This window comes from Variovorax endophyticus (genome assembly GCF_025376855.1).
In the GTDB taxonomy this organism is placed as follows: Bacteria; Pseudomonadota; Gammaproteobacteria; order Burkholderiales; family Burkholderiaceae_C; genus Variovorax.
Map to the genome: position 1 here is coordinate 56,046 of NZ_JAHUTH010000012.1, position 56,199 is coordinate 112,244.

Genomic DNA, 56,199 nt, shown 5'->3' on the forward strand with positions numbered 1-56,199 from the left:
GCGCCGTGCCTTCCATGCGCGCCTCCAGCCGCAGCACCCGCGCCTGCGCGTGCTGCAGCACGTTCGAGATCGCCTCGAACAACAGGAACTGCAGCTGCCGCATGCCGTGCGCGTCGAGGTGCGCCACCGGCGCGACCTCGTCCACGGCCCAGTCGAGCGCGACCTCGGCCGTGGCCAGGCGCGGCTCGAGCCGGTAGCGGAACGCCGCCAGCAGCGCGCCGACGTCGCCCGGCGGCAGGTGGATCGAGTCGATCGACAGCTTGAGCTGGTCCATCGAGTCGCGCAGCGTGCGCAGCAGCTCCTCGGAGCTGGTCTGGCCCGACTGCAGCTGGCGGATCGCCGAGCTGATGTGCGAGCCCACGCCGTCGTGCATGTCGCGCAGGATGCGCTCGCGCTCGTGGGTGCGCGCCTGGTCGCGCGCCGCCCGCTCGAGCTCGGCATAGGTCGAAGCCAGCTCGCGCTCGCGCTGCGCCACCCGCTCGGCCAGGGTGCGGACCGCGCCGCGCGCCGCGACGCTGGCCGCGCGGAAACGCCGCAGCACGATCAGGAGCAGCGCGATGCCGAAGAACACCGACGAGTAGCGCACCCAGGTGGTCTCGCCGTAGGCGTCGCTCAGGCGGATCACCAGCCAGTCGCGCACGCCGAAGGCCAGCGTGAGCAGGGCCGCGGCCGCCACCAGCAGCCGCTCGGCGCTGGGACGCCGCGCGGTGGAGCCGACGAAGGCACCGACGAAGACCGCGATCACCACGATCTCGATCGCGAGCCAGCCGGTGAGCCAGATCGGCTGCTCGCGCTGCAGCGCGAGCGCGGTCGAGACCACGGTGCCCAGCACCACGGCCAGCAGCGGCCAGCGCAGCCAGCGCGTGTGGGCCGTGCGGCCCCAGTCGGCCAGGTGGTAGCAGAACATCATGGCCGAGGCGGCCCAGCCGGCATAGCAGGTCGCCATCAGCACGCCCCAGGGTACCCACGGCAGCGGCGGTTCGGCGATCACGCCGTCGGCCACCCGGATCGCCCAGCAGAACTCGGCCAGCGCCGCCCACAGGTAGATGCCGTCGCGGCGCGGCTGCCCGGTCGCGGTCGCATCGACCTGCGTGAGCCACAGCGCCAGCGCGATGGCGCCGACGATCAGGCTGAAGGCGGTCAGCAGCACCGAGGCGGTGAAGCGCCAGGCATAGGCCGGCTCGAACAGCCCGTTGCGCACCGCGTCGGCCGGGCCGATGAACACGCGCGACAGCCCGGCGCGGCGCGCGCTGTCGGCGCGGATGCGGATCTGCAGGTGGTTCTCGCCGGCCCGCAGCAGCTCGCCGGGCACCGGCACGTAGATCGGCGCCTTGGCGTAATCGGCGCCGTTGCCCCGCGAGAGGTCGCCGTAGACCTGCAGCAGCGCGCCGTTGAGCTGCACCTCGAACACATTGCCGGTGCGCGGAATGAAGATGCCCCAGGGGCTGTCGGGCGCGGTGGGCAGCACGAAGGGCAGGTCGAAGCTCGCGAGCCCGGGCCGGCCGCGGTGCAGCCGGTCCCAGTGGTAGGACAGCTCGACCGGCTCGCTGCGCACCGCGCCGTCGACCTCGGCGGTGACCGTGCCGCGGCGCAGTTCGAGCGGACGGTCGGCGGCGCCGGCCCCCATGGCCCACCCGGCCCACAGGGCCAGCACGAGCAGCAGCAGCCACGGCGCGATCGGCATCGCGGGCAGCCGCCCGCGCAGGGTCCGGAGCACGGATGTCCCGTCTCAGCCGGAACGCGACAGCAGCCCCAGTCGCGTGGCTTCGAACACGGCTTCGCTCTTGGAATGCACCGCGAGCTTGCCGTAGAGGTTCTTGATGTGGGTTTGCACCGTGTGCACGCTCAGGCCCTTGAGGCGCGCGATCTCGGCGTACGAGAAGCCGCGCGCGATCAGCGTCAGCACCTCGTGCTCGCGCGCCGACAGCAGCGCGCGCTCGCCCGCGTCGGGCGCGGCTTCGGGTTCGGCCGTGCCCGGCACGCTGGCCGACTGCAGGCTGCGGTACTTGGCCAGCACGCGGCGCGCGATCATGGGCGAGATCGGCGAGGCGCCGGCCTTCATCTCTACGATGGTCTGGGCGATGTCCTCGGGCGCCGCGTCCTTGTGGATGTAGCCGACGGCGCCGGCCTCGATGCTCGCGAGCACGTTCTCCTCGTCGCCGAACACCGACACCACCAGCGGCTCGCAGCCCGGGAAGCGCGCGACGGCATCGCGGATCACGTCCAGGCCGGTGCCGTCGGGCATGCCGAGGTCGACCAGCAGCACGTCGGGAATGGTGGCGGTGCGCGCGAGCCAGCCCAGCGCCTCGCTCACCGTGCCGGCGCTGCCGAGCCAGAACAGCTGCGGGCTGCGCTGCACGCTGGTCTCGAAGAAGGCACGGGCGCGGCTGTCGTCCTCGACCACGAGCACGCCCCAGCGGCGGGGCGTAGCGTCATGGGGGTCCTCGGTAGTCATGGGGCCGAAGCATAAGCCGGCGCACGCTTTCGCAGGTCCGCGAATCCTCACCCTTTCATGGGATGTGCATCGGGAGGCTTGCACACACACTCGAATCGTCTTCGAACTTTGCACGATGGGAGGAACACGCGATGAATACTTTCGCGTTGTGCCCCTGCCGCGCCACGCTGGCATCGAGGACCCTCTCCCGTTCCGGGAAGCCCGCACCGCGGGGTTTTTGTCGCCTCGACGCCATCTGATGGGCACGGACCTCATGCAAAATTACCTGGACTTCGCAAGCAGCGCGCCATCGACGCGCTTTCCGTCGCCCCCCCGCATGGAACCACAAACCACCCATCTGCTGTACCTGCACGGCTTTCGTTCCTCGCCCCGCTCCACCAAGGCGCGCGCGGTGGCGGACCGGGTGGCCCAGCGGCATCCGAACCTGCACTGGTGGTGCCCGCAATTGCCGCCCTCGCCCAAGGATGCGATCGACATGGTGATGAAGGGCATCGCCGACTGGCCGCGCAAGTCGATGGCGGTGGTGGGCTCCTCGCTCGGCGGCTTCTACGCCACCTACGTCGCGGGCATGACGCGCTGCCGCGCCGTGCTGCTGAACCCGGCCGTCCATCCCGCGCGCGACCTCACGCTCTACATCGGCGACCAGAGCGCCTGGCACGATCCGGCCGAGCATTTCTATTTCCGCCCCGAGTACATCCACGAGCTGCGCGCCATGGAGGTCGGCTCGCTGACCCGCCCCGAGCGCGTGTTCGCGGTCATTGCCAAGGGCGACGAGGTGCTCGACTGGCACGAGATGTCGGCGCGCTACGCCGACAGCCGCGTCAAGCTGATCGAGGGCGGCGACCACGCCCTCTCGGATTTCAAGAAGAGCCACCTCGACGACGTGATGGCCTTCATCAACCCAGTGCAATAAAGCCCCCCGGCTTTTCACTCCCTTCGGTCGTGTAACTCCACCCCCCGAGGGGGAGGCGCGGCCGCCTTGGGGCGGCCCGGCGGCGGCCGATCTTCCCGCTTCGCTTTCCACGCGCGCCGCGGCCTGCGGCTCCCGCGCCACAGGCCCGCCCCGCCTGCATGGGAGAATCCGGCCCATGTTTGTATTGTTTGAAGAAGCCGGCAAATACCTCGGCGGGCGCGTGCTGTCGGAGGCGGAAGCCTCGGCGCAGGTCGAGCTCGAGACCGGCAAGCGCGTCAAGGTCAAGGGCGCCAACATCGTGCTGCGGTTCGAGAAGCCCTCGCCCGCCGAATTGATCGCCGAGGGACGCGCGCTCGCGGCCTCCATGGACCTCGACCTGGCCTGGGAATTCGCGGCCGAGGGCGAGTTCGGCTTCGCCGACCTGGCGGCCGACTATTTCAGCGACAAGCCCTCGCTGGCGCAGCAGGCCGCGGCGCTGTTCGCGCTGTTCGAGGCGCCGCACTACTTCCGCCGCGCGGGCAAGGGGCGCTTCAAGAAGGCGCCGGCCGAGATCGTGCAGCAGGCGCTGGCCGCGATCGAGAAGAAGAAGGCGATCCAGGCGCAGATCGTGGAATGGGCCGGCCAGCTGGCCGAGGGCGTGTGCCCCGCGCCGGTGCGCGAGCAGCTCTACCGCATCCTGTTCAAGCCCGACAAGAACGCGCCCGAATACAAGGCGGTGGTGGAAGCCTCGCGCGCCTCGCAGCGCGCGCCGCTCGAACTGCTCGAGCGCGCGGGCGCGATCGACTCGCCCTACCAGTTCCACTGGCGCCGCTTCCTGTTCGAGAACTTCCCCAAGGGCACGGGCTTCCCCGCGCTCGTGGCGCCCGCCATCGCCGACGAACTGCCGCTGGCCGAGGGCGTCGAGGCCTTCTCGATCGACGACTCGCAGACCACCGAGATCGACGACGCGCTCTCGGTGCAGGGCCTGGGCAGCGGCACGGTCACGGTCGGCATCCACATCGCCGCGCCGGGCCTCGCGCTCGCGCCCGGCGGCGCCATCGACCAGGTGGCGCGCGCGCGCATGTCCACGGTCTACATGCCGGGCTACAAGATCACGATGCTGCCCGACGAGGTGGTCGACACCTACACGCTGCTCGAGGGCGCCGACCGCCCGGCCGTGTCGCTCTATGCGCGCTTCGACGAAGCCACGCTCGAACTGCAGTCGACCGAGACGAAGCTCGAGCGCGTGCCGATCGCCGCCAACCTGCGGCATGACCAGCTCGATAGCGTGGTGACGCAGCCCTGGCTCGAGGACAGCTCGATCACGCACGAGGACACGCCGGCCGCCGCCGCGCGCTTCCGTCCCCAGCTCTCGTTCCTGCACCGCCTCGCGCGCCAGCTGAAGGCCCAGCGCGAGGTCGTGCGCGGCAAGCCCGAGAACTTCAACCGGCCCGACTACAACTTCCGCCTGGTCGGCAACGACGGCGCCGAACCCACGGGCGCCGAGCAGGTGCAGATCACGACGCGCCAGCGCGGCGCGCCGCTCGACCTGATCGTGTCCGAGGCCATGATCCTGGCCAACAGCAGCTGGGGCGGCTGGCTCGGCGAACTCGGCGTGCCCGGGCTCTACCGCAGCCAGGCCAGCCTCGCGCCCGGCATCAAGGTGCGCATGGGCACGCGCGCGCTGCCGCACGCGGGCCTGGGCGTGAAGAGCTATGCCTGGAGCACCTCGCCGCTGCGCCGCTACACCGACCTGGTGAACCAGTGGCAGATCATCGCGGCCGCGCGCCACGGCAAGACCGCCGCGCTGGCCGCGCCGTTCAAGCCCAAGGACGCCGACCTGTTCTCGATCCTCTCGGGCTTCGACGCGGCCTATGCGGCCTACAACGGCTACCAGGGCGGCATGGAACGCTTCTGGACGCTCAAGTACCTCGAGCAGCAGGGCATCACCGAGCTCGAGGCCACCGTCATCAAGGACCTGCCCAATGGCGCGCTGGTGCGGGCCGACGCGCTGCCGCTGGTGTTCCCGGTGGCCGGCCAGCAGGAACGCGGCGCGCGCCTGCGCGTGAAGCTCGGCGAGATCGACGAGATCGCGCTCGACGTCAGCGGCACCGTGCTCGAGCGCCTCGATGCGCCCGCGGCCGGCGCGGTGGACGACGCCGAGGACGAGGAAGAGGTGGTCGCCGGCCCGATCGCGATCGCGGTCGACCTGGCCGATGGCGACGCCGCCCCCGACGCGGGAGCGGCCGCGGAGAACGCGCCCGCATGAACCTCAAGGATCTGAGCACCCTGCAGATTGCGCTGGGTGTGTCCGTCATCGCGCATGCCGCGCTGCTGGCGGTGCGTTTCGTCGACCCCGAGGCCTTCAACCGCGCGTTCACCGAAACGCCGCTCGAAGTGATCCTCGTCAACTCGAAGACCCACGAAGCGCCGGATCCCAAGACCCGTGTGATGGCCCAGACCTCGCTCGCCGGCGGTGGCGACCTCGAGCGCGGCCGCGCCACCAGTCCGCTGCCGCCCTCCTCCTTCAGCGCGGTCGGCGATTCCGCCGAGGAGGCGCAGCGCCAGGTCGACCTGATGCAGCAGCAGCAGATGCAGCTGCTGACCCAGCTCAAGCGCGACCTCGCGGCCATGCCCCCGCCCGATCCGCGCGTGAGCGGCGACCCCAAGGAAGCCACCGCGCGCGAGGAGAAGCGCCGCCAGATGGTCGAGCTGCTGGCCGAGATCGAGCGCCGCGTGAACGAGGAGAACGCGCGCCCCAAGAAGCGCTACCTGAGCCCGTCGACGCGCGAGGCCGCCTATGCGCTGTACGTCGATTCGCTGCGCCGGCGCATCGAGGTGCGCGGCACCGAGAATTTCCCGACCGCGGCCGGCAAGAAGCTCTACGGCGAACTCAAGATGACGATCACCATCAACCACGACGGCAGCCTGCTCGACACCGTGATCGACGAGAGCTCGGGCAACACCACGCTCGACCGCCGTGCCCAGGCCATCGTGCGCAGCATCGGCAGCTTCGGCAAGTTCACCGACGCGATGCGCCGCCAGACCGACCAGATCGTGATCCAGTCGCGCTTCCGCTTCACGCGCGACGAGACCATCGAGCTGTCGTCGCAGTAGCCGCGACGGCCCGAAGAGAAGAAGAAGCCAGGAGACCCGCGCCATGGACCTGTACTGCGTGATGGGCAACCCGGTCGAGCACAGCCGCTCGCCGTGGATCCACGCCCGCTTCGCCGAGCTCTGCAACCAGCCGATCGCCTACGAGCGCCGGCTGGTCGCGCTCGGCGCCTTCGCCGAGGGCATCGCCGCCTTCCGGCGCGAGGCCGCCGAACGCGGCGACCACGCGGGCGGCTGCAACGTCACCGTGCCCTTCAAGTTCGACGCCGCCGCCATCGCGCAGCACACCAGCGAGCGCGCCACGCTCGCGGGCGCGGTCAACACGCTGCGCTTCGCGGCCGATGGCGACATCCATGCCGACAACACCGACGGCATCGGCCTGGTCAACGACATCGAGCGCAATGCGCGCGTGCCGCTGGCTGGCAGGTCGCTGCTGCTGATCGGTGCCGGCGGCGCCGCGGCCGGCGTGCTCGGGCCGCTGCTCGACGCGGGCGCGGCGCGCGTGGTGGTGGCCAATCGCACGGTCGACAAGGCGGTGGCGCTGGTGCGCCGGCATGCGGCGCTCGCGCTGGCCCACGGCGCCTCGCTCGAGGCCTGGGCGCTCGACGCGGTGCCGGGCGACTTCGATGTCGTGATCAATGCGACCGCCTCCAGCCTCGCGGGCGACGCGGTGCCGGTCGGCGCGCAGGTGCTGCGCGCGGGCGCGCTGGCGGTCGACATGATGTACGGCCCCGCGGCCGCGGGCTTCCTGCAATGGGCGCAGGCCCACGGCGCCGTGGCCCGCGACGGCCTCGGCATGCTGGTCGAGCAGGCGGCCGAATCCTTCGAGATCTGGCGCGGCGTGCGACCGCCTTCGGCCCAGGTGCTCGACGAGCTGCGCGCGCGGCTCGCCGCCGCCTGAAGCACCTCATGAAGGCCGCGCTGCGCTGGATCGCCTGCCTGCTGCTGGCCGGCCTCGCGCTCGAGCTGTTCTTCGTCGTGCGCATCGCGGCCATGGCGGCGATCGACCCGCAGAGCACCGCCTTCCAGCGCTCCGAGGCCTGGCAGATCGCCACCCACAAGGGCAGCGAGGGTGCCTGGCGCCAGGAGTGGGTGCCCTATGCGCAGATCAACGACAGCCTCAAGCGCGCGGTGATCGCGAGCGAGGATGCCAGCTTCATCGACCATGACGGCGTGGAATGGGAAGCCATCGAGCGCGCGCGCCAGCGCAATGCGCGCGCCGAGGAACTGGCCGCCAAGCGCATGGCGCGCGCCGCGGCGCGCGGCAAGACGGCGCAGGCGGCACCGTTGCGCGGCGGCTCCACCATCACGCAGCAGCTCGCGAAGAACCTGCTGCTGTCGGGCGAGCGCACCATGCTGCGCAAGGGCCAGGAACTGGTGCTCGCCGTGCTGCTCGAGACGCTGCTCGACAAGCGGCGCATCCTCGAGATCTACCTCAACAGCGTCGAATGGGGCGAAGGCGTGTTCGGCGCCGAGGCGGCGGCGCAGTACTACTTCAGGAAGCCGGCCGCGCGCCTGAGCTCGTTCGAGGCCGCACGCCTCGCGGTGATGCTGCCGAGCCCGAAGTTCTACGAGCGCCGGCCCAACTCGCCCTACCTCAACGGGCGGGCGTCGACGATCGTGGCGCGGATGCCTTCGGCCGACCTGCCCTGAACAGGACCTCGCCCGCCAGCACCGCCGCGAAGCCGATCGCATAGGCCAGCACGTCCCACCAGTCGGCCGTGCTGCCAAGCACGATGCGCAGCGCGCGGTTGGGAATATGCAGCTGCCAGCTGGCCGCCAGGTACTGGCCCAGCTCCACCAGCAGCCCCACGCCGAAGGCCGCGAGCGCCAGCGGCAGCACGCGCGCCTCGATGAAGGCCTTGAACACCAGGTAGACCCAGACCACGGCCAGCACGTCGCCGAGGAAGCTGCGCACCCAGCCCCAGCGCGCGCCCACGGTCGCGAGCAGTGCCAGCAGCACGAACAGGGCCAGTGTCCCGGCCAGGGGAAGAGGAGCAAGACGCCATCGCATGGCCCGTATCATCGCCTCCATGTTGGCGAAGCTCGTGGGATGGTTGCTGTTGGGCGTGGTGCGATTGCTCACCGGTGCCCAGGCGCGCTGGTACGGCTGCCCGCCGAAGGCCGAGCAGCGCATCTATTTCGCCAACCACCAGAGCCATGCCGACCTGGTGATGATCTGGGCAGCGCTGCCCGAGGAGCTGCGCAGCATCACGCGCCCGATCGCGGCGCGCGACTACTGGGCCAACACGCCGGTCAAGCGCTGGATCACGACCGAGGTGTTCAACGCGGTGTACGTCGAACGGCAGGCGGCCGCGCCCGAGCCCTCCGCCGCGGCGCCCGAGGAAGCCCGTGCCGTCGACCCGCTCGCCCCGCTGGTCGAGGCGCTGCGCAGCGGCGACTCGATCATCATCTTCCCCGAGGGCACGCGCGGCCACACCGGCGAGCCGCAGAAATTCAAGTCGGGCCTCTATGCGCTCGCCACCCAGTTCCCCGAGGTGGTGCTGGTGCCGGCCTGGATCGACAACGTGCAGCGCGTGATGCCCAAGGGCGAGATCGTGCCGGTGCCGATCCTCTGCTCCGTCACCTTCGGCGCGCCGATCCGCGTCGAGGCCGGCGAGGAGCGGCGTCCCTTCCTCGACCGCGCGCGTGCCGCAGTGATCGCCTTGCGCGACGTCTGAATGAATCAATTTCTCCGCAGCCTCAGCCCCACGCAGCAGGTCGCGGCGCTGTTCCTGATCGTCTTCGGCGTGCTCGTGGTCGTGAGCACCGCCGCCTTCTTCCTGAGCTTCAGGGAGCGGCGCAACCCGGTGCACGACGCCGCCTGGCAGGCCGAGCTCGCGCACTTCCGCAAGCTGCTGGGCACCACCTGGTTCATGGCCGTGATCTTCTGGATCGGCTGGGCGCTCGGCGAGACCGTGGCCACGGTGCTGTTCGCGCTGATCGCCTTCTTCGCGCTGCGCGAGTTCATCACCCTCTCTCCCACGCGGCGCGGCGACCACCGCAGCCTGATCCTCGCCTTCTTCGTGGTGCTGCCGGTGCAGTTCTGGCTCGTGGCCACCGCGCGCTTCGACTTGTTCACCGTGTTCATCCCGGTCTACGTGTTCCTCGCGATCCCGGTGGCCAGCGCGCTGGCCGACGACCCGAGCCACTTCCTCGAGCGCAACGCCAAGCTGCAGTGGGGGATCATGGTCTGCGTCTACGGCATGAGCCACGTGCCGGCGCTGCTGCTGCTGAGCTTTCCGGGCTACGAGGGCAAGAGCGCCTTCCTGGTGTTCTTCCTGGTCTTCGTGGTCCAGACCTCGGTGCTGGTGCAGCACCTGATCTCGCGCCGCAGCCAGCGCACGCCCTTCGCGCCCAACGTGAGCCGCAGCTTCAACTGGACCAGCTGGGGCATCGGCATCGCGGTGGCCAGCCTGGTGGGCGCGCTGTTCTCCTTCATCACGCCCTTCAAGTTCGGCCAGGCGCTCGCGGTCTCGGTCATCGCCTGCATCGCGGGCTCCATGGGCCACCTCGTGATGAAGGCGCTCAAGCGCGATCGCGGCATTCCCAACTGGGGCCAGAAGGGTGTGGGCGTCACGGGTGCCAACGGCCTGCTCGACCGCGTCGATGCGCTGTGCTTCGCGGCGCCGATCTTCTTCCATTCCGTGCGCTGGTACTTCGGGGCTTAAGGAACACATGCGCATCCTGGGCATCGACCCCGGCCTCAACACCACCGGCTTCGGCATCGTCGACGTCGATGGCCATGCGCTGCGCTACGTGGCCAGCGGCACCATCAGCACGCGCAGCGTCACCAGCGGCAGCCTGCCGCAGCGCCTCAAGGTGCTGTTCGACGGCATCGCCGAGATCACCGAGCGCTACCGGCCCGATGCCTCGGCGGTCGAGATCGTGTTCGTCAACGTCAATCCGCAGTCCACCTTGCTGCTGGGCCAGGCGCGCGGTGCCTGCGTGACCGCGCTGGTCAGCAACGACCTGCCGGTGGCCGAGTACACCGCGCTGCAGATGAAGAAGGCCGTCGCGGGCCACGGCCAGGCGGCCAAGGCGCAAATCCAGGAGATGGTGAAGCGCCTGCTCGAGCTGCCGGGCCTGCCCGGCAGCGACGCGGCCGACGCGCTGGGCATCGCGATCACGCATGCGCAGGTCGGGCGCACGCTGGAGCGGCTGGCGGAAGCCGCCACGCTGTCGCACTCGACGACCGGGCGCTACCGGCAGGGCCGCTCGCGCTGAACCGCCGGCACGCTCAGAAAGCGATGACCCGCATGCCGCGGCGGGTTCGATGGCCGCGATCGGCGCGCGCATGTTGCGGCGGACGCCGGACCAGCAGCGGCACCTCCACCAGGCGATACGACAATTCGGCCAGCACGGCGGTCGCCAGGCCGGCCAGCAGCACGCCCTCGCGCGGCTGCAGCACGCCGTCGAGCATGAGCCGGCGCGCGAACTCCATCACCGACAGGTGGACGACGTACATGCCGTACGAACGCTGGCTGGCCCAGCGCACCAGCGCCTCCGTGCCCCGGCCCGGCTGCCCCATCCGCGCGACGGCCGGGAAGCACAGCGCGAAGCCCGTCGAGGTCAGGCTGAAGAAGCCCGCGCGCCACGACGCGCTCTGGTAGGAGGCCGGCTCCAGGCTGCTCAGCACCGAGGCCCCGACCAGCGCGAGGCCCAGCGCCAGCATCGGCTGCGCGAGCGCATCGCAGGCCCGACGCCGGCTGCGCATCAGCCAGGCCATGGCCACGCCATAGGCGATCGCGTCGAGGCGCAGCAGCACGACCTTGCGAATCCGCGCGTCCCAGTCGGCGGCGACCGCGTCGTCGGTGATCCAGCGCGCCAGCAAGGGCAGCACGATGAAGAGCCCGCAGCAGATCGCCAGGGCCCGCGGGGCGCGCATGACGCCGGCCAGGGCGATCAGCAGGGTGGCGAACAGCAGGTAGAACCACTCCTCGACCATCAGCGACCACGAGACGTCGAACCAGGCGCTGGTCATGGGCCAGGCCAGGTTCTGCGTGAAGCTCAGGAAGAACCAGGGCCATCGCGTGGCACCGGCCCAGGTCCCGCACAGCAGCAGCACGCCGAGCCACAGGTAGTACAACGGAATCGTGCGCATCCAGCGCCGCACCAGGAAGGTCCACAAGGCCCGCGGGCCGGCGCCCTGCTCGAGGATGTCCAGCAGCAGGCCGCCGATGAGGAAGCCGCTGAGCACGAAGAAGAGCTCCACGCCCAGGCTGCCCGAGATGCCGGCCAGTGCCGAGCCGCCGCCCCAGAACACCAGTTGCAGATGGCTGACGAGCACACCGCCGATGGCCAGCGCCCGCAGCAGATCCAGCCCGAAGACCCGTTCCCCGCCCCGTTTTTCTGCCTCCGTCCCGGCCACGCCGCCAACGCCACCCTGTTGCGATGGAGTCATCCGTCCCCCCGATCAAATTTTCGGGGCGGATATTACAAAAGGAATTCTTAATGAAATCTCCTCCGGACGGAGGAGTGTGGATCGCCGCTCACCCGGCGACGGGAGACCGGCGGTGCCGGTCCGGATCAGGCCACGCGTTCGGCGATCAGCACCGCGAAGAAGCCGCAGGCCGCGAGCAGGGTCCACTTGAGCACGATCCAGCCGAAGCGCCGGTACTTGGGCTGGCCAGTGCCGGCATAGAACGCGAACGAGACGCCGGCCATCAGCAGGAGGAACAGCAGGGCCCAGCGAAAGAGGAGCATGCGTGGTGGATCGGCCGCGGCTCGCCTACCAGGCGCGAGCGACTTCGTTGAAGCCGCGCGGCGCGCGCTTCTCGTCGGCGAAGGTCACGATCTCGTAGGCGTCGCTGTGCGAAAGCAGTTCGCGCAGCAGCTTGTTGTTGAGCGCATGGCCCGAGCGGAAGGCGGTGTAGGCCGCGAGCAGCGGCTTGCCGATGATGTAGAGGTCGCCCATCGCGTCGAGAATCTTGTGCTTCACGAACTCGTCGTCGTAGCGCAGGCCGCCGGCATTGAGCACCTTGGTGTCGTCCATCACGATGGCGTTGTCGAGTCCGCCGCCGAGCGCGAGGCCCTTGCTGCGCATGTACTCGACTTCCTTCGTGAAGCCGAAGGTGCGCGCGCGCGCGATGTCGCGGCTGTACGAGCCGCTGCCGAGATCGAACTCGACGCGCTGGCCCGTGGAGTTGACGACGCGGTGATCGAAGTCGATCTCGAAGCTGAGCTTGTAGCCGTGGTACGGCTCGAGCGCCGCCCACTTCTCGTTGGCGCCGTCGCCCTCGCGCACTTCGACCTTGCGCAGCACGCGGATGAAGCGCCGCGGTGCCTTCTGGAACTCGATGCCCGCGCTTTGCAGCAGGAACACGAAGGACGAGGCCGAGCCGTCGAGGATCGGTACCTCGTCGGCCGTGATGTCGATGTAGAGGTTGTCGATGCCCAGGCCGGCGCAGGCCGACATCAGGTGCTCGACGGTCTGGACCTTGGCGCCGCCGGTGGAGACGGTCGAGGCCAGCCGGGTGTCGGTGACCGCCTCGGCGGTCATGCGGATCTCGGCGGGCTCGGGCAGGTCGACGCGGCGGAACACGATGCCCGTGTCGGCCGGGGCGGGACGCAGCGTGAGCTCCACGCGCTGCCCGCTGTGGAGCCCCACGCCCACGGCGCGGCTGATCGACTTGAGGGTTCGTTGTTGCAGCACGCCTGCGATTTTAGGCGCGCGGCGTGCGTGGCGCGCCAATCCCCTGGCTATTACACCCATAGGCATCGTTCGTATGGCATAGCCCCGAAATGGACGCAAAGGGATGAAGAAAACGCGCCTGATACAGGCGGGAAGGCTTTATCTGGGCCTCCTCCTGCGCCTCTTGCGAGTTCTTCAAACCCTCTGCGTCCGGTCGGGCCGCCGCGCGGCATCTCTTTCGAGATGCCCGCGACGGGCCCTGGTCCGGTTCTCAGTCGGCCTGGCGGCGCAGGAAGGCCGGGATCTCGAAGTCGTCCATGCCGCCCGAGGACAGCGCATCGACCTTGGCCGCGGCCATCGTGCGGTTGGTGCGCCACACGCTGGGCACGGCCATGCCTTCGTAGTTGGGCTGGTTGCCGCCACCGCCGTGGCCGGTGCCCATCGAGGGCACGTTGAACGGGATGTTGTCGGTGCCGGTGCGGATCACCTCGAGCGTCGGTGCCTGGCGGCGCGCGTCGGCGCGCGACAGGCCGGTGGCGACCACGGTCACGCGCATCTCGTCGCCGAGGGCGTCGTCGTAGGCCGCGCCGTAGATCACGTGCGCATCGGGCGAGGCGTAGGCGCGGATGGTGTTCATCGCGAGCTTCGACTCGTTGAGCTTCAGCGAATTCTTCGATGCGGTCACCAGCACCAGCACGCCCTTGGCGCCCGAGAGGTCGATGCCTTCGAGCAGCGGGCAGGCCACGGCCTGCTCGGCCGCGATGCGCGCGCGGTCGGGACCCGAGGACACGGCCGTGCCCATCATCGCCTTGCCCGGCTCGCCCATCACGGTGCGCACGTCCTCGAAGTCGACGTTCACGCCGCCGTACTCGTTGATGATCTCCGAGATCCCGCCCACGGCGTTCTTCAGCACGTCGTTGGCCTGCGCGAAGGCTTCTTCCTGGGTGATGTCCTCGCCCAGCACGTCGAGCAGCTTCTCGTTGAGCACCACGATCAGCGAGTCGACGTTGGCCTCGAGCTCGGCCAGGCCGGCTTCGGCGTTGGTCATGCGGCGGCCGCCTTCCCAGTCGAAGGGCTTGGTCACCACGCCCACGGTGAGGATGCCCATCTCCTTCGCCACGCGCGCGATCACCGGCGCGGCGCCGGTGCCGGTGCCGCCGCCCATGCCGGCGGTGATGAACAGCATGTGGGCGCCGTCGATGGCCGCGCGGATCTCGTCCACGGCGGCCTCGGCCGCTTCACGGCCCTTCTCGGGCTTGCTGCCGGCACCCAGGCCGCTCAGGCCGAGCTGGATGTTGCGCTGCGCGCTGCTGCGCTGCAGGGCCTGCGCGTCGGTGTTCGCGCAGACGAACTGCACGCCCTGCACGCCGCGTTCCATCATGTGCGCGACCGCGTTGCCGCCGCCACCGCCGACACCGATCACCTTGATCTGCGTGCCCTGGTTGAACTCTTCGACTTCGATCATTTCGATGGTCATCTTCTACTCCTTGAATCTTGCAGTTGCCGTTGTCTATGAATGAATCTTTTTGGGGGTACCCGACGAGAACGAATTCATCGTCGCGATGGTGGACCTGTTCGTCGCCATCGCTCGTTGAAATGCAAGGGAGGGCTGCCGCGCGCGAGCCAGAGTGGGGAATGGTTCATGGTCAGAAGTTCCCCACGATGAAGTCCTTGAAACGTCCGAACGCGGTTTTTACCGAGCCGTTCTTCTGTGCCACCTTGAAGCCACGCATGCGTGCGAAGCGGGCCTCCTCGAGCAGGCCCATCACGGTGGCCGCGCGCGGCTGCGCGACCATGTCCGACAGCGCGCTCGAATACTTCGGGATGCCGCGGCGCACGGGCTTGAGGAAGATGTCCTCGCCGAGCTCGACCATGCCGGGCATCACCGCGCTGCCGCCGGTGAGCACCACGCCCGAGGAGAGCACCTCCTCGTAGCCCGACTCGCGCACCACCTGCTGCACCAGCGAGAAGATCTCCTCGATGCGCGGCTCGATCACGCCGGCCAGCGCCTGCTTGCTCAGCATGCGCGGACCGCGGTCGCCGAGGCCGGGCACCTCGACCTGCGTGTCGGGATCGGCCAGCAGCTGCTTGGCGAAGCCGTTCTCGACCTTGATGTCTTCCGCGTCCTTGGTCGGCGTGCGCAGCGCCATCGCGATGTCGCTGGTGATCAGGTCGCCCGCGATCGGGATCACCGCCGTGTGGCGGATCGCGCCGTTGGTGAAGATCGCGACGTCGGTGGTGCCCGCGCCGATGTCCACCAGCACCACGCCGAGCTCGCGCTCGTCCTCGGTCAGCACCGCCTGGCTCGAGGCCAGCGGGTTCAGCATCAGCTGGTCGACCTCGAGGCCGCAGCGGCGCACGCACTTGATGATGTTCTCGGCCGCGCTCTGCGCGCCGGTCACGATGTGCACCTTGGCCTCGAGACGCATGCCGCTCATGCCGATCGGCTCCTTCACGTCCTGGCCGTCGATCACGAACTCCTGCGGCTCCACCAGCAGCAGGCGCTGGTCGCTCGAGATGTTGATGGCACGCGCGGTCTCGACCACGCGCGCCACGTCGGCCGGCGTCACTTCCTTGTCCTTCACCGCCACCATGCCGCTGGAGTTGATGCCGCGGATGTGGCTGCCGGTGATGCCGGTGTAGACGCGGCCGATCTTGCAGTCGGCCATGAGCTCCGCTTCCTTGAGCGCCTGCTGGATGCTCTGCACGGTGGCGTCGATGTTCACCACCACGCCGCGCTTGAGGCCGTTGCTAGGCGCGATGCCCAGGCCCGCGAGCTTGAGCTCGCCGCCTTGCAGCACCTCGGCCACGACCACCATCACCTTCGCGGTGCCGATGTCGAGGCCGACAACCAGGTCCTTGTATTCTTTGGGCATCGATATGTCCTCGGTATTCGTCTATTTCTTCTTGGGCGTCTTGGGGTCGGCCACCACGGTGGTGACGCCGCGCAAGCGCAACGCATAGGCGTCGTTGTGGCGCAGATCGGCGCCCTCGACGTCGTCCATGGTGCGGCGGTACTGCCCCGCGACCTGCGTCACGGTCTTCAGGAAGCGCTGCAGCCGCGCCGCCACCTCCTCGCTCTGGCCCCGGCCCAGTTCGATCGTCGCGCCGCTGTCGAGCTGCGCGCGCCAGCTGCCCCGGCTCGACAGCGTGAGCGCGTCGAGGCCGAGGTCGTAGGGCTCGAACATCGGCTGCAGCACGCGGTACATGCCCAGCACCTGCCCGGCCTGCTCGATCGGTCCATCGAGCCGCGGCAGCTTGTCGTCGACCTCCGCCACGTTGGCCTCGAACACGTCGCCGAAGCCGTTGATCAGCTTCGAGCTCGACTCGTCGCCCCAGTTGGCCACCGGCACCTGCTCGGTCAGCGTCACGCGCAGCTTGTTCGGGAACTCGCGCCGCACCACCGCGCTGCGCACCCACGGCACCGACTCGAAGGCGGTGCGCGCGCGCGCGAGGTCGACGGTGAAGAAGTTGCCCTTGAGCTGCGGCGCCACGTTGGCGCGCAGGGTGACGGCGTTGTTGTGCGTCACCTCGCCGTCGACCTTGATGCCCGCGATCGGGAAGAAGGGCTGGCGCAGCACCCACCAGGCGCCCGCGGCGAGCAGCATCAGGCCCACCGCCACGAATGCGAGGTTCGCGACGATGTTCATGAGCTTGACGTCGAAGGGCGTGGGGATGCTGTCGGCCATCTTCAGTGCGCGCCTCCCGTGGCGTCGAGCGTGGCCGTGGCCAGCACGCGCAGGCAGAGTTCCTCGTAGGCGATGCCCGCCGCGCGTGCCGACATCGGCACCAGCGAATGGCTGGTCATGCCCGGCGAGGTGTTCATCTCGAGCAGGAAGGGCTTGCGGTCGCTGGCGCGGATCATCACGTCGGCGCGGCCCCAGCCGCGGCAGCCGAGCGTGCGATAGGCCGCCAGCGCGATGCGCTGGATCTCGCGCTCCTCCGTCTCGGGCAGGCCGCTCGGGCAGTGGTATTTCACGTCGTCGGTGAAGTACTTGTTCTGGTAGTCGTAGGCACCCTCGGGCGCGGCGATTCGCACCACCGGCAGCGCATGCGCGTCGAGGCCGCTGCCGAGCACGGCGCAGGTGACTTCCTCGCCCTCGATGAACTCCTCGCAGAGCACGTCGGCGTCGTACTTGACCGACAGCGTCACCGCGTCCTGCATCTGCGAGTAGCCCTCGACCTTGGTCACGCCGATCGAGGACCCCTCGCGCGGCGGCTTCACGATCAGCGGCAGGCCCAGCACGTCGGGCACGGCCATCACCTGTTCGCGGCTCTGCTGGTCGAAGGCCAGGCGCACGTACTTGGGCGTGGGCAGGCCGTCGGCCTGCCAGATGCGCTTGGTCATGACCTTGTCCATCGCCACGCTCGAGGCCATCACGCCCGAGCCGGTGTAGGGAATGCCGAGCATCTCGAGCGCGCCCTGCACCGTGCCGTCCTCGCCGTGGCGGCCATGCAGCGCCACGAAGCAGCGCGCGAAGCCTTCGCGCCGGAGCTCGGACAGGTCGCGCTGCGACGGGTCGAAGGCATGGGCGTCGACGCCGCGCGAACGCAGCGCCTCGAGCACGCCGGTGCCCGACATCAGCGAGACCTCGCGCTCGGCCGAGCTGCCGCCGAACAGCACGGCGACCTTGCCGAAGAGTGTGGGATCCTGAAGGCTCACGACGCCTCCCCCTTGTGCGCAGCGTGCTGCGATGTCGTGGATGAAGAAGAAGTGGCCACCGCCGGCACCGCGCCGAGCTCGACCACCTTGCCCGGCACCGCGCCGATGGAGCCCGCGCCCATGCACAGCACCACGTCGCCGGCACGCGCGTTGTCGAGGATGGCCCGCGGCATCGCGGCGATGTCGTCGACGAACACCGGCTCGACCTTGCCGGCCACGCGCAGCGCGCGCGCCAGCGTGCGGCCGTCGGCCGCCACGATGGGCTGCTCGCCGGCCGCGTAGACCTCGCCGAGCAGCACCGCGTCGGCGGTGCCGATGACCTTGACGAAGTCCTCGAAGCAGTCGCGCGTGCGGGTGTAGCGGTGCGGCTGGAAGGCCAGCACCAGGCGCCGGCCCGGGAAGGCGCCGCGCGCGGCCGCGAGCGTGGCGGCCATTTCCACCGGGTGGTGGCCGTAGTCGTCGATCACGGTGAAGCTGCCGTCGCCGGCCTTGGCCGCGACCTCGCCATAGCTCTGGAAGCGCCGGCCCACGCCCTTGAAGCCGGCCAGCCCGCGCTGCACCGCCTCGTCAGCGATCCCGAGTTCGACCGCCACCGCGATCACCGACAGCGCGTTGCGCACGTTGTGCTCGCCCGGCAGGTTCAGCACCACCGGCAGATCGGGCAGGGTCACGCCGTTGCGGCGCTGCGCGGTGAAGTGCATCTGGCCGCCGACGGCGCGCACGTCGACCGCGCGCACCTGGGCGTCCTCGCCGAAACCGTAGCTGGTGACCGGGCAGGTCACGTCGGCCACGATCTCGCGCACCGCCGGATCGTCGGTGCACAGGATCGCGGTGCCGTAGAAGGGCATGCGGTGCAGGAAGTCGACGAAGGCCTTCTTCAGCTTGCCGAAGTCGTGTCCGTAGGTCTCCATGTGGTCGGCGTCGATGTTCGTGACCACCGCCATCACGGGCAGCAGGTTCAGGAACGAGGCGTCGGATTCGTCGGCCTCGACCACGATGTAGTCGCCGCTGCCGAGCTGCGCATTGGCGCCCGCGCTGTTGAGCCGGCCGCCGATCACGAAGGTGGGATCGAGCCCCGCGGCCGCGAGCACGCTCGCCACCAGGCTGGTGGTGGTGGTCTTGCCGTGCGTGCCGGCGATGGCGATGCCCTGCTTCAGGCGCATCAGCTCGGCCAGCATGACGGCGCGCGGCACGACCGGGATGCGCTTCTCGCGCGCGGTCAGCACCTCGGGGTTGTCGGCCTGCACCGCGGTCGAGGTCACGACCGCGTCGGCGCCCTCCACGTTCGCGGCCGCATGGCCCACGAAGGTGCCGATGCCCAGGCCCGCGAGCCGGCGCAGCGTGGCGCTGTCGGAGAGGTCGGAGCCGGTGATGCGGTAGCCGAGGTTCAGCAGCACCTCGGCGATGCCGCTCATGCCGGAGCCGCCGATGCCGACGAAGTGGATGTGGCGAATCGCGTGCTTCATCGTGCCAGCTCCTCGCAAGCGCGCACCATCGCTTCGACGGCCTCGGTTTTCTGCATCGTCCTGGCGCGTTCGGCGCGTTCGATCAATTCGGTTCGTTGTGTCTTCTGTAGCAAATCGGCCAGCAATTCAGGGGTGAGATCGGTCTGTTGCACCAGCCAGCCGCCACCGGCATCGACGAGGAAGCGCGCGTTGGTGGTCTGGTGGTCGTCGACCGCGGAAGGAAAAGGCACGAACAGCGCCGCGGCGCCGACGGCCGCGATTTCGGTCACGGTGCTGGCACCGGCGCGCGCGACGATGAGGTCGGCCTCGGCATAGGCCAGGGCCGTGTCCTCGATGAAGGGCGTGAGCTCGCCCTCGACGCCGGCGGCCGCGTAGTTGGCGCGCAGCTCGTCGATCTGCTTGGCGCCGCTCTGGTGCAGCACCTGCGGGCGCGTGCCCGGCTCGATGCGAGCGAGCGCCTGCGGCACCACCGCGTTGAGCGCCTTGGCGCCGAGGCTGCCGCCGACCACCAGCAGCTTGAGCGGACCGCTGCGGCCCGCGAAGCGCTCGGCCGGCGCAGGCTGCGAGGTGAAGGCCGCGCGCAGCGGGTTGCCGATCCACTGCGCCTTCTTGAGCACGTCGGGGAAGGCCGTGAAGACGCGGTCGGCCACGCCCGCCAGCACCTTGTTGGCGAGGCCCGCGACCGAGTTCTGCTCGTGCAGCACCAGCGGCTTGTTGAGCAGCACGCCCATCATCCCGCCCGGAAAGGTGATGTAGCCGCCCAGGCCCACGAGCACGTCGGGCTTCACGCGGCGCACCACGCGCAGGCTCTGCCAGAAGGCGCGCAGCAGGCGCAGCGGCAGCAGGAACAGCGTGAGCGGACCCTTGCCGCGCACGCCGCCGAACTGCACCGGCTCGAAGGCGAAGCCGCGCGGCGGCACCAGCTTCTCTTCCATGCCGCCGGGCGCGCCCAGCCAGTGCACGCGCCAGCCGCGCTCGCGCAGCGCCTCGGCCACGGCGAGGCCCGGGAAGATGTGGCCGCCGGTGCCGCCGGCCATCACGAGTGCGGTACGACCCGTCATACGCGGCCCCCTCTCATGAGGACACGGTTCTCGTAGTCGATGCGCAGCACAATCGCCAGCGCCACCATGTTCATCAGGATCGCCGAGCCGCCGAAGCTCATCAGCGGCAGCGTGAGGCCCTTGGTCGGCAGCGCGCCGAGGTTCACGCCCATGTTGATGAAGGCCTGGAAGCCGATCCACACGCCCACGCCCTGGGCCACGAGGCCCGAGAACACGCGGTCGAGCGCGATGGCCTGACGGCCGATGTGCATCACGCGGCGCGTGAGCCAGAGGAACAGGCCGATGATCAGCAGCACGCCGACCAGGCCGAACTCCTCGCCGATCACGGCCAGCAGGAAGTCGGTGTGGGCCTCGGGCAGCCAGTGCAGCTTCTCGACGCTGCCGCCGAGGCCGACGCCGAAGATCTCGCCGCGGCCGATGGCGATCAGCGAGTGCGACAGCTGGTAGCCCTTGCCGAGCGCGTGCTCCTCGCTCCACGGGTCGAGGTAGGCGAAGATCCGCTCGCGCCGCCACGGGCTGGTGGCGACGATGGTGCCGAAGGCCACCACCACCAGCGCGGCGATCACGAAGAACATGCGCGCGTTCACGCCGCCCAGGAACAGGATGCCCATCGCGATCACCGCGATCACCATGAAGGCGCCCATGTCGGGCTCGGCCATCACCAGCATGCCGACCACCACCACCGCGATGCCCATCGGCAGCACGGCGCGGAAGAAGCGCTCCTTGATCTCCATCTTGCGCACCATGTAGCTGGCCGCATAGAGCACCATCGCGACCTTCGCGAGCTCGGAGGGCTGGAAGCGCATGAAGCCCATCGGCAGCCAGCGCCGCGCGCCGTTCACGCTGATGCCGATGTGCGGGATCAGCACCGCCACCAGCAGCAGCAGCGAGGCCACGAACAGCCAGGGCGCGGCGCGCTCCCAGGTCTTCATCGGGATCTGGAAGGCCAGCAGCGCGGCGATGAAGGCGAACACCACCGAAGCCGCATGGCGCGTGAGGAAGTACGAAGCGCTGTAGCCGGCGCGCGCGAAGCGCGGGTTGTCGGGCAGCGCGATCGAGGCCGAATAGACCATGATCAGGCCCCAGGTCAGCAGCGCGACCGTGACCCACACCAGCGCCTGGTCGAAGCCCAGCACGCGGATCGGCGCGGCCTTGGTCTGGGTGAAGCCGGCGCCGCCGAGGCGCACCGGCAGGTGCACCGGCAGCGCATCGATGCCGCTGCGCGCGCGCCGGAACCAGCCGCTGAAGCGGCCGGGCCGGGTGTTGGGCGTGGCGCCCGCGGCGGCGGAGTTCACGATGCCGGTCCTTCCGTCGAATCGGGTTCCCCGAAGTCGCGCGGCTCGTCCTCGAGCGCCTGCACGGCCTCGCGGAACACCGCCGCGCGGTGCGGGTAGTTCTTGAACATGTCGAAGCTCGCACAGGCCGGTGACAGCAGCACGGCATCGCCCGGATGGGCGCGGCGCGCGGCCAGCTGCACGGCCTCGTGCATCGAGCCCGCATGCATCAGCGTGACGCCGGTGGCAGCCAGCGCGGCCTCGATCAGCGGCGCGTCGCGGCCGATCAGCACCACGGCGCGCGCGTACTGGCGCACCGGCAGCGCGAGCGGCTCGAAGTCCTGGCCCTTGCCCTCGCCGCCGAGGATCACGACCACGCGGCGGTCCTCGCCGAGGCCGCCGAGCGCCGCCACGGTGGCGCCGACGTTGGTGCCCTTGCTGTCGTCGAAGTACTCGACGTCGTCGATCAGCGCCACCGGCTCGACGCGGTGCGGCTCGCCGCGGTACTCGCGCAGGCCGTAGAGCATCGGGCCGAGCGGGCAGTCGGCCGCGTTCGCGAGCGCCAGCGCGGCGAGCGCGTTCATCGCGTTGTGGCGGCCGCGGATGCGCAGGGCGTCGGCCGGCATCAGGCGCTGCACGAAGATCTCTTCCTCGACCACCTGGCCGCGCTTGCGCTTCTGCGTCTCGTCGGCCTCGTGCGCGCGCACCAGCCAGCTCATGCCGTTGACGCGCTCGATGCCGTAATCGCCGGGGCGCTGCGGCATGCTCGCGCCGAAGGTGACGTGCGGGCGCACCTGCACGCGCTGCGCCTTGGGCTTGGCCGGCGCGCGGCGCGCGCCGCGGGCGTTCACCACCTCCTCGACGGGCTTGACCGGTTCCTGGCCCGCGGTGGCGAGCATCGCCATCACGGCCGGGTCGTCGCGGTTGAGCACCATCAGCGCGGTCTTGCCGAAGATGCGCGACTTGGCCTGCGCATAGGCCGGCATGTCGCCGTGCCAGTCGAGGTGGTCCTGCGTGAGGTTGAGCACCGTCGCGGCCGCGGGCTCGAAGCCCTGCACGCCGTCGAGCTGGAAGCTCGAGAGCTCGATCACCCAGGCCTCGGGCAGCGTGCCGGCGTCGAGATGCGCGCTCAGCGTGTCGAGCAGCGTCGGGCCGATGTTGCCGGCCACCGCCACGCTCTTGCCGCCACGCTCGATGAGCTGGCCGGTCAGCGCCGTGACCGTGGTCTTGCCGTTGGTGCCGGTGATCGCGAGCACCACCGGCGTGTAGCCCTTGGCGGGCTCGGGCGCGGGTTCCGGCTCGGGCTGGGCCTCGGCCTGCGGCGCGGGCTCCTCCTCGGCCACGGCCGAGGCGGGATTGGTGGCGGCGAACTCGGCGATCTTCGCGACGAAGTCGGCCGCCTCCTTCGCGGCCGTGGGAACGTAGGGCTTGCCGACCGTGAAGGCCGGCAGGTTCGACGCGGGCTTGGGGGCCGGTGCGGCGACGGGCGCGGGCTCGGCGGCCTCGGGTTGGGTGCCTTCGGCGGCATCCGGCGTTTCGGGCTCGGCGGGCTCGGCGCCTGCCTCGACGCCTTCCTGAACCACGGGCGCATCGGCGGCCGGTGCCTCGGGTTCCGGCGGCTGCAGCACAGGGACGCTCAGCGAGGGATCGCGCGGCATCGATTCGGGCAAGGCGGCGGGAGCGCGCGGTGCTTCGGAGGTTTCCTCGAGGGCTTCGGGTTCGGCGGGCTGCGCCTCGATCGCGGGCGCCATGGCTTCGACGGCTTCGGCCACTGCCGTCGTCTCGACCACGGCCTCTTCTGCCGCTGCGGGAGCTTCTTCCGCCGCCGGCGCCTGGACTTCGGGCAGCACGGCAGGCGCCTGCGCCTCGGGCACCGGCTCGCTCTCGGCCGGCACCGCCGCCTCCAGCGCCAGCTCGCCTTGCGCCGCGCTTTCTTCTTCAACCTCGACCACCGCCGGTGTCTCGACGATCGCGAGATCCGCCAGCGCGCGCGCGAACAGGTCGAGCTCGCCGCCGACCGGCAGTCCGACCGCGCGCGCCGCATCGGCCACCGGCGCGATGGCCTCGGGGCTCAGGCCCGGCGAGCGGTAGACGGCGCGGATCGGCGTGCCCTCGATCAGCGCGGCCGTGAACGGGCCGCCGACGAACACCGCCTCGGGCCACTCGGCGCGCAGCGTGTCGAGCAGGGCCGGCGCCTCGCGCGTGTCGGCCACCGTCACCTGCGCGCCGTGGCGCGCGCACCAGCGCGCCATCGCCAGCCCGGACGCGCCGAGGCCGAGGATGAGGACGGGGAGGTCTTTCAGGTGCCGCATGCGTCGTCTCTCAGCGCAGCTTCAGCGTCGACAGGCCCACGAGGCACAGCAGCATCGTGATGATCCAGAAGCGCACCACGACCTGCGTCTCGCGCCAGCCGCTCTTCTCGAAGTGGTGGTGCAGCGGCGCCATCTTGAGCACGCGGCGGCCCTCGCCGAAGCGCTTCTTCGTGTACTTGAAGTAGGTGACCTGGGCCATCACCGAGATCGCCTCGACCACGAAGATGCCGCCCATGATGAAGAACACGATCTCCTGGCGCACGATGACCGCGATGGTGCCCAGCGCGCCGCCGAGCGCGAGCGCGCCCACGTCGCCCATGAACACCTGCGCCGGATGGGTGTTGAACCAGAGGAAGGCCAGGCCCGCGCCGGCCATCGCCGAGCAGAACACCAGCAGCTCGCCCGAACCCGGGATGTTCGGGAACAGCAGGTACTTGGAGTAGACCGCGCTGCCGGTCACGTAGGCGAACACGCCCAGCGCCGAGCCCACCATCACCACCGGCATGATCGCCAGGCCGTCGAGGCCGTCGGTGAGGTTCACCGCGTTGCTCGCGCCCACGATCACCAGGTAGGTCAGGATCACGAAGCCGATGCCGCCCAGCGGATAGCTGACTTCCTTGAAGAAGGGCACCAGCAGGTTGATCTTGGGCGGGAAGTCGAGGTCGAAGCCCGACTGCACCCAGGCGAAGAACAGCTGCAGCACGCGCCAGTTCGAGCTCTCCGAGATGCTGAACAGCAGGTAGAAGGCCGCGAGCAGCCCCACCACCGATTGCCAGAAGTACTTCTCGCGCGAGCGCATGCCCTCGGGGTCCTTGTGCACCACCTTGCGCCAGTCGTCGACCCAGCCGATCGCTCCGAAGCCCAGCGTGACCCACAGCACGATCCAGACGAAGCGGTTCGAGAGGTCGAACCACAGGATGGTGGCGAAGGCGATCGCGAACAGCACCAGCACGCCGCCCATGGTGGGCGTGCCGCTCTTGCTCAGGTGGGTCTCCATCGCGTAGCCGCGCACCGGCTGGCCGATCTTCAGCGCGGTCAGGCGCCGGATCACGTACGGACCGGCCACGAGGCCGACCACGAGCGCGGTCAGCGCCGCCATCAGCGCGCGAAAGGTCAGGTACTGGAACACCCGCAGGAACCCGAGTTCCGGCGAGAGGGTCTGCAGCCATTGGGCCAGGCTCATGAACATGAAATTGCGCACCGCCCCCGCATCAGGGACGGCCTCCTTCTTGTTGTGGTTGTGTCTGCGGGGTCGCACCCTGCGCCGCGATGGCCTGGACCACGCGTTCCATCTTCATGGAGCGCGAGCCCTTGACCAGCACGCTGCCGACCAGCGGCAGCCGCGCGAGCACCGCGGCGTTCAGGGTGTCGATGTCCTCGAAATGGCGTCCGCCGCCCACCGTGGCCGCGTCGCCGCGCTGGAAGGCGGCGATGCTGTGCTCGGAGGCGCTGCCGAGCGTGTAGACGGTCTCGATGCCGCGCTGGCGCGCCCAGTCGCCGACCTCGGCATGGAATTCGTCCGAACGCTCGCCGACCTCGGCCATGTCGCCCAGCACCAGCAGGCGCGGGCCCGGCAGCGCGGCGAGCACGTCGATCGCGGCGCGCACCGAGTCGGGGTTGGCGTTGTAGCTGTCGTCGACCAGCGTGATGGCGCGGCCGCCTGCCAGCGCGAGCGCGCTGGCCTTGGAACGGCCCTTGACCGGCTCGAAGGCATCGAGGCCGGCCGCGATGGTGTCGAGCGACACGCCCGCGGCCAGCGCGCAGGCGGTGGCCGCGAGCGCATTGATCACGTTGTGGCGGCCCGCGATGCGCAGCCGCGTGGCGAAGCCGCCGAGCGGCGTGCGCACGCGCACCTGCCAGGCGCCCTGCGTCCATTCGGCGTGCTCGAGGCCGATGTCGGCATCGTCGTGCTCGCCGAAGGTCAGGCAGCGGCGCGCGGCGCCGTCGCGCGCCATGTCGCTCCACAGCGTGGTGAACTCGTCGCCGTGCGGGAACACGGCCGTGCCGTCGTCGGGCAGCGCCGCGAACACGGCGGCGTTCTCGACCGCCACGGCCTCCACGCTGACCATGAACTCCTGGTGCTCGCGCTGGGCGTTGTTCACCAGCGCGATGGTCGGGCGCGAGATGGCGGCCAGCCGCGCGATCTCGCCTGGATGGTTCATGCCGAGCTCGACCACCGCGCGCTGGTGCTGTGCGCGCAGGCGCAGCAGGGTCAGCGGCACGCCGATCTCGTTGTTGAAGTTGCCGGCGGTCGCGAGCGCGCGCTCGGGCTTCGAGGCCATCAGGATGGCCGCGATCATCTGGGTGACGGTGGTCTTGCCGTTGCTGCCCGTCACCGCGATCAGCGGCAGCGAGAACTGCGCGCGCCAGTGCGCGCCGATGGCGCCGAGCGCCACCAGGGTGTCGGGCACTTCGAGCCCGGCCAGGCCCGCGGCCTCGAGGCCGCCGTGCGCGACCGCGGCCATTGCGCCGCTGGCACGCGCCTGCGGCAGGAAGTCGTTGGCATCGAAGCGCTCGCCCTTGAGGGCGACGAACAGGTCGCCCGCGGCCAGGGTGCGGGTGTCGGTGTGCACGCGCGCGATCACGGTCGCGGGATCGCCGACGAGGCGCGCGCCCGGAATCCACTGCTGCAGTTGCGCCAGCGTCAGCGCGAGGGAGGTGGTGTCGCTCATGCACCCCTCCGCTTCTCGAGCGCGTCGTGCGCATGGCTGCGATCGGAGAAGGGCAGGCGCTGGCCCGCAATCTCCTGCCAGGCCTCGTGGCCCTTGCCGGCGATCAGCACCACGTCCTCGGGCGCGGCCTGCGCGATCGTGTCGGCGATGGCGAGGGCGCGGTCGACCTGCACCTGGGCGGCGTCGGGGCGCGAGAGGCCGCGCAGCACCTGCGCGACGATCGCGTCGGGCTTCTCGCCGCGCGGGTTGTCGCTGGTCACCACGACCTGGTCGGCCTGGCGCTCGGCCACGGCGGCCATCATCGGGCGCTTGATCGGATCGCGGTCGCCGCCGCAGCCGAACACGCACCACAGCTTGCCGCCGCGCTGCTGCGCGAGCGGGCGCAGGCCGGCCAGCGCCTTGTCGATGGCGTCGGGCGTGTGGGCGTAGTCGACCACCGCGAGCGGCACGCCGGCCCCGGTGCCCACGCGCTCCATGCGGCCCGGCACGCTGCTCAGGTTCGCGCACGCCGCCACGGCCTGCGCGAGCGTCAGGCCCAGCGCGCGCAGCGTGCCGAGCACGCCGAGCAGGTTGGCCACGTTGTACTGGCCGATCAGGCCGGTCGCCACGCGCTCGACGGCCGCGGTGCCGTGCTCGGCGACCGAGAACTGCAGGCCCTGGGCGTCGTAGCCGATGTCGCGCGCCATCAGGCGCGCCGGGTTGCCGTCGGCCGACACGGTCCAGACGTCGAGCGCGCCGACGCCGGCATCGATCAGGTTCGCGCACAGGCTGGCGCCATGGGTGTCGTCGATGTTGATCACCGCGGCGCGCAGGCCGGGCCAGCGGAACAGCTCGGCCTTGGCCTGCCAGTAGGCATCCATGCTGCCGTGGTAGTCGAGGTGGTCCTGCGTGAAATTGGTGAACACGGCCACCGCGATCCGGGCACCGTCGAGCCGGCGCTCGGCGATGCCGATCGACGAGGCCTCGATGGCGCAGGCGCCGAAGCCGCGCTCGACCAGCGCGCGCAGCTCGCGCTGCATCATCACGGGATCGGGCGTGGTGAGGCCGGTGTAGGTCAGCTCGGGCGGCACGCCGATGCCCAGCGTGCCCATCACGGCGCACGGCGAGGGCGCATCGCGCTGCACGGTGCCGTCGGGCCGCATCGGGCGCACGCCGCCGGCCGGCCGCAGGGTCGACAGCGATTCGGCCAGCCACCAGGCAGTGGAGGTCTTGCCGTTGGTGCCGGTCACGGCCAGCAGGTCGAGCCGGGCCGAGGGATGGTCGTAGAAGGCCGCGGCGATCGGGCCGGTGGCGGCCTTGAGGCCGGGATAGCTGACGATGCGCTCGTCGCCGTCGAAGCCGAAGGCCTCGACGCCCTCGTGCTCGACCAGGCAGGCCGCCGCGCCCCGCGCCAGCGCCGCCGCCACGTGCTTGCGGCCGTCGGTCGCGGCGCCGGGCCAGGCGACGAACACGTCGCCCGCGCCGACCGAGCGGCTGTCGGCATGCAGCGCGCCCTGCGGCACCCGCTCCTTGAGCCAGGCCGCGGCCAGTGGGGGGGAGGTGAAGGTCAGCATGCTCAGAAGCTCTCGTCCACGCCCTGGGTCATCACCAGGGGCTTGACCGCCAGGTCGGGCGGCACGTTCATCATGCGCAGCGTCTGCTGCACGACCTCGCTGAACACGGGCGCCGCGGCCAGGCCGCCGAAGTACTGGCCGTCGGTCGGCTCGTCGATCATCACCGCGACGATGATGCGCGGCTTCTCGATCGGCGCCATGCCGGTGAACCAGGCGCGGTACTTGTTGCTCGCGTAGCCCTTGCCGACCTGCTTGTGGGCCGTGCCCGACTTGCCGCCGACCGAGTAGCCGACCGTCTGCGCGCGCGTGCCGGTGCCGCCCGGGCCCGCGGCCATCTGCAGCATCTTGCGCACCGCGAGCGCGTTCGACGGCGAGAAGACGCGCACGCCGGCCGGCGGCTCGGTGTTCTTGAGGATCGTCGCCGGAATGATCGCGCCATCGTGCGCGAACGCGGTGTACGAATGTGCCATTTGAAACAGCGAGGCCGACAAGCCGTAGCCATAGGCCATGGTGGCCTGCTCGACCGGCTTCCAGGTCTTCCAGGGCCGCAGCCGGCCGGTGACCGCGCCGGGGAACTGGATCTGCGGCTTCTGGCCGTAGCCGAGCGCGGTGTAGGTGTCCCACATCTCGTGCGGGGTCATCTTCTGCGCGATCTTGAGCGCGCCGACGTTGCTCGACTTCTGGATCACGCCCTCGACCGTCAGCGTGCCGTAGTTGTGGGTGTCGCTGATGGTGAAGCCGCCGAGCTGGTAGCGCCCCGGCGCGGTCTCGATCGGCGTCGTGGGCTTGACCCGGCCGGCCTCCAGCGCCATCGCCACGGTGATCGGCTTCATGGTCGAGCCGGGCTCGAAGGTGTCGGTCATCGCGCGGTTGCGCAGCTGCTCGCCCGTGAGGTTCTGGCGCTTGTCGGGCACGTAGCTCGGGTAGTTGGCCAGCGCCAGCACCTCGCCGGTGACGGCGTCGAGCACCACCACGCTGCCGGCCTTGGCCTTACGCGCGGTCACGGCGTCGCGCAGCTTCTGGTAGGCGAAGAACTGCACCTTGCTGTCGACGCTGAGCTGGATGTCCTTGCCGTCGAGCGGCGGCACCTGCTCGCCCACGCCCTCGACCACGCGGCCCAGGCGGTCCTTGATGACGCGGCGCGAGCCGGCCTTGCCGGCCAGGTCCTTGTCGAACGCGAGCTCGATGCCTTCCTGGCCGCTGTCCTCGACGTTGGTGAAACCCACCACGTGCGCGGCGGCCTCGCCCTCGGGGTATTGGCGCTTGTATTCCTTGCGCTGGTAGATGCCCTTGAGGTTCATCGCGGCGATCTGCTTGGCGATCGGCTCGTCGACCTGGCGCTTGATCCAGACGAAGGTCTTGTCCTCGTCCTCGAGCTTCTTGTCGAAGTCCTTCTGCGGCATCTCGAGCAGCTTGGCCACCTGCTTGAGCTTGGCGCGCACCTCGGGATCGTCGCGCTCCACGTCCTCGGGAATGGCCCAGATGCTGGGCGCCACCACGCTCGACGCGAGGATCAGGCCGTTGCGGTCGAGGATGCGGCCGCGGTTGGCCGGCAGCTCGAGCGTGCGCGCGAAGCGCACCTCGCCCTGGCGCTGGAAGAAGCTGTTGCCGAACACCTGCACGTAGGCCGCGCGGCCCGCGAGCACGACGAAGCCCAGCGCGATGCCGCCGACGATGAACTTGCTGCGCCACACCGGCGTCTTGCTCGCCAGCAGGGGGCTGGTGGTATAGCGCACGCTGCGGCGGCTCATCGCTGCCCCCTTGCGGCTGCGGCGGCGGCCGGCTTGTTGGCGGCCGGCTTGTTGACGGGTGGTGCGGGCGGCGGTGCGACCACGGCCGGGATCACGCTGCCGTCGGGACGCACGTACTGCGTGATGGCCGGCGAGGTGGTGCGCATCTGCAGCTGCTCTTTCGCGAGCTTCTCCACGCGCAGCGGCGTGGCCTGCGCGCGCTTCTCGACCTGCAGCCGGTCGTGGTCGAGCTCGAGCCGGCGCGTCTCCTGCATCGTGCGGTCGAGCTCGGTGTAGAGCTGGCGCGAGAGGTATTGCGTGTGCACGAGGTAGAGCGCCGTGGCGATCACGGACAGCAGCAGCAGCAGGTTCAGGCGTGCCATCTCAGCGGCCTCCCCGTTCGCCGCGCATGGCGGGCGCAGAAGGCACGAAGCCGCCCGGGATGCGGCGGCTGGAAATCGGGCGGCCGAGGCCGTGGACGCGGAGCCGTGTCATGGCGTCTCCGTTCGTTCGGCCACGCGCAGGATCGCGCTGCGCGAGCGCGGATTGCCGTCGACCTCGGCCTCGGAGGGCTTGATGCGCTCGAGCGCGCGCAGCCGCATCGCCTTCGGCGCCGCGAACGGCGCGCGGCGGTCGTAGACCTCCTTCGAGTGCTTCGCGATGAACTGCTTCACGATCCGGTCTTCGAGCGAATGGAAACTGATCACCGCGAGCCGGCCGCCGGGTTGCAGCACCGACAGGCTCGCCTCTAGCGCCTGTTGCAGCTCTTCAAGCTCGGCGTTGATGAAAATCCGAAGAGCCTGAAATGTGCGCGTTGCAGGGTTCTGGCCCGGCTCGCGGGTTTTGACCGTGCCAGCCACGAGCTCGGCCAGTTCGGTGGTGGTTGAAATTGCGCCCCGTTCTTGTCTGCGAGCAACAATCGCCTTTGCAATCTGAACAGCAAACCGTTCTTCGCCATAGTCACGGATCACCTCTGCAATTTGTTGGAGTTCTGCCGTTGCCAGCCACTCGGCCACGCTCTCGCCGCGCGTGGTGTCCATGCGCATGTCGAGCGGGCCGTCGAAACGAAAACTGAAACCGCGCGCCGGGTTGTCGATCTGCGGCGAGCTCACGCCCAGGTCCAGCAGCACACCCGCCACGCTCGCGCCGGGCAGCTCGCCCAGCGAACGGAATCCCTGGTGCCGGATGGAAAAACGCGCATCCGAGATGCGCGCTGCTTCGGTCACCGCTTCCGCATCCTTGTCGAAGGCAATCAACCTGCCTTCCGGCGCCAGCCGCGCGAGGATCGCGCGCGAATGCCCGCCCCGGCCGAAGGTCGCGTCCACGAAGGTGCCGGGCGCGGCCGTCTGGCCTGCGAGAAGGGCTTCGACCGCTTCGTCCAGAAGAACGGTCGTGTGGGTCCATGCGGTATTCACGATGCCCCTCAGAACGCGAAGTCCTGAAACACATCCGGCATTTCGCCCTGGGTGGCCTCGGCCTCCTTGGCCTCGTAGGTGGCCTTGTCCCAGAGTTCGAAATGGTTGCCCATGCCCAGCAGCAGGGTGTCGCGCGTGATGCCCGTGGCCGCACGCAGTTCGGGCGACACGAGGATGCGGCCGGTGCCGTCCATCTCGACGTCCATCGCGTTGCCGAGGAACACCCGCTTCCACCACTGCGCCGACATCGGCAGCGCGGCGATCCGCTCGCGGAACTTCTCCCATTCCGGGCGCGGGAACACCATCAGGCAGCCATGGGGGTGCTTGGTGATCGTGAGCTGGCCGCCCGCCGTGGCGCTCAGGACGTCGCGATGCCGGGTCGGCACCGAAAGCCGCCCCTTGGCATCCAGACTGAGCGATGACGCGCCTTGAAACACGACCGAGAAACCCCTGTGGTGGGAAGGCCGCAGCGCCCGAAGGGCACACTACTCGCACTTTTTCCCACTTAACTGCACTTTTTTGCACTGTAGCAGGAAACACTTCCGGCGCAACCAGGCGTGCGGGGTATTTTTTGTAATGGAATCAACGACTTAGCGCCGATTCCAAGATTCTGGAATCGGCGAATTTCGTTGAGGAAGAAGGACTTAGCTCACGCAGTGAATGTGATGCGTGAAGCATTGCCCCTGTAACAGGGGCAAGGGCGGCGACTTCAGAGGATGAAGCGCGACAGGTCTTCGTCGTGACTTAGTGCCGCCAGGCGCTGGTCCACGTAGGCGGCATCGATGCGGATCGTCTGGCCCTCGAGACGGGCCGCGTCGAAGCTTACTTCATCGAGAAGACGCTCCATCACCGTCGACAGGCGGCGCGCGCCGATGTTCTCGGTGCGCTCGTTGACCTCGAAGGCGATGCTCGCGAGACGGGTCACGCCCTCGGGCGTGAAGTCGAGCGTGACGCCCTCGGTGGCCAGCAGCGCCTGGTACTGCTTCACGAGCGAGGCGCGGGTCTGCGTGAGGATGCTCTCGAAGTCCGCCACCGACAGCGACTGCAGCTCGACGCGGATCGGGAAGCGCCCCTGCAGCTCGGGGATCAGATCGCTGGGCTTGCTCAGGTGGAAGGCGCCGCTCGCGATGAACAGCATGTGGTCGGTGCGCACCACGCCGTACTTGGTGCTCACGGCCGTGCCCTCGACCAGCGGCAACAGGTCGCGCTGCACGCCCTGGCGCGAGACGTCGGTGCCCTGCGCCTCGCTGCGCGTGGCGACCTTGTCGATCTCGTCGATGAACACGATGCCGTTCTGCTCGGCGTTGGCGATCGCCTGGGTGCGGATCTCGTCCTCGTTCACCAGCTTGGCCGCCTCCTCGTCGATCAGGAAGCGCATCGCCTCGGCGATCTTGAGCTTGCGCGTCTTGCGCTTGCCCTGGCCCATCTGGCCGAACATGCCCTTGAGCTGCTCGGCCATCTCCTCCATGCCGGCGGGGCCCATGATCTCGAGCGGCGCGCGCGTCTCGACCAGGTCGATCTCGATCTCCTTGTCGTCGAGCTGGTGCTCGCGCAGCTTCTTGCGGAAGGCCTGGCGCGTGGCGTTGCCGCTGTCGGGCGCGGCGCCGTCGGCCAGCCGCGCGGGCGGCAGCAGCACGTCGAGGATGCGCTCCTCGGCCGCGTCCTCGGCGCGCGCGCGCACCTTGGCGCTCTCGGCCTCGCGGGTCTGCTTGACGGCGATCTCGGCCAGGTCGCGGATGATCGAGTCGACGTCCTTGCCGACGTAGCCCACCTCGGTGAACTTGGTGGCCTCGACCTTGATGAAGGGCGCATCGGCCAGCCGCGCGAGGCGGCGCGCGATCTCGGTCTTGCCCACGCCCGTGGGGCCGATCATGAGGATGTTCTTGGGCGTGATCTCGGCGCGCAGCTTGTCGTCGACCTGCTGGCGGCGCCAGCGATTGCGCAGGGCGATGGCCACGGCGCGCTTGGCCTGCGGCTGGCCGACGATGTGGTTGTCGAGCTCGGAGACGATTTCCTGGGGGGTCATGGACATGGTGGCGGGCCTCAGAGCGTCTCGACGGTGTGGTTCATGTTCGTGTAAATGCAGAGTTCGCCCGCTATCTCCAGCGATTTCTTCACGATCTGCTCGGCCGTGAGCTCGGTGTTGTCGAGCAGCGCCTTGGCCGCCGACTGCGCGTAGGCACCGCCCGAACCGATGGCGATGACGCCGTTCTCGGGCTCCAGCACGTCGCCGTTGCCGGTGATGATCAGCGAGGTGGTGGCATCGGCCACCGCCAGCATGGCCTCGAGGCGGCGCAGCACGCGGTCGGTGCGCCAGTCCTTGGTCAGTTCGACCGCGGCACGCGACAGGTGGCCCTGGTGCTTCTCGAGCTTGGCCTCGAAGCGCTCGAACAGGGTGAAGGCGTCGGCCGTGGCGCCGGCGAAGCCGGCCAGCACCTTGCCGTGATAGAGCCGCCGCACCTTGCGCGCCGTGCCCTTGATGACGATGTTTCCGAGTGTGACCTGCCCGTCCCCGCCGATGGCGACCTGGTCGCCCTGGGGGGTCTTGCGGCGCACGCTCACGATGGTGGTGCCGTGAAATTGTTCCATCGCAGCCATCTGGGGCCTGGACGGGGCAATGCAAGTCCGCGCAGGACGGCTTGGAAGCCTAGTTCTTGCGCACCGCGACCGTCGCGTGGTCGGCGATGCCCACCAGGCCGAACAGGGTCGCGATCAGCCGGTGCGCGTCGACGAACTGCACCCGCTCGCCCTTGGCGTCGCGCTCGCGCACCCAGCCCAGCAGCGCGCCGGCCGCGGCCAGGTCCATGCGCAGCAGCGCGGCGCAGGAGATCACCGGCGCGGTGCCCCCGCGCAGGTCGGCGTCGAGCCGCTGCAGGTTCGAGGGCGCCTCGCCGCGCAGGTCGCCCGCGAGCGCGGCGAAGCCGCTGCCGGCCGAGGGGAAGCTCTCGGACTCGCCGCCCACCGACAGCAGCGACCAGACCGAGCCCATGCGCGACGGCGTGGACACCGGCGCGGCCACGGCGCTGTATTCGCCGCGCGGGTCCTGCCAGGACGGCGGCGACACCTCGTAGGTGATGCAGTAGTTGAGCGCCACCAGCTCGAAGTCGTCGGGCAGGTGCATCAGGCGCAGCGCGGCCATGTGCAGCTGCCACCAGACGTCGTCGATGCCGCGCTCGTTGTTGGGCGCGGACTCGGCCAGCACCGCCAGCAACTGCGCCGCGCCGATGAAGCGCAGCTTGACCGGCGAATCGGCCCAGTGCGCGAACAGCACGCGCAGCGGCGCCGCGGCATCGGAGCCGATCGCGCCCAGCGCGCGCCAGTCGAGCGTCCAGACCGAGCCGGCCTGCGACAGCGCCCGGGTGAGCGCCACCAGGCCATCGCGCCCCAGCTTCGCCGGCGCGGCCCAGTCGGCGGCGCCTTCGGCGGGGGCGCTGTCGCCCTCCTCGCTGGCCGCCACTGCCTTCACGCTGCGCGCCAGTTCGTCGAGCGCCACCCAGTCGGGCCCCATGCGCCGCATGCGCTGGGCATAGCGCATGCGCGCGGCCGCGAACTTGGCGGCGTCGCCGGTGGCGCGGTAGAGGTCGAACAGCGCGCGCCAGCGGGCGTCGTCGCGCTCGACCGTCGCGGCATGGGTCTCGTCGGTGCCGCTCGCGCCCTCGGAGGCCAGCGCCTGCAGCAGGATCGCTTCGGCACCGACGTCATCGCCGTGCGCGAAGCGGATCACCGCCTCCTCGAGCGCGCCGTCCTGCGCGAGCCGGCTCGCCATGTGGCTGCCGCTCGGCGAGGCCGTGGCCACGGCCGCGGGCGCCACCGGCGCGGGCACCGGCCGGGAGGGCGGCTCGAGCAGCGCGTCGGTGTCGGCCGGCGCCAGCGTCTCGGCGCCCGCGTCGGGCGGCGACTTGACCAGCGTCTCGCCGTTCGGCCCGCGCCCCTTCCACCACTGCTGCGACATCTGCTCCTCGATCTCGTCGATCTTCTTGAGCGTGAGCGCGCGGCCCTCGGATTTCTCCGAGGTGCTGTTGATGTTGAACGACGACGGCGTGACCGTCGCATCGAAGGCGTGGGCGGCGGCCTCGCGCTGGCGCAGCTTGCGCAGCATGTCGAACTCGCGCCGGCGCACGAAATCGTTGCGCTGGCGCCGCTCGATCATCTCCTTGAGCATTTCCCGGCTGTAGGCCGGGTCGGGCAGCGAGGAGTCGGAGGCGTTCGAATTCGAGGGGGGGTTGTCCAGCTCCGACCAATCCTTGAGCGGATTGCGGACGAACTTCGCCACCTTGGAGAGCAGGCGGCCCGTTTCTTCCTTTGGCATTCGCGGGCGATGGACGACGGTCGGGGCCGGGCCGGAGAACCGGCGCTCAGTCCCCGAACATCTTCTGCTTGAGCTCGCGGCGCTGCTGCGCTTCGAGCGACAGCGTGGCGGTCGGGCGGGCCAGCAGGCGGCCGACGCCGATCGGCTCGCCGGTTTCGTCGCAGTAGCCGTAGTCGCCGGCGTCGATGCGCTGGATCGACTGCTCGATCTTCTTCAGCAGCTTGCGTTCGCGGTCGCGGGTGCGCAGCTCGAGGGCATGCTCTTCCTCGATGGTGGCGCGGTCGGCCGGATCGGGCACGACCACCGTGTCTTCACGCAGGTGCTCGGTGGTTTCGCCGGCATTCTCGAGAATGCCGCGCTTGAGTTCGACGAGCTTCAGGCGGAAGAACGCCATCTGCTTTTCGTTCATGTACTCGGAATCGGGCATCGCGATGACTTCGGCATCGCTGAGTTCTTCGACGGACTTGGTCTTCCAGTTGTTGGCCAACTTCGGATCTTTCTTCACATTCACGGGGGGAGGCGGCACCAGCGCCTGCGAGGCGGTCTGGATAAAGCTGGACTTGGCGGCGGTCGATGCCACCGATTGCGGCATCGAGGGCACCGTCAGTTGCGACAGGCGGGACACCCGGCCGCCGCGGGCGGGAGCGGGCGCGGCCGTTGCCGTGGCGACTTCGGGCTCGGGGGTCGAAGGTGTCGCCGGGGCGGGGGAAGAGGCGGCAGCCGTTTTTTTCATGGGGATCGAGGGAACAGGTGAAACGGCACGCGGGCCGACGGGTTTGGTGGACGATGGACCCGCTTTGGCTGTCTTGCTCGCGCTCTTGGCCGGGACGCTTGCCGCCGGCTCGCTGGCAGGCTTGGTGGCGGGATGAACTGCTTTCTTCGCCGTTGCGCTCGCGGCCTTGGCCGTGGGCGTTGCGGTCTTCTCTGTCTTGACGCTCTTCGCTGCGGCGCCTTCCTTCTTCGCCACGGTCGCCGTCGCGGAAGATGCTTTCTTGGCCGCCGGTACAGCCGGCTTCGCGGCCGTCGCCTTGGTGGCGTCGGTCCTGGATGCTGGCGTGGCCTTGGCGGCGGGCTTCTTCACGGTGACTGGCTCCTTGGACGAACTGGAACGCGCTTTCACTGGTGTCTCCTCCCATGGGAGCCACTGCGGACCTGGTCGGCCGCGCGGGCTCCACGTTGTCGAGGGCATCCGCCGGTCGGCGAACCCCGGGGTTATACCCCCGAAAGCCCGCCGCAAACATGCGGCGCCCTCCTGTCGTCGACCCCTGCCGCCCCCTTGCGGGGGGACCTGGCGTTTTCAACAGGCGCGCGATTGTATAGAGAACTCGAATGCGCGGGCGATGCGTTTGACCCCCACGGCGCTCCGGTAGCATCGCGCCGCGCCGGCGGAGGGCCGGCGCCAGGGGCCTCATGGCCCCGGATACCCCTACAAGAAAGCCGAACTTGAGCAAGAAGACCGTCCTGGGAGTCCTGGCCGCCGCGATCGCGCTGGCCTATGCCGGCAGCACCTGGTGGGCCGGCAACAAGGTGAAATCCGTCTATGACAACGCCTTCGCGGAGCTGCCGGAGCAGACCGCGCTGGTGCGCGTGGTCGAGCGCGGCTACGAGCGCGGTTTCCTCGGCGCGGTCAGCACCGTGACGCTGGAACTGGGCTGCCCGGCCGATGCCGCGCGGCCCGAAGCCTCGGAAGACGACGACGGCGAGGACGCCGCGCCAGCCCCGGCCAAGCCGCTGCGCCTGAGCTTTCGCGACACCATCCGCCACGGCCCGCTGGCCGGCGGCAGCCTGGCCGCGGCCACCATCGAGAGCGAACTGCGGCTCGACATCAAGGGCCAGGCCGAGGCCAGGAAGGTGTTCGGCGACGCCCGGCCGTTCAGCGCCCGTACCCGGGTCGGCTTCGACGGCGGCTACGCCAGCGAGATCGCGCTCGCGCCCGGCCAGTTCGTCGACGAGGACAGGACCCGCGTCTCCTGGCAGGGCGCGCAGTTGCGCGTACGGGTCGACGGCGCGCGCACCGAGGCGCACTACGAACTCGCCCTGCCCGGCTTCGAGGCCGCGGACCTGCGCAACGGCGTCAACCTCAAGATGGGCAAGCTCGGCGCCCGGGCCGACCTCGACATCCGCCACGGCTGGATGCTGGCCACCGGCAAGAGCACGGGCCGGCTCGAGGCGCTGGAATTCACGGCGACCGGCAGGAAGGCCGATCCCGACGCCGCCCCCGCCAGGCCCTTCCCCGCCATCGTGCTGCAGGGCCTCGACGCCACCAGCGACGCCACCATCGAGAACGGCCTCTACGCCGGCACCGCCACCTTCAAGGGCACGGGCTCGGTCGGCGCGACGCGCATCGACGACTTCGAGATGGCCAGCAGCATGCGCCGCATCGACGTCGGCGCCTACCGCAAGCTGGCCGAGATCTGGACCCGCTCGGCCGCCGCCAACGGCTGCATCCGCGGCGGCAAGGCCTCGCAGGCCGCGCTGCGTGCGCTGCTCGACCGGGTCGCGCCCGACCTCAAGACCATGGCCAGCCACGGCCCCGAGATCGGCCTCGACCGGCTGCGGCTCGAGATCGATGGCCAGCGCGCCGAGTTCAGCTATTCGGCCGCCATGGCCGGCGTGACCGAGGAGGACCTGCAGCTGCCCGGTAGCGCGCTGATGCTCAAGCGCGGCGTGCTCAAGGCCGACGCGAGACTGCCGGTGAAATGGATCGAGAAGATCGCCGGGACCGCGAGCGGCGACCAGGCCGCGTCCCCCGAAATGGCCGCGCTGATGATCGAACAGTTCGAGCAACAGGGCTACCTCAAGCGCACGGGCGACGACGTGACCAGCCAGGTCGAATTCAGCGGCGGCCAGCTCAAGCTGATCGGCAAGCCCGTCGAGCTGCCCGCCAAGTAAAAAAGGCGCCGGGCCTCGCGGCCGGCGCCTTTTCTTCATTCGGAAAACTCAGCTCACACCAGGCACTGCTCGAGCCCCTGCTCGAGGATCTCGCGCGGCAGCTCGATGCCGATGAACACCATGCGGCTCTCGCGCTGCTCGTCCTTGCCCCATTCGGGACCGAGGTCGCTGCCCATCAGCTGGTGCACGCCCTGGAAGATCACCTTGCGCTCGGTGCCCTTCATGTTCAGCACGCCCTTGTAGCGCAGCATGCGCGGGCCGTAGATGTTGACGATCGCGCCCAGGAAGTCTTCCAGCTTGGCCGGGTCGAAGGCGCGGTCGGCCTTGTAGACGAAGCTCTTGACGTCGTCGTCCGTGTGGTGATGGTGGCCGTGGCCCTCGTGCTTGTGCGAGGGATGGTCGCAGTGCTCGCCATGCGCGTGGTCATGGTCGTGATGGTCGTGGTCGTCTTCCTTCAGGAAGTCGGGGTCGATGTCGAGCTTGGCGTTCAGGTTGAAGCCGCGCAGGTCGAAGATGTCCTTGAGCGGCACGTCGCCGAAATGCGCCTTCTGCTGCGGCGCGCGCGGGTTCATGTGCTTGAGGCGATGGATCAGCGCCTCGGTTTCCTCGGCCGACACCAGCTCGCTCTTGCTGATGAAGATCTGGTCGGCGAAGCCCACCTGGCGGCGCGCCTCCTGGCGGTCGTTGAGCTGCTGCGGCGCGTGCTTGGCGTCGACCAGCGTCAGGATCGAGTCGAGCAGGTAGCTCTCGGCGATCTCGTCGTCCATGAAGAAGGTCTGCGCCACCGGGCCGGGATCGGCCAGGCCCGTGGTCTCGATCACCACGCGGTCGAACTCCAGCAGGCCCTGGCGCTTCTTGGCGGCCAGCAGCTGCAGCGCCTCGCGCAGGTCTTCGCGGATGGTGCAGCAGACGCAGCCGTTGCTCATCTGCACGATCTGCTCCTTCGATTCGGTCACGAGGATGTCGCTGTCGATGTTCTCCTCGCCGAACTCGTTCTCGATGACCGCGATCTTCTGGCCGTGGGCCTCGGTCAGGATGCGCTTGAGCAAGGTCGTCTTGCCCGAGCCGAGGAAGCCGGTGAGGATGGTGGCGGGAATCAGGGCCATGGGGTGCTCCGGAAGCGGAAAACGGATGGAATGGATCGGAAAGCGGGAAACTGGCGGGCAGTGTAGCCAGTGCCACTGAGTTGCGTTGCCGCGGGGGCCAAGCCCCCTTCGGCCGGCACGGTCAAGCGGGTTTTCGCACCACCGCCAGCCCCTTGAGGTACTCGCCCTCGGGGAATTCGATGGTCATCGGATGGTCGGGCGCCGCGCCCAGGCGTTCGGCGATGTAGCCGTCCACGCCGGCATCGAGCCCGGCCGAGGCCACGATCTTGTGGAACAGGTCGGCGCCCACGCCACCCGAGCACGAGAAGGTCAGCAGCACCCCGCCCGGCTCGAGCAGCTTGAGCGCGAGCCGGTTGATGTCCTTGTAGGCGCGCGCGGCCCGCTCGGCATGCGCCACCGTCGGCGCGAACTTCGGCGGATCGAGCACGATCGCGTCGAAGCTGCGGCCCTGGTCGAGGAACTCGCGCAGCACGGTGTTGACGTTGGCATCGAGGAACTCGGCCTCGAAGCCGTCGGCCGTCGCGTCGAAGCCGTTGAGCGCCAGGTGGCCGCGCGCGCGCTCGAGCGCCGGCAGCGAGGAATCGACCGACACCAGCGAGGCGCCCTTCACCGCGTCCGCCGCCTTCAGGCCCGCGAGCGCCGCCACCGTGAAGCCGCCCGTGTAGCAGAAGCAGTTGAGCACGCGCCGGAAGCGCCGGTGCCGCGCCATCTCGGCGAAGCGCCGGCGGCTGTCGCGCTGGTCGAGGTAGAAGCCGGTCTTGTGGCCGGTGGCGATGTCGAGCGACAGCTTCCAGTCGTGCTCGCGGATCACGATCTCGGTCGCCTCGTCCTGTCCGCGCAGCCAGCCCGTCACGGGCTTGAGCCCCTCGCGCTCGCGCCCGCTGGCGTCCGAGCGCTCGTAGAGCTTCGACAGGCCCGTCGCCTTCAGCAGCGCATCGGCCAGCACGGCCTTCCAGCGCTCCACGCCGGCCGACAGGAACTGCGCCACCAGCGTGTCGCCGTAGCGGTCCACGATCAGGCCCGGCAGGCCGTCGGCCTCGCCATGCACCAGCCGCACGCCGTCGCTCTGAAGCTCGAACAGGCCGCGCGCCGCGACCGCGCGCGCCACCACCGACGCGAGGAAGGCCGCGTCGATGCGCTGCGTCTCGACGAAGCTCCAGGCACGCGCGCGGATCTTGGAATCGGGGCTGAAGGCCGCCCAGGCGAGGAAGGCACCGTCGTGCGATTCGATGCGCACGGTCTCGCCGGCATCGGCGCCGCCGCGCGCGATGGCGGATTCGAACACCCAGGGATGGCGGCGCTGCAGCGAGCGCTCCTTGCCGGGCTTGAGTCGGAGGGTTTTCATGTTTTCTTGTCGGGAGTTTTCCTGGCGCCACGGCTGCTGCCACTGCCGCCATCGTCGTCGCGGGCCCGCGCGCGCGGATGCGCCGCATCGTAGGCGCGCGCCAGGTGCTGGAAATCGAGCCGCGTGTAGACCTGCGTGGTCGCGATGTTCGCGTGCCCCAGCAGGTCCTGCACCGCGCGCAGGTCGCTGCTCGACTGCAGCACGTGGCTCGCGAAGGAATGGCGCAGCATGTGCGGATGCACCGGCGTCGCGAGGCCGGCCTTGAGGCTGCGCCCGCGCAGCAGCTTCCACACCGCCTGCGAGGACATGCGCACGCCCTTGGCGCTGATGAAGAGCGCCGCCGCCTCGGCCGGCTCGCGCAAGGTGGCGGCCGTGAGCGCCGCGCAGTCGCCGCGCACCGCGAGCCAGGCCGCCAGCGCCTCGATGGCCTTCGAGCCCACCGGCACCATGCGCCGCTTGCTGCCCTTGCCGAGCACGCTGGCCTCGTGGGCGTCCATGTCGATCCAGCCGCGCGCGGTCTGGCTCGCGCGCGCGTCGAGCCCCGTGAGCTCGCTCACGCGCAGGCCGCAGCCGTAGAGCACCTCGACGATCGCGCGGTCGCGGGTCTCGGTCCAGGGGTCGGCCTCGGTGTCGTGCAGCTCGGCCAGCCGCACCGCATCGTCCACGCCCAGCGCCTTGGGCAGCGGGCGGTCGGCCTTGGGCGCGTGCACGTCCTGCACCGGGTTGAAGCCGATCAGCTTCTCGTGCCCGAGCCAGCGGTAGAAGCTGCGCCAGCACGACAGCACCAGCGCGATGCCGCGCGGCTCGCGGCCCGAGCCATGCAGCTGCGCCATCCAGCGGCGCACGTGCGCGGTCTGCACGCGGTCCAGCGGCAGCCCGGCCTCGGCCGCGTTCGCCGCCAGTTCCTTCAGGTGGTAGCTGTAGAGCTCGAGCGTGCGCGCCGACAGCCGGCGCTCCACGCGCACGTACTCCAGGTATTTCTCGATCCAGCCCGAGTCGGCGGGCGGGGCCTCGGCCCCGGCCGCGCTAGAAGAGGTAGCCATGCGCGGCATTGTTCACGACCGCGAGCGGCTCGCGCAATGCGCCCTTGAAGACCATGCCCCAGCGTCGCCAGCAGCTCGAGGGCGCGGCCGCGTACTGCACGTCGAAGGCGCGGTCGAAACCGCTGTTGCGCGCCAGCCGCTTCACGCGCCACAGGTGGTAGGGCTCCGACACCACGATCACGCTGCGCACGCCGGCCGCCTGCAGCATCGGCGTCGACAGCGCGAGGTTCAGCCGCGTCGAGCTCGACACCCGCTCCTGCCGCATCGGCCCGTTGTGGCCCACGGCGCGCGCATGCTGCTCCATCACCTCGGCCTCGATGCGTCCGTCCTCGGTGTCGACGCCGCCCGAGAACAGCAGCTCGCGCACCAGCCCGGCGCGCGCCAGGGCCACGCCCTCGTCGACGCGCCCGGTCAGGCAGGGATTGGGCTTGCCGCGCAGGTAGGCGCGATTGCCGAGCACCAGCGCGGCGTCGGCCGCGCGCTGCGGCGGGTTGGCGAGCGCCTCGCGCGCGCCCTGCCACACCACGGTCCAGGCGGTCGCGTAAACGACCATGCCGACGCCGAACACCGTCCAGGCCGCGATCCGCAGCACGCGCGGCACCCGACGCCACAGGCGCCCCAGCGCCGCGACGGGACGGATCAAGGCCGCAGCCGCGACAGCGCGCCCGAGGCCAGTTCGGCGATGCGCTCGAGGAAGTCGGTGCCCATCTCGGCGTTGAAGCGCTGCGCGTCGGGCGAGGCCAGCACCAGCAGGCCGAAGGCCGGGGCATTGGGCTCGGCACGCAGCGGAATCAGCGAGATCGAGGCCGCGGCATTCGGCTCGGGCAGCCAGTTGGCCGCCTCGAAGCCCGCGTTCAGGCCGCAGTAGGGCGCGGTCAGCGAGGTCGCGAGCGCCTTCACGTCGTCGCTGACCCACTGCGCATAGGCTTCGTTGAGGTATTCGGTGCCGCAGTCCCAGACCTTGATGGCCGTCTGCGGCACCAGGAACAGCGACTGCAGGTCGACCGCGATGCGGTAGGGCAGGCTGCGCGGGTCGCGCGTGGTCAGGAGGCCCGCGGTCCAGCGCTGCAGCCGGTCGGCGATCACCACGTTCTCGGTGCCGTGGCGCACCATGTCCATCACGCGGTGCTCGAGCGCCTTGATCTTCTCGCGCAGCATCTCGGCCTGGCGCTCCTGCAGGCTCACGGCGCGGTTGCCGTGCGGGCTGGTGAGCTGCACCTGCGCCAGCAGCTGGGCATGGCGCTCGAAGAAGTCGGGCGTGTTCGCCAGGTAGTTCGCGATGTCGTCTTCGGTGATCGGGTTCATGGCGTTCGCGTCTTGGTTGTTCGTGAAGGAGGTCATGGCAGGTCCGGCACCTCGATGTCGCCCTCGAACACCGTGGTGGCCGGGCCCGTCATCAGCACCGGCCGGCCCTCGCCCTGCCATTCGATCGTGAGAATGCCGCCGTGCGTCTGCACGTCGACCCGGCGGTCCAGCAGCCCGAGCCGGATGCCCGCCACCACCGCCGCGCAGGCGCCGGTGCCGCAGGCCAGGGTTTCGCCCGCGCCGCGCTCGAACACGCGCAGCTTCACGTGCGTGCGGTCGACCACCTGCAGGAAACCGGCGTTCACGCGCTGCGGAAAGCGCGGATGGTGCTCGATCTGCGGCCCCTGCTCGGCCACGGGCGCGGTCTCGACGTCGTCGACGAGCTGCACCGCGTGCGGGTTGCCCATCGACAGCACCGCTACCGAAACGATAGCGCTCTCGGCCTGCGTGCCCAGCGCCAGGTGCCAGGTATGCCAGCCGCCCTCGGGCTGCGGATCGAGCCCGGCGGTGTCGAAGGGCACGCGCTCGGGTTCGAAGATCGGCGCGCCCATGTCGACCGTCACGCGACCGTCGTCGCCCATGCGCGGCTCGATCACGCCGGCCAGGGTTTCGACGCGCACGGTGTCCTTGTCGGTCAGGCCGTGCTCGCGCACGAAGCGCATGAAGCAGCGCGCACCGTTGCCGCACTGCTCGACCTCGCCGCCGTCGGCGTTGTGGATCACGTACTGGAAGTCGGTGCCCGCGGCGCGCGCGGGCCGCACCGTGAGGATCTGGTCGGCGCCGACGCCGAAATGGCGGTCGGCCAGGAAGCGGTACTGCGCGGCCGTGAGGCCCAGCGTGCCGCGGGTTTCGTCGAGCACGACGAAATCGTTGCCGGCCCCCTGCATCTTGGTAAAGCGGATTCGCATCGACGGATTATCGCCAGCGGCACCGGCCCTGGCGCCAGCGGGCCCAAAGGAAAAACGGCCGGGCGCCGCCGCCGCGCCCGGCCCCCCCGCTCAGCCCTGCACGAAGCCCAGCAGGTCCGCGTTCACACGGTCGCGGTGCGTGGTGCAGGTCGCATGCGGCGCGCCCGCGTACACCTCGAGCCGGCTGCCCGCGATCAGCTCGTGCGCCAGCTTGCCCGTGGCCTCGAAGGGCACGACCTGGTCGTCGTCGCCGTGGATCACCAGCGTGGGCACGTCGATCTTCGCCATGTCGGGGCGGAAGTCGGTCTCGGAGAACGCGGTCACGCAGTCGATCGTCGCCTTCAGCGAGGCCTGCAGCGCGATCTGCAGCGTCTGCTTGAACACGCCCTGCGACACCGCCGCGCCCGGCCGGTTGGTGCCGTAGAAGATGGTGCTGAAGTCGTCGAGGAACTGCGCCCGGTCGGCCGCGAGGCCGGCGCGGATGCCGTCGAACAGCGACTTCTCGGGACCCACCGGGTGGTCGGCCGTCTTCATGAACAGCGGAGTGACCGCGCTGATCAGCGCCAGCTTCGCCACCCGCGCCGAGCCATGGCGCGCGATGTAGCGCGTGACGTCGCCGCCGCCCATCGAGAAGCCCGCGAGCACCACGTTCTTCAGGTCGAGCTTCTCGATCAGCTCGGCGATGTCGTCGGCGAAAGTGTCGTAGTCGAAGCCGGTCCAGGGCTGGCTCGAGCGGCCGAAGCCGCGGCGGTCGAAGGCGATGGCGCGGTAGCCGCGTTCGGCGAAGAACTGCATCTGGCTGTCCCACATGTCGGCGCTCAGGGGCCAGCCGTGGCTGAACAGGATCGGCTGGCCGCTGCCCCAGTCCTTGTAGTAGAGCTCGGTGCCGTCGCGAAGGGTCAGTGTGGTCATGGTTTTTCCTTGGTGAGGGATTGAAAGAAACGGAAGGGGAAAGAAGAAGGAAGGCTCAGAGCGACAGGAAGTGATGCACCTCCGGCTTGCCCGGCCCCGCATGGAAGCGCAGCGCCTCGCCCTGCAGGTCCGCATCGGCCTGCGACACGCGGTGGTGCTGGCGCAGGTGCTCGGCCCACGACTCGACGAGGAACCATTCCATGATCCGTTCCGGGTCGGCCGTGTGCTCGTGCAGGCCCCAGGCATAGGCGCCGTCGCGGCGGCGTTCGAGCGACAGGCGCTTCATCGCGGCCATGAAGGCGGGCCGGTCGTCCTTGCGGATGCGGTACTCGACCTGGATCATCACGGGCCCGCGGTCGTGCGCCACGGGCTCGGCCACCAGCGGCTCGGGCCAGTGGTTCGAGGCCTGCAGGTCGGCCTCGCCCGCGGGCAGCTTCACGCGGTGGAAGATCAATCCCGCCACCACCAGCCCCACCGCGCCCACCACCAGCGTGAACGGCACGCCGATCTGCTGCGCCACCAGGCCCCAGCCCAGGCTGCCCGCGGCCATCGCGCCGTTGAACACCGTGAGGTAGACCGCCAGGCCGCGTCCGCGCACCCAGTTCGGCAGGATCGACTGCGCCACGCTGTTGAGCGTGGTCAGCGCCACGATCCAGCCCAGGCCCAGCACCAGCAGCAGCGCCACGGCCAGCCACTGGGGCGGCGCCAGCACCAGCGCGCCCATCACCGCCGCCGTCAGTACCGAGGCCAGCAGCAGCATGCCGTCGGCATCGAGCCGCTCGCGCATCCGCGGCATCAGCAGCGCGCCGCCGATGGCGCCCGCGCCCACCGCGCCCAGCAGCACGCCGTAGAAGCCGGCGCTGCCGCCGAGCATCTGGCGCGCCACCAGCGGCAGCAACGCCCACACCGAGCTCGCGAACAGGAAGAACACCGCCGCGCGCAGCAGCACCACGTGCAGCTCCTTGCTGGAGCGCGTGTAGCGCAGGCCGGCGCGGAAGGCACCGAGGAAGTTCTCCGACAGCCCGCTGTCGACGGCCGCCGGCCGCTTCCACCACAAGAGCGCCGCGATCACGAACACGTAGCTCAGCACGTCCACGCCGTAGGTCACGGCCGCGCCGAAGCTCGCGAGGATCAGCCCGCCCGCGGCCGGGCCGATCGAGCGCGCGATGTTGATGCCCAGCGAGTTCAGCGCCACCGCGCCCTTGAGGTCCGAGCGCGGCACCAGCTCGGGCACGATCGACTGCCAGGTCGGCCCCATCAGCGCCGCGCCGATGCCGCCCACGAAGGTCAGCGCGATCAGGTACTCGACCGTGAGCGCGCCGGTGTGCGAGAGCACCAGCAGGCTGCCGCTGACCGCCGCCAGCACCAGCTGCACGAAGATCAGGAAGCGGCGCCGGTCGAGGATGTCCGACAGCACGCCGGCCGGGATCGCCAGCAGGAACACCGGCAGCGTTGCCGCGGTCTGGATCAGCGCCACCGCGGTCGGGCTGGCCGAGAGGTCGGTCACCAGCCACGAGCTCGCCACGTCGCGCATGAAGCTGCCGATGTTGCCGAGCACCGTGGCGGCCCACAGCACCGCGAACACCGGCTGGCGCAGCGGGGCGAAGGCGCCGGGCTTGGCGGTCTTGAGGGCTTCAGTCATCGCGGCGTTCCTTGAGGTCGAGCCAGGCCACGAGCACGAAGCCGCCGACCAGTCCCAGGTGTTCGAAGAAGGAGTTGGCGGCCATGAAGCGCTCGTGCCCCAGCGGCATCTCCCAGAAGCGCAGCGCGACGAAGGTCGCCATCAGCGTGAAGCCCGCCAGCGCGAGCGCGCCGAGCCAGCGCCAGATGCCCGCGAGGATCAGCGCCGCGGCGCCGAGCTCGAGCACGATCACCGCCGCGGCCAGCGGGCCGGCCGGCGCCAGGCCGAAGTGGTTCATCTCGGCGATCGCCGCGTCGAAGTCCATCGCCTTGTTGAGCCCGCCCTGCAGGTAGGCCGCGCACAACAGCAGCAAGGCGATCCAGCGCACGGCCGAAGAAGTGGTCCAGCGCATCGCCATCACACCGCCCAGCAGGCGCAGCCCAACGCGCCCCAGAAGCTCTTGAGGTCGGCGATCGGCAGCTTGCTGCTCCAGGCCGTCGCGTGGCTGTGACCATGCACGTTGCAATTGTTCGCGCAGCCGCAGGATGCCGCCGCGTTGCGCATGACCTTCTGCATCGGCGCGCCCTCGGCACCGTGCACGCCCTGGGTGTCGGCCCAGCCGGCATAACCGCCGAAGGTACGCGCCGGCGACCAGTCGGGCATCGCGGGCGGCGGCGCGCCCTCGTCGAGCGACGCGAAGCGCCCGGCGCCATAGACCACCTTGCCGCCCACCATCGTCAGCAGCGCCGTGATGTCGGCGATCTCCGATTCGGCGCAGCCGAAGTAGTCGCGGTCGGGCACCACCAGGTCGGCGAGCTGGCCGGCCTGGATGCGGCCCTTCTTGCCCTCCTCGTTCGAGAACCAGGTGACGTTCTCGGTCCACATGCGCAGCGCGCCCTCGCGGTCGAGGCAGTTGCGCTGCGGGTAGAGCTGCATGCCGCCCACCGTCTTGCCCGTGACCAGCCACGACAGCGACACCCACGGGTTGTAGGAAGCCACGCGCGTCGCGTCGGTGCCGGCCGAGACCTTGAGCCCGCGCTCCAGCATCTTCTTGACCGGCGGAGTGGCCTCGGCCGCGCCCGCGCCGTAGCGCTCGACGAAGTACTCGCCCTGGTAGGCCATGCGGTGCTGCACCGCCACGCCACCGCCGAGCGCGGCGATGCGGTCCATCGATTCCTCGGAGATCGTCTCGGCATGGTCGAAGAACCAGTTCAGGCCGGCCAGCGGCGTGTCCTTGTTGACCTTCTCGAACACGTCGAGCGAGCGGCTGATGGTCTCGTCGTAGGTCGCGTGCATGCGCCAGGGCCAGCGGTTCTGCGCCAGGATGCGCACCACCTCCTCGAGCTCGCCTTCCATCTCGGGGCCCATCTCGGGCCGCGGCTCGCGGAAGTCCTCGAAGTCGGCGGCCGAGAACACCAGCATCTCGCCCGCGCCGTTGTGGCGGAAGTAGTCGTCGCCCTGCTTGTACCTGGAGGTCCTGGTCCAGTTCAGGAAGTCGGCCTTCTCCTCCTTGGCCTTCTGCGTGAACAGGTTGTAGGCCAGGCGGATCGTGAGCTGCCCGTCGTCGGCCAGCTTCTGGATCACCGCGTAGTCGTCGGGATAGTTCTGGAAGCCGCCGCCCGCGTCGAGCGCGCCGGTCACGCCCAGGCGGTTGAGCTCGCGCATGAAGTGGCGCGTGGAATTGAGCTGGTAGTCGAAGGGCAGCTTCGGCCCCTTGGCCAGGGTGGCGTAGAGGATCGCGGCATTGGGCTTGGCCAGCAGCAGGCCGGTCGGGTTGCCCGCGGCATCGCGCACGATCTCGCCGCCGTGCGGCGCCGGCGTGTCCCTGGTGTAGCCCACGGCGCGCAGCGCGGCGCCGTTGAGCAGCGCGCGGTCGTACAGGTGCAGGATGAACACCGGCGTGTCGGGCGCCACCGCGTTGAGTTCGGCGATGGTCGGCAGCCGCTTCTCCACGAACTGGTGCTCGGTGAAGCCGCCCACCACGCGCACCCATTGCGGCGCCGGCGTGATCGCCACCTGGCGCTTGAGCATGTTCATCGCGTCGGCCAGGCTCCTCACGCCGTCCCAGCGCAGCTCCATGTTGTAGTTGAGGCCGCCGCGGATGATGTGCAGGTGGTTGTCGATCAGCCCCGGCAGCACGCGCTGGCCTTGCAGGTCGATCACGCGGGTGCTCGGGCCGGCCAGCGGCAGCACGTCTTCGGCGCGGCCCACGCGGGTGTAGCGGCCGTCCTTGATGGCCACGGCGTCGGCCGTGGGGTTGGCGCGGTCCAGCGTGGTGAAGCGGCCGTTGCGCAGGATGAGGTCGGGGGTCTGGGTGTTGGCCATGGTCGGGGTGGATGCGAGGGAGGTGGCGGCGAAGGCGCCGAGGGCGCCCAGGAGCTGGCGGCGTTGCGGGTCGGGGGTGCTCATGCATCGCTCCTGTCGGACGAGTGGGCGGCGGTCTTCGCCGCTTCGGGCTGCACGCACTTCGGCAGTTCGCCGAACACGTGCGGCTTGACCTGGTGATGCAGCCACGAGGTGGCCGCGGGCCGCTCGAACACCTGCCGCACCAGCGGCGGGAGCTGCTCGCCGAGCAGGATGCCGAGCAGGCCGACCAGCGCGATCACCGGCGGCGCCGGCGAGCGCACCTGGAACAGCGCGTAGATCACGCCGACCAGCAGGCCCAGCGCAAGGGAGACGACATAGGGCTTCATGGCCGGCGCTCTCTGTTCGTTGTTGCGTTCGTTGCCGGAGGCTCAGCCTTCGTGGGCGCCGAACATGCTCTTGGCGTAGTTGATGCCGATGCCGTAGGCGCCGCCCACCTTCTTCGCGATGCCGGTCGTGAGTTCGTAGGTCTCGCCGCGCGCCCAGTCGCGCTGCAGCTCGAGCAGGTACTGCAGCGAGGTCATCGGCCGCGCGCCGGCCTGCACCATGCGCTGCATCGCGCGCTCGTGCGCCTCGGCCGACACGTCGCCGCAGGCATCGGCGATCACGTAGACCTCGAAGCCCTGGTCCAGCGCCGACAGCGCCGGGCCCACGATGCACACGCTGGTCCACAGGCCCGCGAGCACGATGCGCGGCTTGCCGATCTGGTTCACGCGCTCGATCACGGCCGCGTCCTCCCAGGTGTTCATCGAGGTGCGGTCCAGCATCTTCTGGTCGGGGAAGGCGGCGGTGATCTCGTCGAACATCGGGCCCGAGAAGCTCTTCTCGGCCACGGTCGTGAGGATGGTCGACACGCCGAAGCCTGCCGCCGCCTGCGCCACCAGCGCGGCGTTGTTGCGCAGGTTCACCGCGTCGATCGAGTGCGTGGCGAAGGCCATCTGCGACTGGAAGTCGATCATCACCAGCGTGTGGTCGGTGGGGGTCAGCAGGGTGGCGCCGGCGGTGGGGGTGGCTTTGATGGACATGGGAAGACTCCTGAAAAAACGAGGTTGGGAAAACAAAGAGGGGGAAAAAAGAAATCAGAGCGCCGGCAGCTCGTTCGGCCGCAGGTCGAACACCAGCACCTCGGCGTCGTCGCCGTTGGAAAAATCGAGCTGCTGCGCGAGCCGGATGCGGGCGCCGTCGCCCTCGGCCATGCGCTGGCCGTTCACGTCCACGCTGCCGCGGGCCACGTGCACATAGGCATAGCGGTCGGCGGCCAGTTGCAGCGAGGCGGTCTCGGCGCCGTCGAACAGGCCGGCGTAGACGCGGGCGTCCTGGTGCACCGCGAGCGAACCCTGGTCGCCGTCGGGCGAAATGATCAGCCGCAGCCGGCCGCGCTTTTGCTCGGCGTCGAAGTGCACCTGCTGGTAGCGCGGTGCCACGCCGCGCGCACCGGGCACGATCCAGATCTGCAGGAAATGCACCGGGTCCACGGCCGAGGCGTTGAACTCGCTGTGCCGCACGCCCGTGCCGGCGCTCATCATCTGCACGTCGCCCGGATGGATCACCGAGCCCGTGCCCATCGAGTCCTTGTGTTCGAGCGCGCCTTCGAGCACGTACGAAAAGATCTCCATGTCGCGGTGCGGATGGGTGCCGAAGCCGCGGCCCGGCGTCACGCGGTCGTCGTTGATCACCAGCAGGTCGGAGAAGCCCTGCTGCTGCGCGTCGTGGTAGTGGCCGAAGGAGAAGGTGTGGCGCGACTGGAGCCAGCCGAAATTGGCGGTTCCACGGTCGGTGGCGGCGCGAAGTTCCAACATGGTTGATGACCTTTCGATGACAGTTTTGATCGATGTGATTCACAATCGCTTTCGGGGCTCATCCCCTAGGCATGGATCAATCATCGCGGGCCGAAACCCGGTCATCGGCGAAACTTTTCAGCCTCTATGATCGAAGTTTTCGATCATCTATTTCGATCGTTCAACCTTCGTACTCATCCACAGGAATACGCCCCGTGCTCAAGCTCAGCCTGGAAGCCATCGAGGTCGTCGACGCCATTGCGCGCCACGGCTCCTTCGCGGCCGCCGCCACGCGCCTGAACAAGGTGCCCTCGACCATCTCGTACGCCGTGGGCAAGCTCGAGGAGCAGCTCGGCATGCTGCTGTTCGAGCGCAACGGCCCGCGCGTCACCCTCACCGCCGCGGGCGAGGAAATGCTCAAGGAAGGCCGCTGGCTGCTGAGCGCCGCGAGCGACCTCGAATCGCGCATGCGCCAGATCGCCACCGGCTTCGAGTCCGAGCTGCGGCTGGTGCACGACTCGCTGATTCCCACCCAGGCGCTGATCGGCGACGTGCGCGCCTTCGAGGACCTGCGCTGCGGCACCCGGCTGCGCATCGGCTGCGAGGCGCTCACCGGCACCTGGGAAGCGCTGCGCGAGGGCCGCGCCGACATCGTCATCGCCGCCGGCGAAGGCCCGGCCGGCGGCGGCTACCAGGCCACGCAGGTCGGCAGCCTCGAGTTCGCCTTCTGCGTCGCGCCCACCCATCCGCTCACGCGCATCGGCCGAGCGCTGCAGCGCGGCGACCTGCTCGAGCACAACGCCATCGTGGTGGGCGACAGCGCGCGCACCCTGTCGGACCGCACCGTCGGCCTGCTGGCCGGGCAGCCGCGCATCACCGTGCCCTCGATGGTCGCCAAGATCGCCTGCCAGCTCGAGGGCCTGGGCCACGGCTACCTGCCGCGCGCCTGCATCGCGCTCGAGCTCGCGCGCGGCACCCTGGTCGAGCTGCCCACCGAGGAGCCGCGCCCGCCCGAGGCCTTCTGGCTCGCGTGGAAGACCGGCGCCAAGGGCCAGGCCCTGCGCTGGTGGCGCGAGCGGCTCAACCGCGTGCTGGTGCCGGCGCTGCTGCCGCGCTCGATGTGGGTGCAATGAGCCGATGGCCGACACGCATGCGGCATGAGCGGCCTTCGCGCGCAAGCGGTTTCAGGGGAGGATCGGCACCATGAGGACACGGATCGTGCTGCGCCGCGACAGCGGCTTCATGGATTTCACGCGCAAGTACAAGGTGCTGATCGACGGCGAGGAGGCTGGCACCATCGGCAACGGCGGCCGCTTCGAGACCGAGGTCGAGGCCGGCTCGCACACCCTGCAGCTGCGCATCGACTGGTGCAGCTCGAACCTGCTGGAGTTCTTCGCGCCCGAGGGCGGCCAGCTCGGCCTCGAGTGCGGTTCCAACCTGCGCGGGCGCAACATCTGGAAGGCCAGCCGCCTGCTCGACGAGGCGCCCGAGGCGTGGATCTGGCTGCGGCTCGCGGCCTGAGCCCTGCCCGCCTTGCCGGGGGCCTCAGCCCGCCGCGCGCAGCTTGTCGAGCGCCCGGTCGAGAAAGCCCAGGCGGTCCTGTCCCCAGAAGCGCTCGTCGCCGAGGATGAAGGTCGGCGCCCCGAACACCCCGAGCTCCACCGCCTCCGCGCTGTTGGCACGGTACACGGCCAGCACCTCGGCCGACTGCTCCATCGCCTGCAGGGTCGCGCCGTCGTAGCCGTTCTCGTCGGCTACCGCGATGCGCACCGCGGCTTCCGACGTGTCGCGCTCCTCGGCCCACAGCGCGCGCAGCAGCGCATGCGAGAGCTGCAGCGCATCGAGCCCCTGCAGCTGCGCCGCGATCACCATCCAGCCCGCGTACTTGTTCCAGTTGGGATCGCTCGGCGCACCCTTCGGGTAGTGCGCCGGCTCCAGGTTCAGCGGCATGCCGAGGTAGTCGCGCCAGCGCGCCAGCTCGAGCGCGTGGTACGTGCGGCGCGGCTCGGGCCGCGTCTTCAGCGGAATGCCGCCGGTCTGCGGCACCACCGCCTGGAAGTCGTAGGGCTTGAGCGCCAGCCGCACGTGGTGGCGGCGCACGATGTCCTGCAACTGCGGGCCACCGAGGTAGGCCCAGGGCGAGGAAAGGCTGTAGAAGCAGTCGAGGGCAAGGGTCGTCATGGGGCCGGATTATCTGCAGCGCCCTGGCGCCCGGCGTCAGCGCAAGCCGACAAAAGCCGGCGTCGCGCGGCGCCGTGCTCCACATCACGCAGCCAACCTCGCCGTACATCGTCGAACACCGTCATACACCGCGCTACGCGCTGTCTTCCCAACGCGGCGAAACTATCGCCTTCCCGCCCGCATCACACATGCCGGCCTTTTTCTCGGGAGCCCCTTTGCCCTCATACAACACCAACGCAAGAATCGCCCGCTTCGCCCTGTCGACCTCGGCCGCCGTCATCGGCAGCCTCGCCGCCTACTGGACCCTGCTGGCCACGCGCCAGGGCCACATCCTCTTCAATGCCCGCAAGCGGCCCGTGGTGCATCTGTCGGAAGACTTCTCCACCTACTCGCACCCCGTGCCCGGCGGCATGGTGCGCGGCTACGTCTACCACCCGCAGGGCGAAGCAGCCGTGCAGGACCTCTTCCTCTACCTGGCCGGCCGCGGCGAAGACGTGCGCGTGACCGCCCAGGCCCTGCACTGGCTGCCCGAGGGCTTCGGCATGGCCGCCATCAACTACCGCGGCGTGGCCGATTCGCAGGGCAGCCCGTCAGAGGTCGCCTCGGTGGCCGACGCCGAACAGTTCGCGCGCCACCTGCGCCGCGCCTTCCCGCAGGCGCGCCTGCACGTCGTCGGCCGCAGCCTCGGCACCGGTGTCGCCATCCAGCTGTCGGCACGCCAGCCCTTCGAGAGCCTGCAGCTCGTGACGCCTTACGACTCCATGCTCGAAGTGGCGAAGAAGCGCTTTCCGCTCGTGCCGCTGTCGCTGCTGCTGCGCCATCGCTTCGATTCGATCGAGCACAGCAAGGAGGTCGCCGCCAAGACCCAGGTGCTGCTGGCCGAGCGCGACGACGTCGTGCTGCACGAACGCTCGCAGAAGCTCATCGACGCCTGGCCCACGCCCGTGAGCGTGAAGACCGTGGCGAACTCCGACCACCACAACATCATGGGGCTGGAGGAAACCTGGCTGCGGCTGATCGACTTCGCGTTGACGTCGGTGTTGCCGGAGCCGATGGCGGCTTGAGTTGGCGCCTCGCCGATTGGTCGAATACGTGAAAGCCGCCGGTTCTGCCGGCGGCTTTTTTCATTTCATGGCGCGGCGATGGCCGGGGTCGGGGGTTGGCTCGCGTCTTCGATCGCCCCGCGCAGCGTGAGGGCCGCGGCGTGGATCGTGTCGATGCGAGACATCAGGGCTTGGTTGAGCAGGTACAGCAAGGCGCTGAGCTCGGTGCGGGTGGGGGCGAGGGTTTCGCAGTCCTGGAGGTCGGCGGGTGCCACCAGCTTTTCCAGCGCGGTGTAGGCCCGGAGGACTTCGTTGAGGTGGTCGGCGTCGTCGCACATTTGGAGTGCGAGGTCGCTTGAGGCGAGACGAACGGATGTCGAGAGATCAGAAGATCGTGCGCAAGCACAAAGGTACTCTGCCATTTGATGGACTCCAAGTTTTGCAGAGCTTCATCAGGCTTCCAAACCCGGCTGCATCCCTGATGCAACTGCGGAAGCTTATCCCTTCTTTCACGGAGATTCCGTTCTGGCCTCCCAAATTGAAACGACTCGCGAACTATGCCCTTCATCTCAACACTCTAAGCCCTAGTTTTTCAGCCCTCCAAACTTCAGTAACTCCTCTTAAGTTTTGTCCGAACGTTAAGTGGTCACCCCAGCACAAACCCTATTGCATCTCTCCGATCTACAGGATCAAGCCGTCAGGAATAAAAAAGTTTCACAATGTATCTTTTTGGTGCATGATGGTCACTTCGACTGGAGGAGCAATGACAAAGTTTTTTGTATACAACGTTCAACTTTTGCCCACATCTACTAAAGTAGAAGATGTGGGTCCTGCGGGGTATAAGAGGCTCTTTTCACTCTTGCGTGAAACAAATCGCAAGCACCGAAAAGAACAAACCCTTCCATTATTTCATTTCAAGCTATCTGCAGATACATTTTTTGGTCCTGCCGAGTTCAATTTTGGCGCCGGATTTGTATCGGGCAATTTTATTAAATACACCCGAACAAACATTGTTAGCGACATAAATAGAGGAAAAGCCGTATACGTCAATAAAACTCGAGCCACAACCGTGTCTCGACAAGCGAATATACCCTTCTTATTTGACTCAAAGCACCACTATCTTGCAATTGAAGGTGATGTGGTACTTAGCCCGGCGATCATGATCAAGGCACTCCATGGCTTCTTCAAAGAAGCCATGAGCAATAGCTTTCCCGCACACGAACTTCACATTAATCTACTTTCAGCACAAGAAGACATTGAACAAGTTTTAAATTCCGCCACAGCTTTTAAAAAAATAACCCTCGACGTCACATTTCAAAATGGCGGACATAATACTCAAGAGTTTTTGGCAGACCTGCGTGAATCGCGAACTCAAAAGCTTCATGTAGAGGCTTCCGGCGGGGATGGGAAAATCGCCAAAATGCCTGACTTTCTGTCCTCAATGGTTAGAGCCGCAGCATTAGTTGGAACTCTTCATATGACCTACTATGTCAGTTCAACGGCAAAAAAGCAAACGTACAACTCCCTCAATTCGCCATTAACTTTCATCGTTAGGCGGAGCGCAAACGATGATGACGCGTCCTATCTCAAGCGAGTAAAAACAAAGCTCCTTCGAGCAACCAACAAGGCCGAAATCGATGCAACAGAGTCAAAAATAGATATTTCTGCAGCGGAGCCGGATGAATGATTTATAAACACCTAGTCAAAATACCCATCCTGGGCTCATTGCTCGCCATCACCAATGCGTACGTTTTCAATGGTGATTTCGCCTCCGATCGAAAGTTCGCACCCCTTTTAATGTGGGCGAAATTGCTGCCTTGTATTATTTTTTCCATCGGACTAACTGTGCTCACTATCTTTGCCCCTTGTATTGCAATAGACAATAAATTCCCACAATGTGGATTGGGCAAAGATAGTTTTGTCTCTAGTGGAGGAGCCCTTAGCACGGCCATTCTTCCGACCATACTCGGCTTCGGAATTGGCGTCTACGCTTTAATATTTTCACTTTCCAAGAAATTTGTACGTCTTTTTCATGAAAAATCAAGAATGGCGCAAAAAGACGGAAGAAAAATATCCGTATTAACAATTAATGCAGACATCGCCTATCCACTAATCTCAATTGTTTTTTCAATTCTAATTGGCCTAATTCAA

The 56,199-nt window shown here is 69.0% G+C and carries 54 protein-coding genes (2 of these 54 running past the window's edge); 14 read left to right on the forward strand and 40 right to left on the reverse strand.

From position 1 onward, the window contains the following. Positions 1-1,717, reverse strand: the 5' portion of a protein-coding gene (locus tag KV106_RS17305) for a sensor histidine kinase (RefSeq protein WP_261211312.1). It extends 146 nt beyond the left edge of the window; 1,717 of the gene's 1,863 nt are visible here — the first part of the coding sequence; the start codon lies at positions 1,715-1,717; its stop codon lies off the left edge, out of view. A gap of 12 nt (positions 1,718-1,729) precedes the next feature. Then, entirely contained in the window at positions 1,730-2,455 is a 726-nt protein-coding gene (locus tag KV106_RS17310) for a response regulator (RefSeq protein WP_057591164.1), read from the reverse strand. Positions 2,456-2,771: 316 nt separating this feature from the next. On the opposite strand from KV106_RS17310, the gene KV106_RS17315 reads away from it, so the two are divergent. From KV106_RS17315 to KV106_RS17335, 5 genes are all read left to right on the forward strand, one after another. Further along, the gene (locus KV106_RS17315) at positions 2,772-3,368 is read left to right on the forward strand and encodes a YqiA/YcfP family alpha/beta fold hydrolase (protein WP_261211314.1); all 597 of its coding nucleotides are present in this window, start codon (positions 2,772-2,774) and stop codon (positions 3,366-3,368) included. Between the two features lie 175 nt (positions 3,369-3,543). Beyond that, positions 3,544-5,616, forward strand: coding sequence for a ribonuclease catalytic domain-containing protein (locus tag KV106_RS17320; protein WP_261211315.1), 2,073 nt, complete (start codon positions 3,544-3,546; stop codon positions 5,614-5,616). After that, positions 5,613-6,464, forward strand: a complete 852-nt coding sequence (locus KV106_RS17325) for an energy transducer TonB (protein ID WP_057591168.1) — start codon at positions 5,613-5,615, stop codon at positions 6,462-6,464. The genes KV106_RS17320 and KV106_RS17325 overlap by 4 nt, the downstream gene beginning before the upstream one ends. Before the next feature lie 43 nt (positions 6,465-6,507). Beyond that, positions 6,508-7,362, forward strand: a complete 855-nt coding sequence (aroE, locus tag KV106_RS17330; protein WP_057591169.1) for a shikimate dehydrogenase — start codon at positions 6,508-6,510, stop codon at positions 7,360-7,362. Positions 7,363-7,370: 8 nt separating this feature from the next. Further along, positions 7,371-8,114: a transglycosylase domain-containing protein gene (locus KV106_RS17335; RefSeq protein ID WP_261211319.1), complete on the forward strand. Its 744-nt coding sequence runs from the start codon at positions 7,371-7,373 to the stop codon at positions 8,112-8,114. Here the strand turns inward: KV106_RS17335 and KV106_RS17340 are convergent. After that, complete coding sequence (locus tag KV106_RS17340; protein WP_261211458.1) at positions 8,059-8,487, reverse strand: ribosomal maturation YjgA family protein; 429 nt, start codon at positions 8,485-8,487, stop codon at positions 8,059-8,061. The two genes, KV106_RS17335 and KV106_RS17340, sit on opposite strands and share 56 nt — an antisense overlap. A 7-nt stretch (positions 8,488-8,494) precedes the next feature. On the opposite strand from KV106_RS17340, the gene KV106_RS17345 reads away from it, so the two are divergent. From KV106_RS17345 to ruvC, 3 genes are read left to right on the forward strand one after another with little or no spacing between them, the layout of a single operon-like run. Continuing rightward, entirely contained in the window at positions 8,495-9,142 is a 648-nt protein-coding gene (locus KV106_RS17345) for a lysophospholipid acyltransferase family protein (RefSeq protein ID WP_057591172.1), read from the forward strand. Further along, the gene (locus KV106_RS17350; RefSeq protein WP_057591174.1) at positions 9,143-10,132 is read left to right on the forward strand and encodes a phosphatidate cytidylyltransferase; all 990 of its coding nucleotides are present in this window, start codon (positions 9,143-9,145) and stop codon (positions 10,130-10,132) included. 7 nt (positions 10,133-10,139) lie between these two features. Then, on the forward strand, positions 10,140-10,688 hold the full coding sequence (ruvC, locus tag KV106_RS17355; protein ID WP_261211322.1) for a crossover junction endodeoxyribonuclease RuvC: 549 nt from the start codon (positions 10,140-10,142) through the stop codon (positions 10,686-10,688). 13 nt (positions 10,689-10,701) lie between these two features. Here ruvC and KV106_RS17360 read toward each other — a convergent pair whose 3' ends face one another. The 22 genes from KV106_RS17360 to dksA all read right to left on the reverse strand — a co-directional run bounded on the left by KV106_RS17360 (position 10,702) and on the right by dksA (position 36,517). Next, entirely contained in the window at positions 10,702-11,865 is a 1,164-nt protein-coding gene (locus tag KV106_RS17360; protein ID WP_409976533.1) for an acyltransferase family protein, read from the reverse strand. A 125-nt stretch (positions 11,866-11,990) separates the two neighbouring features. Beyond that, positions 11,991-12,167, reverse strand: coding sequence for a hypothetical protein (locus KV106_RS17365; protein ID WP_172705536.1), 177 nt, complete (start codon positions 12,165-12,167; stop codon positions 11,991-11,993). A 25-nt stretch (positions 12,168-12,192) separates the two neighbouring features. Beyond that, positions 12,193-13,116, reverse strand: a complete 924-nt coding sequence (gene lpxC, locus KV106_RS17370) for a UDP-3-O-acyl-N-acetylglucosamine deacetylase (RefSeq protein WP_057591179.1) — start codon at positions 13,114-13,116, stop codon at positions 12,193-12,195. Positions 13,117-13,366: 250 nt separating this feature from the next. Then, on the reverse strand, positions 13,367-14,572 hold the full coding sequence (ftsZ, locus tag KV106_RS17375; RefSeq protein ID WP_057591180.1) for a cell division protein FtsZ: 1,206 nt from the start codon (positions 14,570-14,572) through the stop codon (positions 13,367-13,369). A 169-nt stretch (positions 14,573-14,741) separates the two neighbouring features. Next, complete coding sequence (ftsA, locus tag KV106_RS17380; RefSeq protein WP_057591181.1) at positions 14,742-15,971, reverse strand: cell division protein FtsA; 1,230 nt, start codon at positions 15,969-15,971, stop codon at positions 14,742-14,744. Between the two features lie 21 nt (positions 15,972-15,992). Beyond that, complete coding sequence (locus KV106_RS17385; RefSeq protein WP_057591182.1) at positions 15,993-16,784, reverse strand: cell division protein FtsQ/DivIB; 792 nt, start codon at positions 16,782-16,784, stop codon at positions 15,993-15,995. A 2-nt stretch (positions 16,785-16,786) separates the two neighbouring features. Next, positions 16,787-17,758 carry a D-alanine--D-alanine ligase gene (locus KV106_RS17390; RefSeq protein ID WP_261211325.1) on the reverse strand — a complete coding sequence of 324 codons (972 nt, stop codon included), beginning with the start codon at positions 17,756-17,758 and terminating at the stop codon, positions 16,787-16,789. Further along, positions 17,755-19,224 carry a UDP-N-acetylmuramate--L-alanine ligase gene (murC, locus tag KV106_RS17395; RefSeq protein ID WP_261211326.1) on the reverse strand — a complete coding sequence of 490 codons (1,470 nt, stop codon included), beginning with the start codon at positions 19,222-19,224 and terminating at the stop codon, positions 17,755-17,757. Before murC ends, KV106_RS17390 begins: the two co-directional genes overlap by 4 nt. Next, positions 19,221-20,285, reverse strand: a complete 1,065-nt coding sequence (gene murG / locus KV106_RS17400) for an undecaprenyldiphospho-muramoylpentapeptide beta-N-acetylglucosaminyltransferase (RefSeq protein ID WP_057591185.1) — start codon at positions 20,283-20,285, stop codon at positions 19,221-19,223. The genes murC and murG overlap by 4 nt, the downstream gene beginning before the upstream one ends. Next, entirely contained in the window at positions 20,282-21,580 is a 1,299-nt protein-coding gene (gene ftsW / locus KV106_RS17405; protein ID WP_057591186.1) for a putative lipid II flippase FtsW, read from the reverse strand. The genes murG and ftsW overlap by 4 nt, the downstream gene beginning before the upstream one ends. Then, on the reverse strand, positions 21,577-23,871 hold the full coding sequence (locus KV106_RS17410; RefSeq protein ID WP_261211327.1) for a Mur ligase family protein: 2,295 nt from the start codon (positions 23,869-23,871) through the stop codon (positions 21,577-21,579). The genes ftsW and KV106_RS17410 overlap by 4 nt, the downstream gene beginning before the upstream one ends. Before the next feature lie 10 nt (positions 23,872-23,881). Then, entirely contained in the window at positions 23,882-25,060 is a 1,179-nt protein-coding gene (mraY, locus tag KV106_RS17415) for a phospho-N-acetylmuramoyl-pentapeptide-transferase (RefSeq protein WP_057597027.1), read from the reverse strand. Between the two features lie 22 nt (positions 25,061-25,082). Then, complete coding sequence (locus tag KV106_RS17420; RefSeq protein ID WP_261211328.1) at positions 25,083-26,543, reverse strand: UDP-N-acetylmuramoyl-tripeptide--D-alanyl-D-alanine ligase; 1,461 nt, start codon at positions 26,541-26,543, stop codon at positions 25,083-25,085. Then, positions 26,540-28,096, reverse strand: coding sequence for a Mur ligase family protein (locus KV106_RS17425; protein ID WP_261211329.1), 1,557 nt, complete (start codon positions 28,094-28,096; stop codon positions 26,540-26,542). The genes KV106_RS17420 and KV106_RS17425 overlap by 4 nt, the downstream gene beginning before the upstream one ends. Positions 28,097-28,098: 2 nt before the next feature. Continuing rightward, on the reverse strand, positions 28,099-29,847 hold the full coding sequence (locus KV106_RS17430) for a peptidoglycan D,D-transpeptidase FtsI family protein (protein WP_261211331.1): 1,749 nt from the start codon (positions 29,845-29,847) through the stop codon (positions 28,099-28,101). Next, positions 29,844-30,209, reverse strand: a complete 366-nt coding sequence (gene ftsL, locus KV106_RS17435) for a cell division protein FtsL (RefSeq protein ID WP_057597023.1) — start codon at positions 30,207-30,209, stop codon at positions 29,844-29,846. The genes KV106_RS17430 and ftsL overlap by 4 nt, the downstream gene beginning before the upstream one ends. A gap of 108 nt (positions 30,210-30,317) precedes the next feature. Continuing rightward, positions 30,318-31,241 carry a 16S rRNA (cytosine(1402)-N(4))-methyltransferase RsmH gene (gene rsmH, locus KV106_RS17440; protein WP_261211332.1) on the reverse strand — a complete coding sequence of 308 codons (924 nt, stop codon included), beginning with the start codon at positions 31,239-31,241 and terminating at the stop codon, positions 30,318-30,320. Between the two features lie 8 nt (positions 31,242-31,249). Then, entirely contained in the window at positions 31,250-31,678 is a 429-nt protein-coding gene (gene mraZ, locus KV106_RS17445) for a division/cell wall cluster transcriptional repressor MraZ (RefSeq protein ID WP_057597021.1), read from the reverse strand. A 272-nt stretch (positions 31,679-31,950) separates the two neighbouring features. Next, entirely contained in the window at positions 31,951-33,273 is a 1,323-nt protein-coding gene (gene hslU / locus KV106_RS17450; RefSeq protein WP_261211335.1) for an ATP-dependent protease ATPase subunit HslU, read from the reverse strand. A gap of 11 nt (positions 33,274-33,284) precedes the next feature. Beyond that, positions 33,285-33,830, reverse strand: a complete 546-nt coding sequence (gene hslV, locus KV106_RS17455; RefSeq protein ID WP_057597019.1) for an ATP-dependent protease subunit HslV — start codon at positions 33,828-33,830, stop codon at positions 33,285-33,287. 58 nt (positions 33,831-33,888) lie between these two features. After that, entirely contained in the window at positions 33,889-35,550 is a 1,662-nt protein-coding gene (locus KV106_RS17460; protein ID WP_261211336.1) for an STAS domain-containing protein, read from the reverse strand. 46 nt (positions 35,551-35,596) lie between these two features. Next, on the reverse strand, positions 35,597-36,517 hold the full coding sequence (gene dksA / locus KV106_RS17465; protein ID WP_409976534.1) for an RNA polymerase-binding protein DksA: 921 nt from the start codon (positions 36,515-36,517) through the stop codon (positions 35,597-35,599). A 476-nt stretch (positions 36,518-36,993) separates the two neighbouring features. Between dksA and KV106_RS17470 the strand changes: the two genes are divergently transcribed. Continuing rightward, a complete protein-coding gene (locus KV106_RS17470) occupies positions 36,994-38,442 on the forward strand; it encodes a YdgA family protein (RefSeq protein ID WP_261211338.1) in 1,449 nt (482 codons plus the stop codon). Positions 38,443-38,495: 53 nt separating this feature from the next. On the opposite strand, the gene KV106_RS17475 is transcribed toward KV106_RS17470, so the two are convergent. The 13 genes from KV106_RS17475 to KV106_RS17535 form a co-directional block, all read right to left on the reverse strand. Beyond that, on the reverse strand, positions 38,496-39,548 hold the full coding sequence (locus KV106_RS17475; RefSeq protein ID WP_057597015.1) for a CobW family GTP-binding protein: 1,053 nt from the start codon (positions 39,546-39,548) through the stop codon (positions 38,496-38,498). A gap of 121 nt (positions 39,549-39,669) precedes the next feature. After that, positions 39,670-40,893 (reverse strand): class I SAM-dependent rRNA methyltransferase, encoded by a 1,224-nt coding sequence (locus tag KV106_RS17480; protein WP_261211339.1) that lies wholly within the window; start codon positions 40,891-40,893, stop codon positions 39,670-39,672. Next, the gene (locus KV106_RS17485; protein WP_261211340.1) at positions 40,890-41,936 is read right to left on the reverse strand and encodes a tyrosine recombinase XerC; all 1,047 of its coding nucleotides are present in this window, start codon (positions 41,934-41,936) and stop codon (positions 40,890-40,892) included. Before KV106_RS17485 ends, KV106_RS17480 begins: the two co-directional genes overlap by 4 nt. Further along, on the reverse strand, positions 41,920-42,579 hold the full coding sequence (locus KV106_RS17490; protein WP_261211341.1) for a YdcF family protein: 660 nt from the start codon (positions 42,577-42,579) through the stop codon (positions 41,920-41,922). Before KV106_RS17490 ends, KV106_RS17485 begins: the two co-directional genes overlap by 17 nt. Next, a complete protein-coding gene (locus tag KV106_RS17495) occupies positions 42,576-43,277 on the reverse strand; it encodes a DUF484 family protein (RefSeq protein ID WP_261211342.1) in 702 nt (233 codons plus the stop codon). The genes KV106_RS17490 and KV106_RS17495 overlap by 4 nt, the downstream gene beginning before the upstream one ends. Beyond that, on the reverse strand, positions 43,274-44,149 hold the full coding sequence (gene dapF / locus KV106_RS17500; protein ID WP_261211344.1) for a diaminopimelate epimerase: 876 nt from the start codon (positions 44,147-44,149) through the stop codon (positions 43,274-43,276). Before dapF ends, KV106_RS17495 begins: the two co-directional genes overlap by 4 nt. 90 nt (positions 44,150-44,239) lie before the next feature. After that, the gene (locus KV106_RS17505) at positions 44,240-45,061 is read right to left on the reverse strand and encodes an alpha/beta fold hydrolase (protein WP_093353337.1); all 822 of its coding nucleotides are present in this window, start codon (positions 45,059-45,061) and stop codon (positions 44,240-44,242) included. Between the two features lie 55 nt (positions 45,062-45,116). Further along, a complete protein-coding gene (locus tag KV106_RS17510) occupies positions 45,117-46,703 on the reverse strand; it encodes an MFS transporter (RefSeq protein ID WP_261211345.1) in 1,587 nt (528 codons plus the stop codon). Further along, positions 46,696-47,094, reverse strand: coding sequence for a DoxX family protein (locus KV106_RS17515; RefSeq protein WP_261211346.1), 399 nt, complete (start codon positions 47,092-47,094; stop codon positions 46,696-46,698). The genes KV106_RS17510 and KV106_RS17515 overlap by 8 nt, the downstream gene beginning before the upstream one ends. A gap of 5 nt (positions 47,095-47,099) precedes the next feature. After that, positions 47,100-49,007, reverse strand: a complete 1,908-nt coding sequence (locus KV106_RS17520; RefSeq protein WP_261211460.1) for an amidohydrolase — start codon at positions 49,005-49,007, stop codon at positions 47,100-47,102. Between the two features lie 80 nt (positions 49,008-49,087). Beyond that, positions 49,088-49,375, reverse strand: coding sequence for a DUF1427 family protein (locus KV106_RS17525; RefSeq protein ID WP_057597235.1), 288 nt, complete (start codon positions 49,373-49,375; stop codon positions 49,088-49,090). 42 nt (positions 49,376-49,417) lie between these two features. After that, positions 49,418-50,071 (reverse strand): hydrolase, encoded by a 654-nt coding sequence (locus tag KV106_RS17530; RefSeq protein ID WP_261211347.1) that lies wholly within the window; start codon positions 50,069-50,071, stop codon positions 49,418-49,420. A gap of 54 nt (positions 50,072-50,125) precedes the next feature. Then, positions 50,126-50,845 carry a pirin family protein gene (locus KV106_RS17535; protein WP_261211348.1) on the reverse strand — a complete coding sequence of 240 codons (720 nt, stop codon included), beginning with the start codon at positions 50,843-50,845 and terminating at the stop codon, positions 50,126-50,128. Positions 50,846-51,039: 194 nt separating this feature from the next. On the opposite strand from KV106_RS17535, the gene KV106_RS17540 reads away from it, so the two are divergent. Beyond that, the gene (locus tag KV106_RS17540; protein ID WP_261211349.1) at positions 51,040-51,957 is read left to right on the forward strand and encodes a LysR family transcriptional regulator; all 918 of its coding nucleotides are present in this window, start codon (positions 51,040-51,042) and stop codon (positions 51,955-51,957) included. 70 nt (positions 51,958-52,027) lie between these two features. After that, positions 52,028-52,345, forward strand: coding sequence for a hypothetical protein (locus KV106_RS17545; RefSeq protein WP_261211350.1), 318 nt, complete (start codon positions 52,028-52,030; stop codon positions 52,343-52,345). 24 nt (positions 52,346-52,369) lie between these two features. On the opposite strand, the gene KV106_RS17550 is transcribed toward KV106_RS17545, so the two are convergent. Further along, the gene (locus tag KV106_RS17550) at positions 52,370-53,005 is read right to left on the reverse strand and encodes a 2-hydroxychromene-2-carboxylate isomerase (RefSeq protein WP_261211351.1); all 636 of its coding nucleotides are present in this window, start codon (positions 53,003-53,005) and stop codon (positions 52,370-52,372) included. A gap of 215 nt (positions 53,006-53,220) precedes the next feature. Here KV106_RS17550 and KV106_RS17555 point away from each other — a divergent pair, with 215 nt between their 5' ends. Beyond that, positions 53,221-54,069, forward strand: coding sequence for an alpha/beta hydrolase (locus KV106_RS17555; protein ID WP_261211353.1), 849 nt, complete (start codon positions 53,221-53,223; stop codon positions 54,067-54,069). A 65-nt stretch (positions 54,070-54,134) separates the two neighbouring features. Here the strand turns inward: KV106_RS17555 and KV106_RS17560 are convergent, their stop codons facing one another. After that, positions 54,135-54,386: a hypothetical protein gene (locus KV106_RS17560; protein WP_261211354.1), complete on the reverse strand. Its 252-nt coding sequence runs from the start codon at positions 54,384-54,386 to the stop codon at positions 54,135-54,137. A 425-nt stretch (positions 54,387-54,811) separates the two neighbouring features. On the opposite strand from KV106_RS17560, the gene KV106_RS17565 reads away from it, so the two are divergent. Together KV106_RS17565 and KV106_RS17570 are read left to right on the forward strand one after the other, a co-directional pair. Beyond that, on the forward strand, positions 54,812-55,735 hold the full coding sequence (locus tag KV106_RS17565) for a DUF4747 family protein (protein ID WP_261211355.1): 924 nt from the start codon (positions 54,812-54,814) through the stop codon (positions 55,733-55,735). Beyond that, on the forward strand, positions 55,732-56,199 hold the 5' portion of the coding sequence (locus KV106_RS17570; protein WP_261211357.1) for a hypothetical protein. The gene runs 159 nt beyond the window's last position; only the first 468 of its 627 coding nucleotides appear in the window; the start codon lies at positions 55,732-55,734; its stop codon lies beyond the right edge, outside the window. Before KV106_RS17565 ends, KV106_RS17570 begins: the two co-directional genes overlap by 4 nt.

Coding starts and splice junctions, on each gene's coding strand:
- KV106_RS17310 (WP_057591164.1), bottom strand. CDS start 2,455: ATGACTACCGAGGACCCCCATGACGCTACGCCCCGCCGCTGGGGCGTG.
- KV106_RS17315 (WP_261211314.1), top strand. CDS start 2,772: ATGGAACCACAAACCACCCATCTGCTGTACCTGCACGGCTTTCGTTCC.
- KV106_RS17320 (WP_261211315.1), top strand. CDS start 3,544: ATGTTTGTATTGTTTGAAGAAGCCGGCAAATACCTCGGCGGGCGCGTG.
- KV106_RS17325 (WP_057591168.1), top strand. CDS start 5,613: ATGAACCTCAAGGATCTGAGCACCCTGCAGATTGCGCTGGGTGTGTCC.
- aroE (WP_057591169.1), top strand. CDS start 6,508: ATGGACCTGTACTGCGTGATGGGCAACCCGGTCGAGCACAGCCGCTCG.
- KV106_RS17335 (WP_261211319.1), top strand. CDS start 7,371: ATGAAGGCCGCGCTGCGCTGGATCGCCTGCCTGCTGCTGGCCGGCCTC.
- KV106_RS17340 (WP_261211458.1), bottom strand. CDS start 8,487: ATGATACGGGCCATGCGATGGCGTCTTGCTCCTCTTCCCCTGGCCGGG.
- KV106_RS17345 (WP_057591172.1), top strand. CDS start 8,495: ATGTTGGCGAAGCTCGTGGGATGGTTGCTGTTGGGCGTGGTGCGATTG.
- KV106_RS17350 (WP_057591174.1), top strand. CDS start 9,143: ATGAATCAATTTCTCCGCAGCCTCAGCCCCACGCAGCAGGTCGCGGCG.
- ruvC (WP_261211322.1), top strand. CDS start 10,140: ATGCGCATCCTGGGCATCGACCCCGGCCTCAACACCACCGGCTTCGGC.
- KV106_RS17360 (WP_409976533.1), bottom strand. CDS start 11,865: ATGACTCCATCGCAACAGGGTGGCGTTGGCGGCGTGGCCGGGACGGAG.
- KV106_RS17365 (WP_172705536.1), bottom strand. CDS start 12,167: ATGCTCCTCTTTCGCTGGGCCCTGCTGTTCCTCCTGCTGATGGCCGGC.
- ftsZ (WP_057591180.1), bottom strand. CDS start 14,572: ATGACCATCGAAATGATCGAAGTCGAAGAGTTCAACCAGGGCACGCAG.
- ftsA (WP_057591181.1), bottom strand. CDS start 15,971: ATGCCCAAAGAATACAAGGACCTGGTTGTCGGCCTCGACATCGGCACC.
- KV106_RS17385 (WP_057591182.1), bottom strand. CDS start 16,784: ATGGCCGACAGCATCCCCACGCCCTTCGACGTCAAGCTCATGAACATC.
- murC (WP_261211326.1), bottom strand. CDS start 19,224: ATGAAGCACGCGATTCGCCACATCCACTTCGTCGGCATCGGCGGCTCC.
- murG (WP_057591185.1), bottom strand. CDS start 20,285: ATGACGGGTCGTACCGCACTCGTGATGGCCGGCGGCACCGGCGGCCAC.
- KV106_RS17410 (WP_261211327.1), bottom strand. CDS start 23,871: ATGCGGCACCTGAAAGACCTCCCCGTCCTCATCCTCGGCCTCGGCGCG.
- mraY (WP_057597027.1), bottom strand. CDS start 25,060: ATGTTCATGAGCCTGGCCCAATGGCTGCAGACCCTCTCGCCGGAACTC.
- KV106_RS17420 (WP_261211328.1), bottom strand. CDS start 26,543: ATGAGCGACACCACCTCCCTCGCGCTGACGCTGGCGCAACTGCAGCAG.
- KV106_RS17425 (WP_261211329.1), bottom strand. CDS start 28,096: ATGCTGACCTTCACCTCCCCCCCACTGGCCGCGGCCTGGCTCAAGGAG.
- KV106_RS17430 (WP_261211331.1), bottom strand. CDS start 29,847: ATGAGCCGCCGCAGCGTGCGCTATACCACCAGCCCCCTGCTGGCGAGC.
- ftsL (WP_057597023.1), bottom strand. CDS start 30,209: ATGGCACGCCTGAACCTGCTGCTGCTGCTGTCCGTGATCGCCACGGCG.
- hslU (WP_261211335.1), bottom strand. CDS start 33,273: ATGTCCATGACCCCCCAGGAAATCGTCTCCGAGCTCGACAACCACATC.
- hslV (WP_057597019.1), bottom strand. CDS start 33,830: ATGGAACAATTTCACGGCACCACCATCGTGAGCGTGCGCCGCAAGACC.
- KV106_RS17460 (WP_261211336.1), bottom strand. CDS start 35,550: ATGCCAAAGGAAGAAACGGGCCGCCTGCTCTCCAAGGTGGCGAAGTTC.
- KV106_RS17475 (WP_057597015.1), bottom strand. CDS start 39,548: ATGGCCCTGATTCCCGCCACCATCCTCACCGGCTTCCTCGGCTCGGGC.
- KV106_RS17480 (WP_261211339.1), bottom strand. CDS start 40,893: ATGAAAACCCTCCGACTCAAGCCCGGCAAGGAGCGCTCGCTGCAGCGC.
- KV106_RS17485 (WP_261211340.1), bottom strand. CDS start 41,936: ATGGCTACCTCTTCTAGCGCGGCCGGGGCCGAGGCCCCGCCCGCCGAC.
- KV106_RS17495 (WP_261211342.1), bottom strand. CDS start 43,277: ATGACCTCCTTCACGAACAACCAAGACGCGAACGCCATGAACCCGATC.
- dapF (WP_261211344.1), bottom strand. CDS start 44,149: ATGCGAATCCGCTTTACCAAGATGCAGGGGGCCGGCAACGATTTCGTC.
- KV106_RS17505 (WP_093353337.1), bottom strand. CDS start 45,061: ATGACCACACTGACCCTTCGCGACGGCACCGAGCTCTACTACAAGGAC.
- KV106_RS17510 (WP_261211345.1), bottom strand. CDS start 46,703: ATGACTGAAGCCCTCAAGACCGCCAAGCCCGGCGCCTTCGCCCCGCTG.
- KV106_RS17515 (WP_261211346.1), bottom strand. CDS start 47,094: ATGCGCTGGACCACTTCTTCGGCCGTGCGCTGGATCGCCTTGCTGCTG.
- KV106_RS17520 (WP_261211460.1), bottom strand. CDS start 49,007: ATGGCCAACACCCAGACCCCCGACCTCATCCTGCGCAACGGCCGCTTC.
- KV106_RS17525 (WP_057597235.1), bottom strand. CDS start 49,375: ATGAAGCCCTATGTCGTCTCCCTTGCGCTGGGCCTGCTGGTCGGCGTG.
- KV106_RS17530 (WP_261211347.1), bottom strand. CDS start 50,071: ATGTCCATCAAAGCCACCCCCACCGCCGGCGCCACCCTGCTGACCCCC.
- KV106_RS17535 (WP_261211348.1), bottom strand. CDS start 50,845: ATGTTGGAACTTCGCGCCGCCACCGACCGTGGAACCGCCAATTTCGGC.
- KV106_RS17545 (WP_261211350.1), top strand. CDS start 52,028: ATGAGGACACGGATCGTGCTGCGCCGCGACAGCGGCTTCATGGATTTC.
- KV106_RS17550 (WP_261211351.1), bottom strand. CDS start 53,005: ATGACGACCCTTGCCCTCGACTGCTTCTACAGCCTTTCCTCGCCCTGG.
- KV106_RS17560 (WP_261211354.1), bottom strand. CDS start 54,386: ATGTGCGACGACGCCGACCACCTCAACGAAGTCCTCCGGGCCTACACC.
- KV106_RS17565 (WP_261211355.1), top strand. CDS start 54,812: ATGACAAAGTTTTTTGTATACAACGTTCAACTTTTGCCCACATCTACT.